Genomic DNA, 57,671 nt, shown 5'->3' on the forward strand with positions numbered 1-57,671 from the left:
GGCCTGAAGAAAATTCATCTTCGATTCAAGGATAAAGCAGGAAATGTATCTCCTTCTGATTATGCCACCGTAGTTATTGACCGACAATCTCCGGTGGGATCGTTAAAAATCAATGATGGCAATGAGTACACCAACGATCATCAGGGGCGGGTAATCCTGCAACTTGAAAGTTCTGAAGCTTCCCGCATTTATCTGTCAAATCATGATAATCCATTATCGGTGAAACCGATGGCCATGGAAAAAGTGATGCGGTGGAATCTTGATGCCAATAGTGACGGCATCAAGTCGGTGTATGCAATACTTGAAGACCGTGCGGGTAACCGCTCAGAATTATTGAAGGCGTCTATTCAATTGGATCGTCAGGCACCGACTGGTGGTGAGCTCATCATCAATGATGGGCAGGAAGTGACGAATGATCAAGAGGTGCGCCTGAAAATCAAAGCCATGGATTTGGACATGATCAGGTTGGTGGATCATGAAGTGGCAGAGGTATTGAAGTTCAAGCCATCGTCGAGTGGCTATATGGAACTGGACTGGAAGCTTAAAGGAGAAGATGGCTTAAAAAAAATAGCCGTGTTCTTTATGGATAAGGCCAAAAACAGAACGACCTCACCTGTGGTTGCTGAAATCAAACTTGACCGCAAAGGGCCTGAAGTGGTTACCTTTAAAATTAATGGCGGTGAACGATATGCCTCAAGCCCTAAAGGGCAGGTGGACCTCGGGATTGTTGTTAAGGAACCATCCAATGTTAAACATCTTGAGATTAGTAATGATGCCATGTTTGCGGTATCGAATACTTTCCCTTATCAGGCTAAAATTCCTTGGGAACTTGAAGCCAGTGAAGATGGTGTGAAAACGGTTTATGTGCGCCTTACAGATCTTCTGGGCAATGTTTCCGATGTTTATCAAACGAAAATATTCCTGAAAAGAACTTACCCTAAGGGGCTGAGAATTCAGGTGCAAAAAGGCGAGGAATATATCGCCAAACGTGAAGTTTCTGTACACATGAAGGCCATCGATGCCAAATTTATGCAGGTCAGCGAGTCACCTTCTTTCAATAATAGTGCAGAATGGTTGCCTTATGAAACCCGCACTCTACTGACGCTTTCTGCCGAGGACGGTCCGAAAACCGTGTTCGCCCGATTCAAAGATGAGGTAGGGAATGTTTCCGAGCCGATTTCCACAAAAGTAATTTTAGATCAAACGCCTCCTGAAGGTAGTTTGGTGGTGAATGGTGGGGAGCCCTTCGTAACGGCAAAAGATAAAGTAACTGCTTTGAATATTACCGCGGGCGCTGATGCACAGGCCATGCGTATCAGCAATATTAATGATTTTACCCGTTCACCGTGGCGCCCAGTTCTTGAAGAGGTTCGTCCATGGATTTTGGCAGGTGATGATGGTCTGAAGAATGTTTATCTTCAGTTAAGAGACAAAGCGGGGAATATTTCTGAAACGATTGTAGGTTCTGTTACTTTGGACCGTTCCAAGCCTACAAAAGTTGTTTTCAGGTTGAATGATGGCAGCAAATGGCACAATAGCATGGAGCCTAAAGTGAAAGTTTCGCTGGAAGTGGAAGGCGCCCATGAAATGATGCTCTCCAACGATGAGACTTTTGCAGGAGCGAAATGGCAGCCTTACAAATCAGAAGTATATTACACACTTCCTAAAGGCGAGGGGATGAAAATGGTTTATGCCAAGTTCCGTAACAAAGCAAAAATTACTACCGACCCCGTCTACGCAAGAATTATGCGGGACACCAAGGCGCCCGTGATTCAGGAAGTAAAGGTCAATAATGATGTCTTTTATGTAACTGCCCGGGATCGCCGTATTCCGGTTGAGGTGAAAGCCGATGGGGCCAATTTTGTATGCATTTCTGGTCAGGCACTGACACAGTCGGAATTGGAAGACCGTTCGGTGTGGAAAAATTACGAGCCGTTGAGCTCGTGGACGCTCTCGGATGCCGAAGGGGAGCAAGAGATTTATGTGTACTGCCGAGATTACGCAGGAAACATCAGTAAGCCTGTGCAGAAAAAAGTGAGTTTGGTTACCACCCAGGTGGAAGTGGCGAGCTTTAAAATTAATAACGGACAGAAATACACCAATAAGGAAGATAAAGCTGTGGAGCTGAACTTCGATGTGAAAGAAGCAGATGAGATGATGATCTCAAATTGGGAGCATTTTGCCAATGCCAAATGGGAGCCTTTCCAAAGCACCAAAACCATTAAGCTTGATGGGGGCGATGGCGTGAAAACCGTGTTTGCCAAATTTAGAAATAAGGCAAAAGTGGAAACACCTTCTTATTTTGGACGAATTATTCTGGATCGTGAAGCACCTGTTCAATGCCGTGTGCAACTGAATAATGACTCTACATTTACGACTCATCCTGAGCGTAAGGTAAAGGTTAAGCTGAGAGCATTGGGAGCGAAATACATGATGGTTTCAGAGCATAAATCTTTTGATAATGCCAAATGGGAGCCTTATAACTCGCGGATGGTCTATCAGTTCAAAGGGCCTGATGGTGAAAAAACACTTTACGCCAAGTTTAAAGATGAGCCAGGCAATGAGTCGGCGATCGTCTCGGCCTCTATTTATTCTGATGTTACACCTCCGGAAGGCGTGAACTTTGTCATAAATAATGGTGCTAAATATACCAATGACAGCAAGAAGTCGGTGGTGCTAAAAATTCAGGCGAATAAAGCCCGTCAGATGATGATCGATTATTCGCCCTCTTTCTCAAAAGGAAAATGGGAACCGTACCGCGAAGAGAAGAAGATTGAGCTTCCGGGAGGCGACGGCGAAAAAGTATTGTACATCAAATTTAGAGATGAGGCAGGCAATGAGTCCAAGCTGATGACCTCAAAAATATTATTGAAACGCAGTTTCAACTAAACAAAAAAAACTCCCTGAGATCAATCAGGGAGTTTTTTGTTTTTAAGGCTATTTATTGGCGCGTACACACGCTAATAGATTACTGAATTTCAATTCTTTTCACCAAGTCCACTTCTTCAATTTTGGTCATCTCTAAGGTTAGAATGCCATTATTGAAAGTGGCGGTAATGCTTTCAAGATCGATGGTTTTAGGGATTTTAAAAGAACGCTCAAAACCATTAAGGTGAAATTCTCGGCGAATCACTTTATCTTCATTTTTTGGTGCTGCTTCCGTTGCTTTATCAGTCTCGGCGGCTTCTTCCGCTTTATTTTCTGTGGCTTTTTCTACTTGCTGAAGGCTTGCCGATACTGTCAGTAAATTGTTTTTTACACTCAGGTTCAAGTCTTCTTTTCGATAGCCCGCAGTAATCAGCTCAATTCTGAAGCCGTTTGGCGTTTCAAAAACATTCACAGGCACTTGATATTGTACTTGGTCAGCGCCAAGTGGTGATCCGAAATTGCGGTCCAAAACTTTAAATAATTCATTGGCATTTTGAACCATTGTTCTTGGGTTGCTAATCGTCATCATATCTTTTGTTGTTTAGGTTTTATTATCAAATACAATTCATCCTGATCAACTCCTGTACCAATCCAATTTTTAAGTCAAATAGACAAACTTCGAGTCATTTAAGCTGACATAATGTCTTTAATTTATGTTTTTTTGAAAAATTAAGTGCCATAATGGCTGGTTTTTACTTGTTTTAGTTCCCTGTCTGTCGCAGTTCAGTTTGTTGTTCCCGATCTGCTATAAGAATCATGGGCCAAATTCGACCAAATTGAGCCAAAAAATGGGGCACAAAAAAAACACCCCATCACTGAGGTGTTGTAAGTTATTTCGTGTAGTATTTCCCTTGCCAGGTATCTCTCTCTTCCATTCGCTTCTCTATTTGTTCGAGCAAGCTGAAGCCGCGCATCATGCCCCAGTGCGGCGCGATCTTAATGCTTGGCGGAGCCTCACTGGTGAATCGCTGTATCTGCAAGTCTGGGCGCATTCGCTCTACAAAGTTGATCACAAAATCAATATAATCCTCCACCCCAAAAAAGTCGAATTGCTCCGGATAGTCCTTGTATTGTTTGGCCATCACGGTTCCTTTAACAATTTGAAGCTGATGAAATTTAATGGAATCCATCGGAAGTTCATTGATCAGTGTTACCTGTTCCAGCATCCTTTCGCGGCTGTCGTTTGGAAAGCCAAACATTAAGTGCCCCCCCACATGAAAACCTCGCCCAACAGCTCTTTGGATAGCATCCACGGCATCTTCAAAAGTATGGCCACGGTTTACGCTCTCGAGGGTGTCGTTGTAGCAGGATTCTATGCCAAACTCCAGGACGATAATGTATTTCTTTGCAAGCTCCTGCAGGTAGTCAAGTTGCTCATTGGTAATGCAATCAGGGCGTGTGCCAATCACCAGGCCGTCAATATCAGGATGCGAAAGTGCTTCATCATATACTTTTTTGATGGCCTCCAAACTTCCATAGGTATTGGTGTACGACTGGAAATAGCCGACAAAGTGCGCGGTGCGCTTATAGCGTTGTTTAAGGAATTTCAGTCCTTCATTCAGCTGGTCAGTAATGGAAGGGTGCTGCTTAACGTAACTTGGCGTAAAGCTTTCATTATTACAAAATGTACAGCCCCCCCTGCCGAGGGATCCATCACGATTCGGGCAGGTAAAGTCTGCGTTGATCGATACTTTTTGTACTCGTCCACCGAAAGTTTGCTTCAGGTGATCCGAATAAGCATTGTACCGTCGGTTGGTGTTCCAAAATATTGGGGCTTTTTGTTCTTCTGTAATCATTGCGCAAAGGTAAAAAGGTAAAGCGTGATTTGCATATAAAATCAGAGCAACTAAAGTGCCATGATATAAAATGTGTATTTTAGTCGTGCTGAAAGGGATCTTTACCCCACCGTGTAACCCCAATGTATGGGAAGGAGGATAAATTGAAGCCTTTGAAAAGAAATTTTTTGATGATGAATAACAGTTGTTGGATTGTATTTCTGGCTTTCCTGATCGGTGGGTCGGCCTACGCGCAGGGCCGTGCCAAAGGGTATGTTTGCTACCGCACAGATCAGCCTATAAATATTGATGGAAAAGCCGATGAGGCGGTTTGGAATAAGGTTCCATGGACCAATTCCTTTCGGGATATTGAGGGGGATTCACGGCCTTTGCCGAAGTTTGATACCAAAGTGAAAATGCTTTGGGATGATGAATACCTGTACTTCTACACTTATCTTGAGGAGCCTGATCTCTGGGCGACGCTCACAGAAAGGGAGTCCATCATTTATCTCGACAATGATTTTGAAGTGTTTATCGACCCAAATAATGACGGACAGCATTACTACGAGTTTGAAATCAATGCACTCGGAACCGAATGGGATTTACTGCTGACACAGCCTTATCGCTTTGGAGGGAAGCCCGTATTTGACTGGGATATTAAGGGGATGAAAACAGCCGTGCATCTGGATGGTACCCTGAATGATCCGTCGGATAAAGACCGAGGCTGGGGAATTGAAATTGCCATGCCCTGGAGTAGCCTGAATGAATTATCTGCCCGTCGGGCAAAACCAAAATCCGGAGAACAGTGGCGCCTGAACTTTTCGCGCGTGCAGTATGAATTGCATAAGGAAAATGGGCAATATGTGAAAGTAAAAGGGGACGACGGAAAGCCTTTGCCGGAGTACAACTGGGTTTGGGTACCTACGGGGAAAATTGATATGCACCGGCCTAATCGCTGGGGGTATTTGCAGTTTTCGGACCTGAAGGCAGGTGATGGGAAAGAAGATTTTATCGCTGATCCGGATTATGCTCTTCAGCAATATTTATTTACCCTCATTGATGAACAACGCAAATACAAAGCGCAACACGGGCATTATACCGAGTTGGCGAATTTGCAGGTTGAGGAATGGGCGCCGGAAAAAGCAGTGGCCGTCCAGTTTTATGACGGTCCGGTGTTGTCGGTAGGAGCTTCCAACGCAGCACGGACGAAGCGTTATTTTGTGACCATGGAAGGAAAACTGATTGTAGAAAATTTAAAATAACAGGATATGAAATTTTTTGATTTTTTGAAATTCCCAATCGGGTGGCTGGGATTGTTGGCAGGGATTAGTCTGCTGACTTCTTGTGGGACATCAACAGCTACAGAAATTGAACAAGCGAAAAACTGGGCATGGATTACTCCAGACCTCGAAAAAACAGATGCTCAGTGGCAGGCAGAATTTCAGCGACTGAAAGCCGTAGGTTTTGATGCCGTTTTGTTGGAGGTGTATGCCGGGAATCAAGCTTATTTTGGCTCCAAGCGTTTACCCGTAAAAGCCAAATGGCTCGAACGGATGCTGCCTTTGGTGCATGGCGCCGGACTGGAATGCCACGCATGGATGTGGACGATGCCGAATAATAATCCGGCCTATTATGAAAATCATCAGGACTGGTACAATGTTAATCGTAAGGGGGAATCTTCGGCGGTGTCACCGGCCTATGTGAATTATTACCGCTTTATGTGTCCTTCCAACCCCGAGGTGCAGCAGTTTATCCTTGGAACGGTTAAGGAGTTGTGTAATTATGATGTGGATGGGATTCATTTCGACTATATCCGTCACCCCGACGTAATTCTGGCCAAGGGGCTTTGGAAAAATTATGGCATTGTTCAAGATAAGGAATACCCGCAATACGACTACTGCTATTGCGACCGTTGCCGGAATAAGTTTAAGGAGCAATACGGCCAGGATCCCCTTGACATGGATGACCCTACAAAAAACGAAGACTGGCGACAATTCCGTATGGACCTGATCACTCATTTGGTGAATGATCTTTTTGTGCCAGAGGTTCATCAGCATAATAAAATGATCTCTGCGGCAGTATTTCCGAACTGGAGGAGTGTGAAGCAGGACTGGAAAACCTGGCATATGGACGCCGTACTCCCGATGCTTTACAATGGCTTTTATGAAAAGCCGGTTGGCTGGGTTGGCGAGCAAGTGGCTTGGGGTGTAAATCACCTGCAGGATAAAAACACCCAACTTTACAGCGGACTTTTCTTGCCCGACCTGAAAAAGAAGGCCGATTTTGAAGAGGCCATCCGTACCTCTTTGTCGCATGGCGCCAAGGGTGTTTCCCTGTTCTCGCTTGGGGGCATTACAGAATCGCAATGGGAAGTGCTCGAAGAACTGCACAAGGAAGGTACCTTGTAATTTCTAAGTCTTTTTTTAAAAAAACAGAAGTCGAAGTATTATTTTTCAGGGAGGTTTTCGTATATCGAAATACCTAAACAATCTACCTGTAATATGATGCTTCGATTTTTTTTGGTTACCGCTTTTTTCGTCTTTACTGCTTTTTTTGCCGAGGCGCAGCGGTTTCGGATGACTGCCCAGTATTCCATGGCGCAACCCCTGGGAACTTTCAATGATTATTACCCGAGTTACAGCGGCCGTGGTGGGCATTTTTCCCTTGAATATTTCATCATGCCCGAGCAGCTAAGTGTAAGCCTGACTGCCGGGGTGAATGATTTTAAATTACAAACCTCCATAGGTACCGGGCCGGGAGGTAATATTCCCATCGGGACTTCCACGAAGGTATTTCCCATGATGGTGCAAGCCAATTATTATCTTCCCCTGGATTGGGCGCTGAAACCTTATGTTGGCCTGGGTGGCGGGCAGTATTATTTTACGGAGGAGGTTTTTGTTGGCTACGACAAGGAGGAGATCAATGAGGGTTCTTACTTCGGTTTTGTGCCCGAACTTGGTTTTTATCATTCCCTGACAGAAACCATTGAGTTGAACTTGGGCTTCCGCTATAATCATGTCTTTGTAGAAGGCGAGAATTTGCAGTTTTTGCAGTTTAACTTTGGGCTGGCATATCGCTTCGTAAAATATCAGTATTAAAATTTATTCAAAATCATATTAAGAAGGTGGATTTGTTGATTTCATAATCGCTAAATCCACTATTTTTTTGCATTTTGCGCCGTAAAAATCTAGTGATATTTCAGTATCACACCATTTTTTTGGTTCGTTTATATGATTGATGAAAATACTTGTCAGCCGTGGCTGGCGCAATATGAAGAGGGAGTCCCGACACAAATTTCGGGTGATATGTATGCTTCCTTGGTGGAGATGTTGTCTGTTGCAATGGACAAATATTCCGACTTGGTGGCCTTTGAAAGTATGGGGGCCAAGATCAGCTATCAGGATCTTGACCGGTTGTCAGATCAGTTTGCGGCTTATTTACAGTCTCTTGGATTGAAAAAAGGAGACCGTATCGCTTTGCAAATGCCCAACATTCTGCAATATCCCATCTGTTTGATTGGCGCCATGAGAGCTGGGCTGATCATCGTAAATACCAATCCACTTTATACGGCAAGGGAAATGGAGCATCAGTTTAATGATGCCAATATTTCGGCTTTGGTCATCCTCGAAAATTTTGCTGAAACCCTCGAAAAAGTGATTGACGATGTGCCTTCACTTAAACATGTTATTGTGGCCAGCATGGGGGATATGCTTGGGGTACTGAAGGGGACAATTGTTAATTTTGTGGTCCGCAAAGTTAAAAAGATGGTTCCCGCTTACCACTTGCCCAAAGCGGTTACTTTCAAGCAGGCCATGAAAGCCGGACAGCAGGCAACGTTCACCCCAGTTCAAATCAAACCGGAGGATATCGCTTTCCTGCAATATACTGGCGGAACTACGGGTCTCTCCAAAGGAGCCAAGCTTTTGCATAAAAATATGCTCGCCAATGCGGAACAGCATGTGCATTGGATGCGCAACCTGCTGGAAGAGCGCACAGAAGTTGTTGTAACGGCCTTGCCGCTATATCATATTTTTGCATTGACGGTTAATTTCATGACCTTCTTTCAGTATGGCTGTAAAAATGTGCTGATTGCGAACCCGAGGGATATGAAAGCCTTCCTCGGGGAATGGAAGAAGCATGATGTTACCATATTTACGGCAGTCAATACCCTTTTCAATGGGATGATGAGCCACCCGATGTTTGATCAGTTGAAGTTCGATAAACTGAAATTATCAATTGGTGGAGGAATGGCCGTGCAGGAGCATGTGGCCACGAAATGGGAAGCAAAAACAGGCGTTGTTTTGCGTGAGGGCTATGGCCTGACCGAATGCTCTCCGGTGGTTTCCTGTCAGCCTTTCCATGATAATATTCGGCAGGGTTCTATCGGGATTCCTTACCCATCCACGGATCTGAAGATTTTAGGGGAGCAGAATGAGGAAATGCCTTTAGGGGAAAGAGGGGAGTTGTGCGTGAAAGGTCCGCAAGTAATGGCGGGCTATTGGAACAACGACAGCGAAACGGCCGAGGTCATGTATGGGGATTATTTACGTACAGGAGATATTGCCTATATTGCCGAAGATGGTTTCGTGTACCTGGTAGACCGAAAAAAGGAGATGATTAATGTTTCTGGCTTCAATGTATTCCCCAATGAAATTGAGGCGGTCATCTCTTCCCATCCTAAAGTGCTGGAGGTAGGCGTTTGTGCGGTCGCTGATGAAAAATCAACGGAGGTGCCAAAAGCCTTTATCGTGAAAAAGGACGACAGCCTAACCGAAGAAGAAATTCGTAGCTACTGCCGTGAACACCTGACGGCCTATAAAAGGCCAAGACATTTTGCCTTCAGGGAGGAGTTGCCAAAGTCGAGTGTTGGGAAAATCATGCGACGATTATTAAAATAAAAAATATTGTTAAAGGGCCGAGGAAGTTGAATCCTCGGCTTTTTTGTATCTTGTCGCTTAATATTTTTATTTATAATCACCAATGAAGTATTCTATCTATCTCCTGTCTCTTTTTTTAGGGCTGATTTCCTGTACACCATATGCCTCCGATGAGGGGGAAAGCTATCAGCAATGGAAACATATTCATGAGTTACAAAATAACCGCCAGGCTGATTCATTGCTGATTTATCTGCAAGATGACCATAGCGATATTCGGCGAATGGCTGCCACAGCGCTTGGAAGTGTTCAGGACCCGACCAGCATCAATGCACTGAAGTCGGCACTGGCCGATAAAAACCCGCAGGTGGTGAGTGCCGCCGCTTTTGCTTTGGGGCAGCTGCATGCAGTGCAAGCCGTACCTGCTTTACAATCGGCATTGTACAGAGCGAAAGAGGAGGCGGTAAAAGAGGAAGTTCGTATGGCATTGGGGAAGTGTGCGGAAAATAAGTCCGCGATTCCAATTTTAGTGTCTTCACCACCTACGGCAGGGACCTTCCGAGGACTGTATTACGCTGCTGTGCAGGGAAATGTGGAGATTATGGCGCAAGACAAAGCCATGAAAGCGCTGAAAAATGAGCAGTTGCCTGAAGAAACAAGAATTGCTGCGGCTCAACTTCTTGCGGACTATCTTCAGCCGCAGGCGCAGTTGCAGAAAGGTTTGGAGCTCATGCTTGCACAACCGATGTCGCAGGAGATTGAGGTGCCGTTGATCAAAGCATTTGGCAGAATAAAAGGGACTGAGGAAGTGCTGAAAAGTATGCTGACCAAAAGCCTGAAGCCCAATGTAGCCGTAGCCGTCATTCAGGCAATAAAGTCAGGCTGGAAAAGGGAAGACCTGCCGACGGTTCAAAAATATTTGTACAGCCCAATATTCACCGTGGCGCAACAAATGGCCGAAGGTACGCGCAATGCAGATTTCCTTGCCGTTACCGAAGCCGACAGTATTCAGAATGAGGTGGTAAAGGCTTATTTTATCGGTCAACACGCCCCACTTTCGGTACTTCAGCCTGTATTGGATACCTGCCAGAATATTTATCAGAAAGCGGCATTATACCGTGGTTTGGCAAAACATGAAGGTGGTTTTGTGTTACTGAAAGATGCCCTGACGAAGGCTGATACGTTGGCGGCTTCATTTGTATATGAAGCGATGAATCTTTGGGCATCAAAATACTGGGCAGAAAATCCGCTCAAGCAAACGGCCTTCAACAAGGTGATGGTGCAGGCGCTGGCATCTGGCGATGTGGGTGCCATTTATTACGCTGCAACCTTCATTGGGAAGCATAAAGAAAGTTTCCGCGAATTTGAAGGACAGCTGTCGGCAGCAAAAGCCAAATGTGTAATGCCGCGTGATCTGGAAGCCTATAATGAAATAGAAAAAGTATTGGCGAGTTATCAGAAGCGTAAGCCACAGTTTGCCGCTCCCACAAAAAAATTACCCATAGACTGGCAAGTGTTGTCTTTTCTGCCGCCACACCCGCAGTTTGAATTTTATACAACCCAGGGTGGCTTTGTTATGGAACTCTATCCTGAAAAGGCACCAACGGCGGTTACGGCTTTCATGAAATTGTGGAATGAGCAATATTATACAGGAAAAACATTCCATCGGGTAGTGCCGAATTTTGTGGTGCAGGGCGCCTGTCCGCGTGGTGATGGTTTTGGCGGAATGGACTGGGTACTTCCTTCTGAATTTGATGAGCACCATTACAGTACAGGCATGGTGGGCTTGGCCTCCGCAGGGAAAGACACGGAAAGCTGTCAGTTTTTTGTTACTCATCAGGCCGTTCCAAGATTGGATGGCAAGTACACGATTTTCGGGAAAGTTGTTTACGGCATGGAAACAATTAACCGATTGGGGGTTGGGGATAAGATTACAAAGGTGAAGCTTAAAAAGAAATAATTAAGCTTCGGCAAGGTGCAGGATAATCGCTTCCCTGAGGTTGGTCAGAATCCTTTTGTCAGAAGGGCGAAGCAGCCAGGACATGAGGGGAGCGAGGCTTTTCCACAGGGAATTTTTCCCTTCACAAACCACTTCAAGCGTAACTTTGCATTGCTCGAAGGAGTCAATGATCTGATATTTATACTCGATCAGAAAGCCGGCAATAACGGAGGAAATCGTGAAGCTCTTTTCTTCAATAACCTCTTTAAGCTGAAAGACCGAAACAAAAGACTGCCCACCTGTTTCCGACTGAATAAATACCTCAAACTGGTTGGGACTAATTTGCTGAATCTTGTTCACATCCTTGAGCCACATCGGCATGTTATTGAAGTCTATGATAAACTGCCACAAATCGTGTGGTGTGCAGGGGATGGTCTCATGACATGTAAAAGTTCTGTTCATAGAAATGTTCAATTTGTTATTACTTATAACAAATTAATCATTCTTGATACAAAGGGCAATAGTCAAATTATTCAATTGAGGTAATCTTGATCAATACATTGCATCAACTGATAAGCTGATGTTTTCAATGACAAACAGACTTGTGTTTAATTATTTCGCTTTAATGTTATACAATTTAGGTAAAAGCTTACCTGCCCTGTTTTTAAATCCGGTGGTGGCTACCGGAAGGTGATCTTCCACAAGCACAATCAGTTCGTTGACCAATTCAGGAAAGTATTTCAGGAGCTGAAAAGCGGTGTCCATGGCAAATACGCGAATGGCTGTTGGCGTGGAGTTTTGCTCCAGGGCGTTGAAACAAATATTGGCCAAATCATCCCAAACAACTTTTGGAAGCTGTTTTTGGTGTTGGAGCATGGCCAGGATATTCCGCTGAACGACATCCTCAGGGTGCTTTTTCAGTAAGCCCACCAACAGCGGGATGTCTTTTTTCAGCAGGTTGGGATTCGCTTCATAAACTGATCTCAAGATCCAGATGGCATTGAACTGTACCGTCTTTAAGGGCGAGGCAACGGCATCAATTAACAGTTGAATTTTTGCGGGCTCACTGTTAATGCTTTTTGCCAGCACAGTGATTTCTGATTTGGGGATTCGGTGTGCTATTTGTTCTATTTTCATACAAATATTACTTAAGCCTGTTCATGTTCTTTCAGCCATAAATAAAGGTCGCCTTTTCGGTTCAGGCGGCGAATTTTCTCCATAAATTTATTTTTATGGTTTTTCCTGATGCTTTCATACGCCCTGAGCATGACCTGAAAACCGTTGTTCTGAACCATTATTGCATCAGCTTTTGGAAACTTCAGCTGGGTCATGGCCATGGCTGAAATATAAGGAATAATCAAATTTTTACTGATCAGCGGGTCTTTATCTTTCAGAATACCCTCAAGGTAAATGTCCTTCAGCATAATGCTGACGTCGGGACTGCCCTGAACATACTGCATGATAAAAGCTGACGCGAGCTCCCATTCTTTATCGGAGGTGCTGAGGGGTTGTTCGATCATCCATTGCATGGCATTGTAAGCATCCTGCCTGTAAACCTGATAGTCTTCAATGGTTTTGAATTGGTAGTTGGCCGGAAGGTCAAGTGGTGCCTGCTGTGCCTGAGCGGTACAGGCAATGAGCATAAGTAGGGAGAATAAAAGTGTTTTCATGAACGGGAAAAATAGGGCTCCAGGGAAGGAGCCCCGTTAAGTGATTTATTCGGCATCAGTTCACCCAGCAGAAGGGGGCGTGTTGCTGCCTGCTTTTTTGTAACATTGTGGAGGTGTACAATTAAATGTCCAGCTTTTTCAGTCGTTGAATGGCTTCTTCCAAATGCTGATCTGTGAAATCGTAATAGGTTACAAAGCGGATGCTCTGCCCGCCGAACGGTACCGCAGCAATGCCATGGTCTTCTAACTTTGCTAAAAATGCGCTGGGGTCAATAGTCGCTTTAAGGTCGAAAATCAGAATATTGGTGCTTGGCGGAACAACGCTTTCGACAAAGGAGAGCCCTTCAAGTGCTTCTGCCAAAATTTTTGCACTTCGGTGATCTTCTTTCAATTGGTCAATGTGATGATCCAGGGCATATATTCCTGCCGCCGCCAAAAAACCTGACTGTCGCATGGCGCCACCAAAAACCTTACGGATGCGCAAGGCTTTGGCCATATGTGCTTTGCTTCCCAAAAGCACAGAGCCTACGGGAGCGCCGAGCCCTTTGGACAGGCAAATAGAGATGGTATCGAAGCACGCTCCGTATTCGGCAGGGGTTTCTCCCGTTTCTACCAATGCATTGAAAAGGCGTGCGCCATCGAGGTGCAATGGTAATTGGTGCTGCTGACACACAGCCTGAATTTTTTTAATTTCCGCCAAATCATAGATTGCACCCCCACCTTTGTTGGCGGTGTTTTCCAAAGAAACCAATGCCGTCTTTGGCATGTAGAAAGCATCGGGGCGCAATTTTTCCTTAACCTGCGCTGCGGTAATTCTGCCCCGGTCGCCGGCAATCAAAGCGGGCTGAACGGCACTGTTAAATGCCATGCCACCCGTTTCATAATGGTAAATATGTGAGCGCTCATCGCAAATAACCTCGTCGCCCATTTGGGTATGCAGCTTAATGGCAATCTGGTTGGTCATGGTGCCTGAAGGGCAGAACATCGCCTCTTCTTTACCGAACATTTTGGCCATTTTTTCTTCGAGGGCATGTACGGTGGGGTCTTCATCAAAAAGGTCATCACCTACTTGCGCGTTCATCATGGCCTCAAGCATTTCGGGCGTGGGCTTGGTGAGCGTATCGCTTCTTAAATCAATCTTCATCATGGGGAATAGGGATCGTTACAGCAATTCTTTCAGTTCAATGAGATTGTGAATCTCATGCTGAATTTTTTTGCGGTGTTTTATTTTATTTGGATTAAAATACACATGGTCGATCTTGGCTTTCTTTGCACCTTCAATGTCTGACTCAAAGCTGTCGCCAATCATAATACATTCTTCGGCGGTGGCGCCAAGCAATTCGAGGGTATGGTTAAAAATGCCTTTGTGCGGTTTTTTATATCCGGCAAGTTCAGAGGTAACCACATACTTGAAATAATCTGTGAGCTTGCTGGAGGCCATTTTGATATGCTGAACTTCCTCAAAACCATTGGTAACAATGGCCATCGGGTAGCGGCCCTTCAGGTAGTCGAGGGTTTCATAAGTATTGGGGAATACATGCGGCATGTGGGGACTTTTTTCCAAATACTGAAGTCCGAGGCCCTGCGGTATGCGGTCGGGCTCAACACCAAGGTTGGTCAGTACTTTTTCAAAGCGGCTGTCGCGCAGTTCTTCCTTGGAGATTTCATCTTTGTTGTAAAGTTGCCAAAGCTGATGATTCACTTTAGTGTACTCTTCAATGAAGCGTTCAAAACTGAGGTCATTCCCCAGTTGATGAAGCTTGTGAGTTGTAAAAAGTTGCTCGAGAACGAGGGTGGAATTCTTCTCAAAATCCCAGAGGGTATGATCAAGGTCAAAAAGGACGTATTTGTATTTTTTCACAATGCTAAAGGAAAGTTCAGCCCCTAAATTAATGAAAAAATAGTAGATTTTACTTCAGGCTGATGGTTTCTAATTTTTTGGCCAGCACATTAGAACGCCCGAACTCATGTGTGGTTTGCAGTGCAGGGCGGATAGAGATTTCTGCAAAAATTTGGGTCATGGTGTCGGTGGGAGAGAATGGAACGATAACCGTCTGTTGGGCAGGGTCTATTTGCTGCTTAAAGATGTAAGTGGTATCGTTGATTAATTCCGTATTGCTGAGCATCAGGTAAAAGTGAGCAAAGCCTTCCGCCTGATAATCCACCTTGAGCTGATGATCTGTGGTACGTTCCAGCTTCAGAATGCTCGCGCTGTAATCGGGGCTGTCGGTGTTGGCACAACCATAGCCAAAGAGCGCAATAAGTAATAGTAGTGGGAGGTTAAGTTTCATGCTATTGTTCGTTTTATTTTGATAAATGCAAAAACTGGGCAAATTGTATTCCTCAGCGGAAAAATTATTCGAATTCCAGGGGAGGGGCTTGGGAAATATCCGGTGCTTTTTGGAAGCTTAAGGCACAATGCTTACTTTAAATGATATTTTGAACAAATCATCAGTAAGGGATATGGATTTAGAATCATTCAGGACGTACTGTTTGTCGAAAAAGGGCGTGGAGGAAACACTGCCTTTCGATGAGCAAACCCTTGTTTTTAAGGTGGCAGGGAAAATGTTTGCGCTGTGTAATCTGGAGGATTTCCGTGGGGCCAGTTTAAAATGTGACCCGGTGCGTGCATTGGAGTTGCGTGCGGATTATGAGGAAATAGAAGGTGCCTACCATATGAATAAGAAGCATTGGAACAGCGTGAAGGCTGTTGGGCGTGTGCCTGATGTCCTTTTTATGGAGCTCATCGATCATTCTTACGATCTTGTAGTGAAAGGCCTCACAAAAAAGCAGCGTGATTTACTGCTTTCGATGTAAAAATTACGTTAGAAATAGGCGTAGATTCTAATTATCCTTTCGGTAATCGTATTGTTATTTAGATATTTGCTTTACTTTTGCAGGCAGCTGGTGTGTTTTTTACAGCGACCAGTCTATTATTTTATTTAAAACAGGTGTTTTTGCGTTTTTTAGAACATTTTCTGATTGTGGTACTTACGGTGCTGTTGCTGATGTCTTGTCGCACACAGAATATTTGTCCGGCATATCAGAGTGCTTTTATATTTGACACACTCGTGGCAGACCAAACCTTTTCGACGATGGATCGAAAGGGTAATCCCCTATTCCCAAGTACAAGGGGGCGCAAAACAAAAAGCGGTATCCGAAAATCCCCACCATTTTATGCTTTCTGGAAAAAGAAAGACCAGCCAAAGGTGATTGCCAAAGATTACAAATATGCCCGAGATCGTAAGATTGACGATGTGCAGGATGAAATGACGGAGGCGACCTTGGCGATGGGTGATGCCGACACGCTGGAGTTTGGGGAGGTGGACCGCAGCTTGTTTGCTGACACTACCCAGGTGGCGAGTCCGCAGGATACAGTGGAGCACCACTTTAATGAAGACCAGGTGGTGTATATGCGCTATTTTATCGATTACCTGCCAGCACCAAAGGCCAAAGCGGCGCCTACTGTGGAAGAACAGGAGGTTGATCCAATGAACCCAGGGCGTAGAATTGAAGGAGGAACAAGCGCGACGGATATTGGCAATGGGAAGAAAAAGAAAAAAAGTTGGTGGCCATTTAAGAAAAAGGATAAAAAAGATAATAAATCAAAGTCGGAACTTCAGAAAGCACCTAAAGTAAGTGAACCGCAGTTAGTTAACGATGATGAGGAATCTTTGTATGAAGAATAATTAATTCAAAAAACCTCTTGATTCGATTGTTTAAAGTCTTACTTTTGCGCGGTTGAAAAAGTGAAAAGAAAGACATGTTAAGAAAAGGGGTTTTAACCATTGTGGCATTTATTCTCGCAAGTTCATTGATGACTTTTGCGCAATATGGGTTTTTAAAATTCAAATGGATTCATCGTTATGGCCCGATAGGGGTGTTGTTGTTCAGTTGGGTTTTGGCATTATTTGAATACATGATGCTGTTGCCAGGGAACAAGATTGGTTTTGTAGATAATGGTGGGCCATTTAATTTAATGCACCTGAAGGTGATGTGGGAGGTTATCGGTTTGTCGGTTTTCGCGCTCTTCTCTGTGTTTGTTTTTAAATCAGAATCCTTCAAGTGGAATCATTTGGTTGGTTTCGGGTTCTTGGTCCTTTCGGTGTTTTTTATTTTCAAGAAATAATCGTTTAGCATAAACCATTCAGATGAGCTTTCATTGCCATGAAAGCTTTTTTTGTTTTTGGGCGTATTTGAGAATTTACCACCCTTCTGCAAATTCGGATTATTGGAATTGATGTTGAATTACTTATCAGCAATACGCCAAATTTTCGTTGCGAAGTTTGAGTTTTATACCTGCTCATCAGTATATTTTGCTTCAGCAGAAATCGCTGGGCAAAGAAAAAGCCACTGTTTTGGAACAGTGGCTTTTTTAATGGTCAATTTATTTACTGACCGATAGATAAAGCAGCAGGCGATCGGCGACTTGTGAAGTGCAGATCGTCAGCAACTTTAAAGGGGCTTATTTTAGATGGTCATCAATGTAATCCAATACCTTTTGGTAAAGGTGGACACGGTTTTTACCCCTTACATTGTGCTCGTGCATAGGATAGCTGAAGAAATCTACTTTCACGTCGTTATCCACACAATTTTTAAGGAATTGCATACTGTGCTGAGGAACCACAACAGGGTCCACAGAGCCAATAACCACTAAAAGAGGGTCTTTAAGGTTTTGTGTTTTATCGAGCAAAGAAGCTTCGGCATAACCTTCTGGGTTGGTTTGAGGCGTTTGCATATAGCGCTCAGTGTACATCACTTCATAATATTTCCAGTCCATAACAGGGCCGCCCGCAACACCTACTTTGAATACGCCAGGTGCTTTCAACATCAAGCTTGTAGTCATGAAGCCACCGAATGACCATCCGTGGATTGCCATCTTGTCAGCGTTTACATAAGGTTGTTCTTTCAACCATTCCACACCTTTCAATTGGTCAGCTACTTCTGCTTTACCCAAGTGCTTCCATGTTGCTTGCTTGAACGCTTTGCCACGGTTGTGAGACCCACGGCCATCGACTGTAAATACAATATATCCGCGTTCTGCTGCTACATACATCCAAGTAGAAGCCGCAGCATTATAACGGTTGGTGATTAGTTGCACACCAGGACCATTATAAGTGTAAACCAGTACAGGGTACTTTTTATTCGGGTCGAAATTGCTTGGCTTAATGATTCTGCAATTCAGTGGTGTTTGGCCATCAGCAGCAGTAATCTGGAAAAGCTCAGGCTTGGAAACCTGATAAGCATCCATCGGGTTGTCCGATTTCAAAATCTCCTGAGTGGTTTTTCCGCTCAATGAAATGATGCTTTCCTGACGGGTGACTTTCTCTGTATTCGAAGAAAAAGTAGCGATCAACTCTTGGTTGTGCTTATTGTATTTTACGCTGTAAACGCCCGAATGCTTGGTGATTTTCTTTTGTCCTGCTTTGCGGATATCTGAAACATAAACCTCGCGGTCCATTCCAAAATTGTCTGTTCCAACGACAATCGCTTTACGCCCTGATTTATCGAAACCAACAAAATCAGTAATCATCCAATCGCCTTCAGTAACCTGATTCAATAACTTGCCTGAAGTGTTGTATCGGTATAAGTGCTCGAAGCCATCTCTTTCGCTTACCCAAAGGAATTCGTTAGGGTGATTCGGTACAAAGTACAATGGGTGGTGCCACTGCCCGTATTTTTCGTCTTTTTCGTCGAAAAGCGTTTTATCCAAAGCGCCGTCGGTGAGTGAATATCGGTTGATCGTTACATGGTTCTGCGGACGATCCAGGATGCCACAGTAGATGAACTTGTTTTCAGGCCCGAAAGTAACATTGGTAATGTACTGATCTCTTGGACCAGTAACCTGTGCAAAAACCGTCTTTTGAGTATTCAGGTGGTAAACCCCTAGCTGTACATACTCACTGCCTTGTCCTGCCATTGGGTAACGGATGGGCATTTCTTTGGCGGGCATGGTGGTAATGTCCACGAGTGGGTACATGGTGACCTTGCTTTCGTCTTTCTTATAAAAGGCCAGTTGCTGACCGTCTTTCGACCAGTAAGCGCCATGCTCGATGCCAAACTCATTACGTGAAGGCACTTGTCCGCTGACAATTGCTTTGTCTTTTTCCGTGGTAACTGCTACCGACTGGCCATTCTTAAGTACATACAAATTGTTCTCAAGGGTGTAAGCAATAGCGTCGTGGGTTGGCGCCACCTCAATATTTGCGGCTTCTGGCGGAAGCTCTGCCCACTTTTCTGCTTTCTTATTTTCCAAAGAAAGTTTGTAATAGGCATTGCCTACGGAAAATGAAAGCGTCTTTGGGTTGTACCACTGCAGCAAAGGCAAACGCTTCAATCCCGAAAGATCGCTGTTAGATGCCTGCAATTCCTCAAGGGTGATCACGGCCTTCTCGCCTTTTTTTCCTTGAGTATATAAAGTGTTCTCCTTGGTGAAGCTGTAATCGTTTCCACCTTTTACCCACTGCAGCTGGTGGGTGTAATTTGGATAAAGCTCTGAATAGGCACCAACAATGGACGTTTTCAGGTCCAGGGTCTTTTTCTGAGCAAACACACTTCCAGCAATTAATAGCAAGACTGGAAGTAATTTGAATAGTCTTTTAGTCATTTGGCTCTCTGTTATTTATTTCAGACGAAAATAGAAGGTATATTTTTAAATGACAAAGGCTTTGAAGTGGATTTCCATAGAATGGCGTAGCTTTTGCCATCTCTTTCAGAATTTAATTTTGTTTTAAGCTAAGTGGTTCTGAGTAAAAATAAAGAGGTATTTATTTGTCCACAGATTTTCTCAGATTATTTTATCGTTCACGTTAATAGGTAATGACGCTATAAAAATAAAAAATCATGATAATCCCTTAAATCAAGGTCATCATGGTCTAAACAAACGTCCAACAATATTTTGCTATATGAGCTTTAGCTCAGGCGAGATCCTTGAGCTAAAGAATCATGACCTTTAATGATGAAAATGAATAGGTTTTTGGCGCTAAGGGAGTTATTCTTCAAATTAAATCGTATATTTGCATTCCGTTTGAGTAAACGGCACTGGCTACGGTCAGGGGTATTATAACAAAATTGGGGAGTCTGATTGCTCTATGTCTTCCCAGTATAACAGAGCAACATATTATTATGTCAGTAGATCCTAACGAATTTAATTGGGACGAAATCGAAGCTGGTTCTAACGGTTTCGGTGTTGAATATTCTGCCGAAAAGCGTGCAGAAATGGAAGCGATGATCGAAGGTACGATGAACGCGGTTACAGAGAAATCTGTAGTGAAAGCTACAGTAGTTTCTATCTCTGATCGTGACGTAGTTTTGAACATTGGTTTCAAATCTGATGGTTTGGTGTCAGCGGCTGAATTCCGTGATACTCCAGAATTGTCAGTAGGTGACGAAGTTGATGTTTTCGTTGAAGAGCAAGAAAATGCTAACGGTCAGTTGGTATTGTCTCGTCGCAAAGCGAAAATCGTTAAAGCATGGGAGCAAATCCAAGGTGCTTTGGCTGAAGACAACGTTATCGAAGGTGTTGTTAAGCGCCGTACTAAAGGTGGTTTGATCGTAGATATCTACGGTGTTGAAGCCTTCTTGCCAGGTTCTCAAATCGACGTGAAGCCAATTCGTGACTTCGATGTTTACGTTGGTAAGAAAATGGAAGTAAAAGTTGTGAAAATCAACCACGCTAACGATAACGTAGTTGTATCTCACAAAGTATTGATCGAGAAAGATCTTGAGAAGCAAAAAGCTGAGATTTTGAACAACCTTGAGAAAGGTCAGATCTTGGAAGGTGTAATCAAGAACATGACAAACTTCGGTGTATTCATCGATTTGGGTGGTGTTGATGGTTTGCTTCACATTACAGATATCTCTTGGGGTCGTATCAACCACCCAGAGGAAGTACTTAACTTGGACCAAAAGGTTAAAGTTGTTGTTTTGGACTTCGACGAAGATAAAAAACGTATTTCTTTGGGTATGAAACAATTGACTCCACATCCATGGGATTCTTTGTCAGAAGAAATCCAAGTTGGATCTAAAGTTAAAGGTCGTATTGTAAACGTTGCTGATTACGGTGCATTCTTGGAAATTATCCCAGGTGTAGAAGGTTTGATTCACGTTTCTGAAATGTCATGGTCTCAGCACCTACGCAACCCTCAAGACTTCATCAAAATTGGTGACGAGCAAGAGGCTGTTGTATTGACATTGGATCGCGACGATCGTAAAATGTCTTTGGGTATCAAGCAATTGTCTGAAGATCCATGGACTAAAGGCGACGTATTGACTAAATACGCTGTTGGTACTAAGCACCAAGGTGTTGTTCGTAACTTGACAAACTTCGGTTTGTTCATCGAGTTGGAAGAAGGTATCGACGGTTTGGTACACGTATCTGACTTGTCTTGGACTAAGAAAATCAAACACCCATCAGAATTCGTTAAAGTTGGTGAGACTTTGGACGTTAAAGTTTTGGAATTGGATGTTGATAACCGTCGTTTGGCGCTTGGTCATAAGCAATTGGAAGAGAACCCTTGGGATACTTTCGAGACAATCTTCACAAAAGGTTCAGAGCACGATTGTACTATCTTGAACAAGAACGATAAAGGCGCAGTACTTGAGTTACCTTACGGTATCGAAGGTTTCGCAACTTCTCGTAACTTGGTGAAAGAAGATGAGTCTAACTTGGAAGCAGGCGAAACAGCTAAATTTGTAGTTGTTGAATTCTCTAAAGACGAGAAGCGCATTGTATTGTCTCACACTGCTACTTTCAAAGAAGTTGCTGCTGAGGCTCCAGTTAAAAAATCAGCTCCTAAGAAAAAATCTGCTGCTGCCGCTGCTAACGCAAACGTAGAGAAAGATACTTTGGGTGATTTGGATGCATTGACTGCATTGAAAAAGAAAATGGAAGGTGGTAAATAATTAACCACTTGACATTAAATGCAATATAGAAATGGCGCTATTTTTTAGCGCCATTTTTTTGTTTCAGTGTTTGCAACTAAGGAAATCATTGTTACCTTTGCATTCCCTTAAGAAGTGCTTCAGGGTGCGCTCAGCGCTGTTTTTTGTCGGTTTTGGCCTGTTTTTGCCTCCGAAATTTCAGCTTGAAATTTTATTTTAAAAAACACATTTATGGTGTTTGAATAAGGAAAAAATTTCTATCTTTGCACTCCCAATAAACGAAGAACGTTTTATTTTCGGGCTCTTAGCTCAGTTGGTTCAGAGCACCTGCCTTACAAGCAGGGGGTCACTGGTTCGAATCCAGTAGGGCCCACAATCGACAGGATTGTGAAAACAATAATGTAAAGATAAAGAGTGGCGGCTGAAATCCGCATCTTGCCTCCATAGCTCAGCTGGTAGAGCAACTGACTTGTAATCAGTAGGTCGTTGGTTCAAGTCCGACTGGAGGCTCACTTTTGGTCTCGTGGCCGAGTGGCTAGGCAGAGGTCTGCAAAACCTTGTACAGCGGTTCGAATCCGCTCGAGACCTCTCTGTAAACCGAAGTGGTTAGCAGTATCTCCACGCGGAAAGCATTGGGCTTTTCGCAACGGGCTCTTAGCTCAGTTGGTTCAGAGCACCTGCCTTACAAGCAGGGGGTCACTGGTTCGAATCCAGTAGGGCCCACAATCGAAAGGATTGTGAAAACAATAATGTAAAGATAAAGAGTGGCGGCTGAAATCCGCATCTTGCCTCCATAGCTCAGCTGGTAGAGCAACTGACTTGTAATCAGTAGGTCGTTGGTTCAAGTCCGACTGGAGGCTCACTTTTGGTCTCGTGGCCGAGTGGCTAGGCAGAGGTCTGCAAAACCTTGTACAGCGGTTCGAATCCGCTCGAGACCTCTCTGTAAACCGAAGTGGTTAGCAGTATCTCCACGCGAAAAGCATTGGGCTTTTCGCAACGGGCTCTTAGCTCAGTTGGTTCAGAGCACCTGCCTTACAAGCAGGGGGTCACTGGTTCGAATCCAGTAGGGCCCACAATCGAAAGGATTGTGAAATCATTTTGAAGAATACCAATTGTTGGACATCGGTTCAATAATGCCTCCATAGCTCAGTTGGTAGAGCAACTGACTTGTAATCAGTAGGTCGTTGGTTCAAGTCCGACTGGAGGCTCAATTGGTCTCGTGGCCGAGTGGCTAGGCAGAGGTCTGCAAAACCTTGTACAGCGGTTCGAATCCGCTCGAGACCTCACAAGTAAAGCGTTGAGGAGCGCTACACTTGGGCTCTTAGCTCAGTTGGTTCAGAGCACCTGCCTTACAAGCAGGGGGTCACTGGTTCGAATCCAGTAGGGCCCACAATCGAAAGGATTGTGAAATCATTTTGAAGAATACCAATTGTTGGACGTCGGTTCAATAATGCCTCCATAGCTCAGCTGGTAGAGCAACTGACTTGTAATCAGTAGGTCGTTGGTTCAAGTCCGACTGGAGGCTCAATGGTCTCGTGGCCGAGTGGCTAGGCAGAGGTCTGCAAAACCTTGTACAGCGGTTCGAATCCGCTCGAGACCTCACAAGTAAAGCGTTGAGGAGCGCTACACTTGGGCTCTTAGCTCAGTTGGTTCAGAGCACCTGCCTTACAAGCAGGGGGTCACTGGTTCGAATCCAGTAGGGCCCACAATTAAACGTCAGTGTTTTTATGCTGACGTTTTTTTTATGTCCAAATTTTGTGTGTCACTGTTGAAGTTGTAAGGGCGTTCAGTCACAGTGAAATGGCGCTGGATAAAGATGAGGCACAAAAAAACCTCGCCTGAAATAGCGAGGTGCTTAAGGAAGTACTCAAAACTAATCGTTCTAATGTACATTCAGATTAATGGAAATGATGTTGAATTATTTCAGCAATAGCATAAACTATGCAGCTAACAATCCCTCACCGTTTTACCATAATCTAAAATTTATTGTAAAGCATGAAATTTAAGGACACAACAAATTATTTTGTGTAATTAAGAAATTCATTCTTCTTGGCTTCTTGCTGAAAAACACCATGATAGCTGGCTGTTACCGTGCTGGAGGAAGTGTCTTTAATTCCTCGACTTGAAACGCACAAATGAGTGGCTTCGATAACTACCGCCACATCTTCAGTTTCCAGAAGTTGTTTCAGTTCATTGGCAATCTGTATATTCAATCGCTCTTGTACCTGTGGCCGCTTTGCATAATACTGCACGATACGGTTGAGTTTTGAAAGCCCAACAACTTTACCGTTCGGCACATAAGCAACGTGTGCTTTACCAATGATTGGCACAAAATGATGTTCGCAATTGGAATAAAGTTCAATATCTTTTTCCACAAGCATCTCTTTATACTGATACTTATTTTCAAAGAGCTTGACATCTGGCTTATTTGCAGGGTTTAATCCACTGAAAATTTCCTTGATATACATTTTAGCTACTCGGTGGGGAGTGCCTTTAAGGCTGTCATCGTTTAAATCAAGCCCCATTATATGCATGATCTCCTTGAAGTGGGCAGCAATCTGCTCAATCTTGGTGTTATCATCCATCTCAAATGCATCGTCTCGAAGAGGGGTGTCTGCTGATCCCGGGATGTGTTCATCACCGATAGACTCAATCTGTTCCCAATCCATCTGGTCTTTAGGCGGGATATTCGACATAGTTCCGTTCTGTTTCATACAAAGTGATTTTGAGGTCTTGTTCCGGAGCAATATGAGGACGCAAATCATCATATATTACTCTGGCGATGTTTTCCGCAGTTGGGTTAAGGTGCTGGAAAACTTCCGTATCTAAGTTAAGGTTTTTATGGTCATATTTATCCAACACGAGCTCCTTAATCATTCGGCTAAGTATTTTCATATCAAAAACATAGCCAGTTTTAGGATCCACCTCCCCAACAATTTTTACAGTAAGATGGTAGTTGTGCCCGTGAAAATTTTCATTATTACACTTTCCGAAAAGCATTTTATTTTCTTCTGCTGAAAGTTCAGGATTGTGCAACCGGTGGGCGGCATTAAAATGCTCTTTTCGAAAAACAGCTGTTCTCATAATGATTAGTGTTAGGAAGTGATTGTTGATTATTTTGGTTGCCTCAAGAAGGCGAAATTAATAAAGTTATTGGCGAAATTAAAAGGTCAGTCAAAATTTCATAGGGATATAAGTGTTTGTTTAAAAATTAGTCACTCATTCCTGCTGATTTTTTATTGTAACTTTTAAATTTGACCATACGCTTAAAGTCTATGGTGCAAGAGAAGGGAAAAATATTTACAGAAGTGTTAGTGATTGGCAGCGGCTTGGGCGGGTTGTCCTCCGCATGCTTATTAGCTAACGATGGGTTCAAGGTTCGAGTTGTTGATCAAAATTGGATTCCTGGGGGTTGTACAACTTCCTACTGGCGAAAGGGATTTGTCTTTGAGGCAGGGGCTACCACCCTTGTAGGCTTAGATCAGGGAATGCCTCTGCAGGTATTGCTGAAGAAGATAGGCTTGAGGCTTAAAACGAGAAAGTTGGACTTACCGATGCAGGTTGTTCTTGCTGATGGGCGGGTGATCCGCAAATTTCAGGCGATTGAAGAGTGGATTACCGAAGCTGAAAAGGTGTTTGGTGTAAAAGGGCAAAGGGCTTTTTGGGAGAAATGTCATGCGCTGAGTCAATTTGTTTGGGATCAATCTTCGGAGCAAATTACTTTTCCGCCAGAAAAAATCGGGGATTTGAAAAATATGGCTTTTAAATTTCCACTGAAAGAAACGATGAAGGCGCGTTACGCTTTGAAATCTGTGGGAGATCTTTTGCGGCAATATGGCTTGGCGGATCATCAGGCATTTGTGGCTTTTATTAACGAGCAGTTGCTGATTACGGCACAGAATCACGCCGAGGAGGTGAATGCTTTGTTTGGTGCGGCAGCACTTTGCTATACCAACTATGAAAATCATTATGTAGATGGTGGGTTGATTAATCTGGTAACGCCTTTTGTGAATTTTCTGGAGCAGAAAGGCGGGGCTTTGGACTTGCGAACCAAAGTGGTGAATATTCAAAAAAATGGTGATTATTACGATGTCTTTACCACCAAGGGAGAGTACCGGTGCCAATTCCTGATTTCCGGAATTCCGCTTAATAATTTATATGAAATGGCTGACCGGAACCTCAGAAAGCCAATTGAAAACAGACGGTTGTTCTCTGAAGACCTTAACAGTGCTTTCCAGATGGGGATTGGTTTTCGCTCCGCGCGTGAGTTTGAAACTTTGCACTTTCAGATTCATCTGCCCAAGCCTTTGCCGCACCTCAATTCAAAATCTATTTTTATCAGCCTGAGTCATGGTCAGGATCATTCAAGGTCAGATCAGCAGGGTTGCCGCGTGATGTCAGTGTCGACTCATTTGTCGGATCCCGAACATAATATTATAGAAAATACGGCAGAAGTTGAAAATGCGATTGTAAATCTGTTGATTGAGCAAGGGTTTTTCGCCAAGGAGGATATTGTCTATCAGCATTCGTCCACGCAGAAGTCCTGGGAGAAATGGACGGGCAGGGCTTATGGCTTTGTCGGAGGCTATCCTCAGATGATGCGCATCAAACCATGGGCGATGAATGCCGCCCGATGGGATAAGGATCGTGCTTATCTTTGCGGTGATACGGTTTACCCTGGGCAGGGAATACCTGGGGTGGTTTTAAGTGGGCTGATTGCACATAAAAAGCTGATGGATGACTGGGCTTCCTCTCGTGAGGAGGCATGATTTGAGGTTCGGAATCATTGGGGGCAATAGCAATTCTCGGGTGAATATTCATTGGATTTAACTAAATCTAATCTTTTTGTTTCCTCAAAGGGGCGGTAATACCTTACAGAAATTACTATATTTGTCAATCAATAAATTACTATCACTTTGGATTTCGATAACATCAAAAGAAAATTAGAACAATATCAGGCGGAGGGAAAGCAGGTATTTACCTCTTCTTCCTTTCAGACCCACAGTATTGTTCTTTTGCACATTCTTAGCCGAATAGACCGTTCCATTCCAGTGTATTTCATCAATACGGGTTTTCATTTTCCCGAAACCCTGATGTTCAGGGATGAGATTTCGGATCGTTTAGGCTTAAATCTTATTGATCTCAAAACGCCGGTTTCAAAAAGTCAGCAGTTGGATCAGGATAATCAGTTTTTCTATTCTTCAGACCCGGATTACTGTTGCTTCTTGAATAAAACGGCGCCAATGCAAAGTGTTTTAAAAGAGTATGATGTTTGGATTAACGGGGTACGCGGCGATCAAAGTGCGGTACGCAAGGCGATGCAAGTTGAGCAGCCTGCACCACATAATTCGCTGAGGTTTCACCCGATGTTGGATTGGAATGCCAAATCCATCTATCAATACAGAAAAGAGTTTGACTTGCCAGAGCACCCATTGGATGCGCAAGGCTATATGAGTATAGGTTGTGCGCCATGTACCAGAAAGCTTGATCCCGAAATGCAGGAGCGTGAAGCGCGCTGGTATGGGATGAACAAAACAGAGTGCGGATTGCATACTGACCTTATCAAAAAATAACTAAAGAAAAGTATTTTTTACCTATGAGAATATTGGTAACAGGTGGCGCAGGCTATATTGGTACAGAATTGTCACGATTGTTGGTGAATCACCCTGAAGTGGACGAGCTGATTGTTTACGATAACCTGAGCAAGGCGAATTATAATTTGTTTTTGGGGCGACCTACCCCTAATGGCCATAAAATTAAATTTGTTAAGGCGGATATCCTTGATAGCCGGAAACTGAAAAAAGCCCTTGAAGGGGTGGACGTGGTATATCACTTTGCCGCTCATGTTTCGACGCCACTTCAAAATAATGAAATCTCTACTTTTGAGCAGGTGAACCATTGGGGCACGGCCAATGTGGTGGATGCCGTTGAGGAATCGCCTTCCGTAAAAATGTTTGTTTACCTGAGCAGTGTTTCCGTTTATGGGGACCAGTCTGATGAGGTGACAGAATCAACACTTCCATCGCCGAAATCACCTTATGCGGTGAGTAAAGTCCGTGGTGAGGAGCATGTTAACCGCCTGAAAAACAAGATGCGGACGTTCATTATTCGCAGTGGGAATGTGTACGGTTACAGCAAGAGTATGCGCTTTGATGCGGTTATTAACCGATTCATGTTTGAGTCCCATTATTCTAATCGAATTCAAATTCATGGAGATGGCAAGCAGCAACGTGCGTTTATTCATGTAAGTAACTTGGTGAATGTTCTGTACCAAATGATCCGTTCTGAAACACCTTCAGGAGTGTATAATATGGTGGAGAAAAACATGCAGGTGCTCGAAATTGTGGATGTACTCAAAAGCCTATATCCTTCGCTGGAATTTATCTTTGTAAACCAGCACTTGTCCCTAAAACAGCTTACAGTTTCTCCAGCATCTACTTTATGGAAATATGTTAAGCCTTTGGAAACACGGCCACTTGAAGAGGAATTAGAAGATTTTAGAAGAGAGTTTACGATGTAAAGTCACAGAAAATGATATGATTGATAAAGCACCCATTGAGGTGCTTTTTTTGTGCTCTTCGGATTTATTACTATGTAATTAAAAACAAATTTTTGAAGTTTTTTTATCTTATCAATCCTTTAAGTATATTTAATTTATTACTTGAGAATTATATTGAATCAATCATTTTATATTTGTATTCAGGTTACTTAGTGCCAAATGCAGGTATTTAAGGATGAGTTGAACTTGGTTATTGGTAGATTTCACCTATGAAAATGAGAATTTTGTTAATTAACAATCTCTTTTCAGTTGGAAGGGTGTGATTATGTACTAAAATCTTTAATTTGCTCACAATATTATCAACCATAAAATCTGACTGTGGAAATCACAGCTTAGAACATTGAATTGTACCCAACGCCACCGTTTTTATTTGAGAAGGACAGTGGATTTTAATCTATATAACATGGAAAGAAAGTGTTTACTATTTTTTAGCCTTTTCTTGTGTCTGTTTTTTAGCACTTTAGGTGCTTCTGCGCAAAAGAAGGACTGTGGTCTCAAAATTGACCATAAGGTGATTGATATTGATTCGAATCACGGAAATATTCAATTGACTCTTGAGAATAAATCCACCACCTTGGAACTCAAATTATATAATTTGTCCGAAGGTAGTAAGTCCTTTGACGAGGTGAAAGAAGTGCAATTTGTGAAAAATACACCACAAGTCGTGTTCTCAAACCTGAAATCCGCAGTTTATGTGGTTCAAGTGGTTGCATCCGATGGATGTCAGTTTTCACTTGGTGGAATACAGGGGATACTCGTTGGAAAGAAATAATTAACCTATGAGAAGCAACATTAACCTAAAATCTTTACACCTTTCCTTAGTTCTTGCATTCTTTCTGTCTGTCCTTAATTTTGAGGCGATGGCACAGTGTGCAACATTAGATACTTCTAAGGGAGAGGGTGCTACCGCCGGGTTCGAGATTTGTTACGAAACAGATGGTACGGCCACGGTAACTATGTACCTGAATGAAACTGGTACGGATGCAGATGGGTATACGATTTTTGATGTAACCAATAATAGTTTCGTTTTTACTCCTATTGGGAATGTGACCGTCGATCATGTGTCAGGTTCATCAATTTATTATTTCAGAAATGTACCCAGATATCATTTCGGAAATACGACACCTTCGTCCTATATTATTATTAAGTCTAGCTGTCCATCGTTTGGAGGGCTTGGGTTTAGCGTAGACCCTGACGATAGACTACGACTGGATACTCCAACAATCACGGATAATGTCAATTGTGAAGCACCTTTTAATGGTGCTATTGCTCTTTCCGTACTTGGAAACACAAGTGGTCAAACGGTTTCATGGACAGGACCTAATGGGTTTACTTCCACAGACCAAGATATTACCGCGCTAAAGCATGGGACTTATACGGTTGTGGTAACCAATGGAAATGCTTGTTCTGTTACTGCGGACTATGTAGTGAACGATGCTTCTGTTGTGCCTGATGCGCCAACAGGCGATTCCAAAAATATTTGTCAGGGGGATGCGATCCCTACACTGACTGCAGCAGGAGATGCAGGTAATGTGATTAGATGGTATGATGACGCCAGTCGCACTAATTTATTGCATACAGGAGCGTCTTATTTGCCAGGTGTTGATAATTCCATTATTACGACACATACTTATTATGTGGATCAGACTAATGAAACAACGCGCTGTGTTAGTAATTTAGCCCCGATTTCTCTGTCTATTAATATTGAGCCGACCATTACATTGGTTACAGGCCCATATGTTGGTTGCGATAATTACGACCTCCAGACAGCAATTGATGATTTCGAAGGATCAAATACTTATACCTATTATGATGGAGATCCCGATGCAGGAGGAACTGCGATTGCTTCAACGGTTACCACCGATGGGACTTATTGGATTAAAGCGGAAAATGGTTCTTGTGAAGTAACGAAGTCTTTGACCGTTGCTATTGATGAAACCCCAACAGCAGACGCGGGAGATCCAGGGCAAATTTGTCAGTTAGATGTATCAGGAGGAAGTTTTGCCTTTACAACAGCAAACATGACAGGTGCTGGAGCAACGGCAGTATGGTCAACAACTGATGGTGCTGGAACTTTTAACGCATATGATAATACTAATCCAGCGTCAGCGGTTTATAATTTTGATGTGGCTGATGCTTTAAAATCATCACTAACATTTACCCTAACGGTGTCTTCACCAAACGGCGCATGTACGCCAGTAACGTCTAATGTGACGGTTCAGATTAATGAGACTCCAGTAGTTGATGCCGGCTCGGACGATACGATCTGTTCTTCAGAATCAGCAACTTTATCAGCGACTTTCTCAGGCGGCGCGACGGGAGTTACCTGGACAACGAACGGAACAGGGTCATTTGCAGACGCAACAGCTGCAAATACAACCTATACACCAAGTTCAGATGATATTTTGAATGGTTCAGTTGTCTTGACTGCTACCACAAATGCCAATGGCAGTTGTGGTTCTGTATCTGATGATTTGACATTATCGATCGAGGCAGCGCCGATTGCGGATGCAGGTATCGATCAAACGATTTGTGAAGGAAGCGATGTTACCGTAACGGGAACAATCTCAGGCGGAGCAACTTCCGCTACTTGGACAACAAGTGGCACAGGAACCTTTGCAGACGCCTCTTTACCATCTACAACTTATACACCAAGTGCCGCTGATATTTCAGCCGGTACAGTTGATTTGATTTTGACCACAAATGCAGGCACCGAGTGTGTAGCCGATGTTGATCAATTGACGGTAACGATCGATGCCTTGCCAGTAGTTGATGCCGGCTCGGATGATACGATCTGTTCTTCAGAATCAGCAACTTTATCAGCGACATTCTCAGGCGGCGCGACAGGCATTACCTGGACGACGAACGGAACAGGGTCATTTGCAGACGCAACAGCTGCAAATACAACCTATACACCAAGTTTAGATGATATCTCGAATGGATCAGTTGTCTTGACTGCTACTACAAATGCTAACGGCAGCTGTGGTTCGGTTTCTGATGATCTGATATTATCGATCGAGGCAGCGCCGATTGCGGATGCAGGTACCGATCAAACGATTTGTGAAGGAAGCGATGTTACCGTAACGGGAACAATCTCAGGCGGCGCAACTTCCGCTACTTGGACAACAAGTGGCACAGGAACCTTTGCAGATGCCTCTTTACTATCTACAACTTATACGCCAAGTGCCGCTGATATTTCAGCAGGAACAGTTGATTTGATTTTGACAACCAATGCAGGCACCGAGTGTGTAGCCGATGTTGATCAATTGACAGTAACGATCGATGCTTTGCCAGTAGTTGATGCCGGCTCGGATGATACGATCTGTTCATCAGAATCAGCAACTTTATCAGCGACATTATCAGGCGGCGCGACGGGAGTTACCTGGACAACGAGCGGAACAGGGGCATTTGCAGACGCAACAGCTGCAAATACAACCTATACACCAAGTTTAGATGATGTCTCAAATGGATCAGTTGTTTTGACAGCGACGACAAATGCCAACGGCAGCTGTGGTTCGGTTTCTGATGATTTGACATTATCGATCGAGGCAGCGCCGATTGCGGATGCAGGCGTTGATCAGACGATTTGTGGAGGAAGCGATGTCACCGTAACGGGAACAATCTCAGGCGGCGCAACTTCCGCTACTTGGACAACAAGTGGCACAGGAACCTTTGCAGATGCCTCTTTACTATCTACAACTTATACGCCAAGTGCGGATGATATTTCAGCAGGAACAGTTGATTTGATTTTGACAACCAATGCAGGCACCGAGTGTGTAGCCGATGTTGATCAATTGACAGTAACGATCGATGCTTTGCCAGTAGTAAACGCAGGCTTGGATGCGACGATTTGTTCTACGGATCAAGCAACTTTATCAGCAACATTCTCAGGCGGCGCGACAGGCATTACCTGGACGACGAGCGGAACAGGGTCATTTGCAGACGCAACAGCTGCAAATACAACTTATACACCAAGTTTAGATGATATCTCGAATGGATCAGTTGTTTTGACAGCGACGACAAATGCTAACGGCAGCTGTGGTTCGGTTTCTGATGATTTGACATTATCGATCGAGGCAGCGCCGATTGCGGATGCAGGTACCGATCAGACGATTTGTGCAGGAATCGATGTTACCGTAACTGGAATAATCTCAGGCGGAGCAACTTCCGCTACTTGGACAACAAGCGGTTCAGGTACATTTGCGGACGCTACTTCTTTATCAACTACTTACACGCCAAGTGCAGCTGATATTTCAGCAGGTACAGTTGATTTGATTTTGACCACAAATGCAGGTACCGAGTGTGTAGCCGATGTTGATCAATTGACGGTAACGATTGATGCTTTGCCAGTAGTTGATGCCGGCTCGGATGCGACGATCTGTTCTTCAGAATCAGCAACTTTATCAGCTACATTCTCAGGCGGCGCGACAGTTATTACGTGGACGACGAGCGGAACAGGATCATTTGCAGACGCAACAGCTGCAAATACAACCTATACACCAAGTTCGGGTGATATTTCGAATGGATCAGTTGTTTTGACAGCGACGACAAATGCCAACGGCACCTGTGGTTCGGTATCTGATGATCTGACATTATCGATAGAGGCAGCGCCGATTGCGGATGCAGGTACCGATCAAACGATTTGTGCAGGAAGCGATGTTACCGTAACAGGAACAATCTCTGGCGGTGCAACTTCAGCCTCTTGGACAACAAGTGGCACAGGAACCTTTGCAGATGCTTCTTTACTGTCTACAACTTATACACCAAGTGCAGCTGATATTTCAGCAGGTACAGTTAATTTGATTTTGACCACAAATGCAGGCACCGAGTGTGTAGCCGATGTTGATCAGCTAACTGTAACGATCGATGCTTTGCCAGTAGTTGATGCAGGTTCGGACGCGACGATTTGTTCTACGGATCAAGCAACTTTATCAGCAACATTCTCAGGTGGCGCGACAGGCATTACCTGGACAACGAGCGGAACAGGGTCATTTGCAGACGCAACAGCTGCAAATACAACCTATACACCAAGTTCGGATGATATTTCGAATGGATCAGTTGTCTTGACAGCGACCACAAATGCCAACGGCACCTGTGGTTCGGTTTCTGATGATTTGACATTATCGATCGAGGAAGCACCGATTGCGGATGCAGGTATCGATCAGACGATTTGTGAAGGAAGCGATGTTACCGTAACAGGTTCCATCTCAGGCGGCGCAACTTCCGCTACTTGGACAACAAGCGGTTCAGGCACATTTGCAGATGCTTCTTTACTATCTACAACTTATACACCAAGTGCTGCTGATATTTCAGCAGGTACAGTTGATTTGATTTTGACAACCAATGCAGGTACCGAGTGTGTAGCCGATGTTGATCAATTGACAGTAACGATCGATGCTTTGCCAGTGGTTAGCGCAGGCTTAGATGCGATGATCTGTTCTTCAGAATCAGCAACTTTATCAGCGACATTCTCAGGCGGAGCGACAGGCATTACCTGGACGACGAACGGAACAGGGTCATTTGCAGACGCAACAGCTGCAAATACAACCTATACACCAAGTTTGGATGATATCTCGAATGGTTCAGTTGTCTTGACTGCTACTACAAATGCCAACGGCACCTGTGGTTCGGTTTCTGATGATTTGACTTTGACGATTGAACCCGCAACCACAGTATCTAATGCTGGAGCGGATGCTACAAGCTGTGAATTGACCTACACTTTGTCAGCTAATGTAGTAGCTGCAGGCGAGGAAGGAACTTGGTCTATTGTTTCAGGAGGAGCGGGTACTTTTGCTGATGCCACTGATCCATCAACTACTTTCACCGCTGATGCAGTGAATGATTATGTGTTGAAATGGACAATCAGCAAAACGGCGGGCGTTTGTCCACCGTCAGAAGATGAAGTGTCGATTTCGTTCAATGACGAATCAGAGGTTGCCCTGAATGGCGATGATACCATTTGTGAAGGTACATCAGCTGATTTGAATGTTTCAATCAGTAATGCAGTCGGAACTTATACGGTTGTGATCAATGATGGCACATCAGATCAAACGATTACTGGCTATTCTGCTGGTGATGCGATTTCTGTTACGCCAACAGCAACAACGACTTACATCTTGGTTTCGGTAACCTCAGAGACCAATACTTGTGTAGCAACAATTGTCGATAATGAAGCGATAATTGATGTTGAATCAGCACCAATTGTCGATGCCGGAGCTGACCAGCAAATTTGCTCAGGCGATATTATTAATCTAACTGGTTCAATTACCGGAGATTATGACACTTTCACTTGGACGACAGAAGCAGGTGATGGAACGTTTACAGATGACAATACCTTAACGCCAACTTATCAGGCGGGGTTAAATGATATTACAACGGGTGAAGTGAAATTTTATCTGACTGCAGAGAAAGCAGGTAGCTCATGTGGAGTTGTTACTGGTTCTATAACAGTCGTTATAAACACATTGGATTTTGCGGTAGAGGCAACGGCTTTGTCTTGTGATGCTTACGATTTACAAGATGCGATCACCAATGTCTCACCAACTGCAGCCATTACTTACTATGATGGTGATCCTGCAAGTGGCGGTTCAAATATCGGTCAAAATATCAGCGCTTCCGGTACTTATTGGATTGAAGCTGAATTAGGATCATGTATAGCGGCTTTACCAGTTGCGGTAACGATTAATCCAACGGTAAATGCAACTTTAAATATTGTTGAAATTGCCAATACAGATGATAAGGTAACCTTTAGTGTTACAACGGACGGGGTTTCAGACCTACATTCGTCAAGCCTCTCTCTTACTTGGGATGCAAGCATTTTTGCCAATCCTATTGTTGATGATTATAATCAAGTGATTAGCCCTGCGGTTGATCCTGCAGCGATTATTCGCGAGGCTGGTGGATTATCATTTAACTGGAATAGTGATGGGGTAAATGGACAAACACTTGCTTCAGGCGAACAGTTCTTTACCATTTCATTGGACAGAATTTCTTGTGGAGGCGATGGGAACATTGCCTTCTCTGATATGCCTGTTCAAATTAAAATGGTGACCGGACAAGCTTCCTGTGAGGCCGTTGTTACGAATAATCCTTTTGATTTTGGAATTATTGCTCCTGTACAGGCAACAATCACCACCCAAAATGTGAGCTCATGTACGATGCCTGATGGCCGTATTGAGGTCGCTGCAAATGGGGGAGTGAGTCCATATACCTATTCTTGGAAAAAAGATGGCGTGGACGAGCCAACTGAAACAGCAGCTATCCGTGAAAATCTTTCAGCAGGACAATACGAGGTAACGATTACTGATACCAAAGGATGTACCTATGTTGAAGTGATTGATCTTGCTGATGATTCTAATCCACCTTTAGCGTCTGCCTCAGCAACGGACAATATGACTTGTGGTACTCCTGATGGAACGATCACCCTGACGGTGTCGGGTGGAACGGAACCTTATACCTTCCTTTGGTCTGATGGAAACACGGACAAAGATCGTACGGGTCTGATTGCTGGAAATTACTCAGTAACCGTAACCGATGCAGTTGGTTGCGAGGCGGTAACATCAGCTAAAGTTGGAGACCAAAGTGGTGCCCCATCAGTATCAGCTGCCATTGAAAATGACAGTAATTGTGCTGCTCCAAATGGTAGTCTTACATTGACGATTACTGACGGTACGGGGCCGTTTACCTTCCTTTGGGATGATAATGGTAGCACCGATCAGGATCGTGTAGAGTTGGTCGCAGGAACTTATACGGTAACCGTAACTGATGCCAATAATTGTGCATCCAATACAACCTTCGTAGTTATTGATGAGAAGGTGTTGCCAAGAATCGCGGGATCGGTTACTGGCCAGACGAACTGTGTGGATGCTGATGGCGCAATTCAGATCACTGTTTCTGACGGTGAAGCTCCATTTACTTATTTGTGGTCAAACGGAGAAACAACGCAGAACATTGAGAATTTGAGTGCAGGAACATATACCGTTACGGTGACCGATACCAAAGGATGTTCAGGAATGGAAAGCTTTGATGTTGAGGATAACACTGATGCTCCTATGGTTTCTGTTCAGTCAAGATCAGCACAAACAAATTGTGTTACACCTGATGGAAGCATTACATTGGATGCCGTTACTGGTGGTACAGCACCTTATACCTTCACTTGGTCTGACGGAACAACGGGTGAAACTTTTGTAGACAAAGTAGCTGGGACGTATTCGGTAATCGTTACCGATGCCAATGGATGTTCGACAACCCTTGATGATATTGAAATTGAGGATAACACTAATGCACCTGTAGTAACAGCGAGTATTACCCATCAAACCTTGTGTGGCTCAAATACAAATGGTGCGATTAGTTTGAATATTACTGGAGGTGTTGCTCCCTTAACTTATGAGTGGAATACAGGTGATGCTTCTGATGAATTGCAAAATATTGCCGCAGGTACTTATTCAGTAACCGTTACCGATGCCAACAGCTGTACAGGTTTTGTTGAGGTAGAAGTATTGGATAATACTGATTCACCAAACTTGTCGGTAGCTACAACAGATCAGTCTAATTGTGAAACACCAGATGGTGCAATTAGTATCACTGTTGCTGACGGTACGACTCCTTATACTATTGAATGGGATCACGATAATTCTTTAACTGATTTTGACTTGTCAAATTTATCAGAAGGTACTTATACGGGTACAGTAACTGATGCTTTGGAATGTTCGGCAAGTTTCTCAGCAACGATAACCAATACGGCTGATGTTCCTCAGATTAACCCAACGATTACAAATCAATCTGATTGTGTTAATCCAGATGGTGAGATTGCCATTGAGATAACTGGAGGAGAGGAACCTTATAATGTAGAGTGGCTGGATGATGATACCGCGCCACAAAATAGAACGGAGTTAACAGCAGGAACTTATACCATCAAGGTTGTTGATGCCAAAATGTGTGAAACCATGTTGGAGGTTACTGTTGGTGATGATACGGAGAGTCCTGTTTTGGCTGCCATTATTATTAACCACTCTGACTGTGTTAACCCTAATGGTTCGATCAGTTTGACCGTAGCAGGAGGAACAGAACCTTATACCTATGCATGGTCAAATGGGGAAACGACCTCATCGATTGCGAATCTTGAAAATGGAGATTATACCGTAACAGTAACAAGTGATAATAGCTGTTCTGTGGAGCAGACCTTTACCGTTGGGGATGACAGGGATATGCCTGTGATTACAATTGATAAGGTTGTTGATAAAACTGACTGTGATACGCAGAATGGAGAAATTCACCTATCCGTAACAGGTGGTGATGGTGCTTATACCTTCAAGTGGGAAGATGATGCAACGATCAATTCAGCGATTCGAACTGGCCTTAGAAATGGAACCTACCGAGTGAGTGTTCAGGATGGGGAGAGTTGTGAAACTGAAATTGTTGAGATCAAAGTTGGTCAGCCAGAAGATTGCTTCGATTGTGAGCGAGACTTCAGAACGGCTGTTTCCACCAATGCTGAGAAGTGTAACGGATCCAAAGACGGAGCAATCGTTATCCAAGTGGATGGCGCACCAGAGGGGTCAGAATACTTCTATGAAATTAACGGTGATCGTCAGATCTTCAATACTCGTTTTGTGGAAGTAACTTCCATTAACCGAGAGGGAATCGGGGCAGGAACTTATCAGGTAAGCCTTGGCGTTGTTGATGACTTGTCTTGTGGTGAGATTATCAAAACGGCCAATGTATCTACTGCTCTTGCATTGAATACTTCATTTGATGTTACCAACCCAACCTGTGAAATGGCAGACGGTCAAATCAAAGTTATTTTGACCCCAACAGTAGGCAGCGAGTTGTTCGAATTGTATGATGTGAACGAGAATCTGCTTCAAACAGCAGTGGATGGCATCTTCAGATCTTTGGCAGAAGGAACCTACTTCGTTAAGGTGAAACAAGCCGATTGTGAGTCTGAATTGTTAAGGGTTAGCCTGACCGAAGATTGTTCGATCCCTCCTGTGGATTGTGAGGAATTGGCGGTTACAGAAACCATAACGCATCCATCATGTGATGACCCTGAATCGGGTATGGTGATACTGACACCATCGCAGGCAGGAGACTTCAGATTTGAGTTAATTAACACTGAAAATACCATTGAAAATACCGACGGTAGATTTGACGGATTGGAAGCAGGTGATTATTCATTTATTGTTAGTGCAGAAGTTAGTGGATGTTCAGTGTCTGGTACATTGAAGCTTAATGCAAGCAATGACATCAATATCACCTGGAACGCAACAGAATCTTCTTGTAACAATAATGATGGTTCTATTCAGCTTCAGGTGAGTGGCGGTCAGGCACCGTATGCTTATCGTCTGAATGGACAGGATTACTCATTGCCTGAAGGTGGTTTGATTGATAATTTGGGTAGAGGAACTTACACTTTTGAAGTAACAGACAACAAGGGTTGTGTGGCACGAAGAGAAATAGAGGTTACCTCCCCGGACTTGGTGTATTACCATCCGGTAACCGTTAATCAGCCTTCTTGTGAAGGTAATGGAAAAGACGGAAGTTTTACTGTTCGAGTGAACAGAGAGCAGACGATCGATCCAGGCCCATATTTCATCTCTATTAATGGAGGCGCTTTTGAGGAAATGTTCGGAGGAATCATGACTTATGACAGTTTGACTAACGGAAATTACAATGTTGTCCTTAAAGCGGGATCTGCAGACTCCGGTTGTCCAAACGAACTGGTAGTTGCTGTTGAGGGTGGTGTTGATCCAATTAGCTTCAAGGTGAACGAGTCTGATCAGGGCTGTATCGATGAGTCAGCCATTGTAGAAGTTACTGATATTTATGGAACGGCGGGTGTTGAATCAACCATTGAACTGATTCGATTCGAAGGCTCAAGCCAAACGGTAATCGCTGAGGTAACGGCTGACTTTACAGACTTTAACACCTTTACTTTTGATGCCGACGTTGTGCCAGGAAAATACCAGGTGCGTGTTTGGCAGGCAGTCAAAGAGTGTGAAGTGGAGAGCAGATCAGGAACTTTTGAGATCATCGGCCCAGGGCAGGCAATGAGCATTGAGGGAATTGAGGTGCTTAGAAAGTCGTTTGAAGATCGAGGGACGGGTATCGTTGGCGTGAAGAATTTCTTCAGATCAGGGATGAATGGATATGAGGTGAGAATTCACCAATTGCAATCATTTGTACCAGGACTTGAGATTGACGAGCGTCCGTGGGTGGCAATTCCGAATATCAGAGACGTTGAAGTAGTTCATGAGTATGTCTTCAAGGATTTGTCGGCAGGGCTTTACCAAGTGGAGTTCAGGGATAGAAATGGCGAAGGTTGTTTGATTATTTCTGATGAGTTTGAACTTGAAGCTGATCCAGCGGTTTGGATTCCAAATCTTTTCACGCCGAACGGTGACAGTAAGAATGAAACATTCTATATCCGTAACATGCCTAAGGATGAAGACGAAGGTGGCTGGAAGATCATTATCACCAACCGATGGGGAGGTATTGTATATCGTAATGATGACTACCGTAAGGAGAATGCCTGGGATGGCCGAGGAGTACCGGACGGCACTTATTTTTACTCATTGGATGCTGGCGAAACGGGTAAGTTCAATGGATGGATAGAGGTCTTTAAGGGACGTATTGCATCGAACTAAAATACAAATAGAAAAGAGGTCAGGCATTTTGCTTGACCTCTTTTTTTAGGCTTGAGATTTACACTTGCTTGACCGTGCATCAAGGTCTGAAAAACAAGAAAGCCACCATAGAAAAAAATCTATGATGGCTTAAAATAATTTCACCTATAAAATTTTACTGCAAACCAGTAAGGAATTGCATGGTGTCAACACCGTCGGCATAGTCATTTATTGAAGGATACTGCGCACCGCCGAAAGGAATACGGTCATGCCCAACAATACATTGTATTTTATCTTCCTGTGCTTTCAGGTAAGCTTCAAGATCATTTTGATCCTTGTAAGTCTGATAGAACAGCACGCTGATTGGCGATACCAGATTTTCAGACTCCTGAACCAACAAAAAGCCCGTATCCAAATGAGGTACTCTGTTTACCAACAGGATCGACTTGTTGTAGTCGTAATTATTGTTATACTTATGATGATCAGCGACATACTCGTAAGGCGCCAGGGCGTCAAGGAGAGGAATGAAATCGTAACCCTCAGGGACCAATACTTTGGAAACATTACGGCAACCCAACCCCCAGTAAGTAAAAATGTCGATGCCCAGGGCTTTTAATTCCTCTTCAGTTTCGGCTCCATCAATTACAGCGACAGAACTTCTGTTTTTTCTGATGATGTGATCTTTTTTTCCAAAGTAATAGTGGAAGTAGCGCGCGGTATTATCACTTCCCGTAGCAACAAAAGCATCAGCATCATTGAGTCGTTCAGCAAATACAACACGGTCAGCAAACTCAGGACTGATCTGGCGTAGCATGCTGATGAGGAACTTGATCAATACTTCATCCTGTGAGCTCAGCTTGGTTAAAGCAATATGGCCAGCCATCAACACACAAAGCAAATCATGGAAACCCACCATCGGGATATTTCCAGCCATGACCAGCCCAATTTTTTTGTCCGAAAAGCTTTCACTGATTTCATATTGTGCGGCCCATGTTGAAAGGGTTTCGCGGTCCAGAAATTTAATGATACCAGCAAGGGCGCTTTCTATACTGCTTTCGTTGAACCAGTTGTTCTTGGACTCCGCACTAAAATAAAGGCTTTGCTTTTCTCCTGAGGTCAGGGCAGATAAAGCTTGCCCTAATTGCTCGAAGGAATTTATTCTTTCAGTAATTGTCATCTTTCGCTATTTTTCCAAACAAATATAATACACAAATAAATATACTTTACCGATCAGTTGGGATTAGTTCTTCAATCGCTGATTTTTTATAGAAATAACAATAATAAGAGAATATCAATGATAAAAATCATGCTCGTTATGGTCTGTAATGAAAAATTTATTAATTTTGAAGTTAATTAAGGAATTGATATATAATTAAAATACTGATATTATGGCGATTATGATCACGGACGAATGCATCAACTGCGGTGCATGTGAGCCTGAATGCCCTAACACTGCCATTTATGAAGGTGGTATTGAATGGAATTACAGTGACGGAACGAATTTACGTCAGATAGAATTGGAAGATGGGTCGGCAATGGACGCAGGTGATGCTCAGGAGCCCCTTTCTGATGAGTTCTACTATATTGTAAGTACCAAGTGTACAGAATGTATTGGTTTCCATGAAGAGCCCCAATGTGCGGCAGTATGTCCTGTGGATTGTTGTGTTGATGATCCAGACCAACCGGAAGAGGAAGATGAGCTGTTAGCCAAAAAGGCATGGCTTCACGCAGAATAAAATAAGAAACGACCTCAATTTGAGGTCGTTTTTTTTAAATCATTTTTTGCCGTTTTATCAGGTAGGAGAGGAGTACCTGCTCGTAATCTCCTTTGGTATCTACTTCAATAAAATCAATTTTTGCTTGCCCACATCGTAATTTCAGCTTTTCAAAATACGACTGGGTGGCCTTTTGGTAGTAGTCACGAATTTGGCTTGGGTGCGCCTTGATCACCTGATCGTTTTCAATGTCTATAAATTCATAGGGGCGATCTTCAAAATCAAAATCCACCTCTGTATTTTTATCTGTAATATGGAACAGCAGAACTTCGTGCTTTTGGTGTTTGAGGTGTTGCAATGCAGAAAACATCTGCTCCTGATTTTCCTGCCGGTCAAACATATCACTAAAAATCACCACAAGCGAACGCTTATGTAGTTTGGTGGCAATCTGGTGTAATACCTTCGGTACATCTGTCCCTTTCTTCTCCTGATGCTTTTCACCCATAACATGCTCAATCTGTAAGAGCAACTTATGCAGGTGGCTCCCTGATGATTTTACGGGGGTTTGTATTTCCAGGTCCTCAGCAAAGGTGGTCAGGCCGACGGCATCCCGCTGGCGCTGCAATAAATGCGCTAAACTTGCGGCCATCAGCAAAGAGAATTTGATTTTATCCTTGTTGGGTTCAGGGTAATGCATCGAAGGGCTGTTGTCAATCACAAGCATACAACGCAAGTTGGTTTCTTCTTCAAACCGCTTGGAGTACAGTCGGTCGGTTTTGGCATATACTTTCCAGTCAATATTTCTGGTGGATTCCCCAGGGTTATATAGTCGGTGCTCAGCGAATTCCACGGAAAAGCCGTGGTATGGCGATTTGTGCAGGCCAGTAATGAAGCCTTCGACCAATTGCTTGGCGAGTAATTCTATGGAACCGAACTTTTGTATGTTGGACAGGTCTATTTTCATGGCTGAAATTTGCTCATTTTTTCTAAAGAACGAAATATAAGGTACATGCGCTACTTATTTTTTCAATATATTATAGCAAATAATAAATATTTCCAACTTTAAATTTGCATGATTAGTGTATAGATCTTTATATTAGTCAAATCATAATGAGTGATTTTTACATTTTTTTAAACGAATTGTTGAACATTTAAACTACTGGATTGTGGAAGAGCGCAAGGATCAAAAGGGAGAGATATACTCGCGGAGGGTACGTGCTGGCAAGAGGACCTATTTTTTCGATGTAAAGGCCACCCGTTCTAATGATTACTATTTAACGGTAACAGAGAGCAAACGCCGTTTCAAAGATGACGGGGACCAATTTTATGAGAAGCACAAAATCTTTTTGTACAAAGAAGATTTCAATAAATTTATTAATGCACTTCAGGATACTGTAGGATTTGTTAAAGAGGAGTTGATGCCAGATTTCGACTTTTCGCAATTCGATGAAAAAGAAGGTGAAGGTGTTCCTAATGATTCCTTCGGAGAAGAAGTTAATTGGAATGTTTAAAAGCAAATAAAATAGTTTGATCATAAAGGACCTATTCTTAGAATAAACCCGTCGATATTTAGTATTGGCGGGTTTTTTTATTTTGTCAAACTATAAAGTATCTTGCGAAGCATACCTTATTATTGAAATAATCTCACATGAAACACCTCCTGACGCTCTACGTTATACTTGGCTTTGTGCTCTTCGTATTTTTGGCGTGGATGTTTTCGGACATCTTTGTTTATATCACATTGGCGCTGATTGTTTCTACCTTCCTGAGCCCACTGGTGAATTACTTCTCCCGCAAGCGTGCTTCTGGCTGGCATTTTTCAAGAATTGGCGCCATCATTTTGGCCTTTCTTATCTTCTCTGCCGTCATCACCTTCTTTGTGCTGCTCTTTGTTCCTTTAATTTCGGAACAGATAACGGTACTGAAAAGTCTGAACATTGATAAGATGATAGATCTCGCCCTGGAACCCGTCGGGATGTTCGAACATTTCCTCAGGGCCAATGGGCTCACACAAAAACCAAGTGGTTTCCTGGAGACCTCCATCGGTAATGGCATTGAAGAGCTTTTGGCGAATATTGAGGTTTCTACCCTGTTGAATAATGTCATTTCTGTTACGGGAAACTTATTGGTAGGGGTGCTGGCGGTATTTTTCATCTCGTTTTTCTTCCTACTCGAGAATGGTTATCTTCGGAGAAAATTTATCGGTTTTGTCCCCAATAAGTATTTTGAGTTATTTGTTTCTACTTTTCAGAAGGCGGAAAAACTGCTGACCAACTATTTGCTCGGGCTTCAGTTGCAGATGTTTAGTATTTTTGGACTTGCAGCGGTGGGGCTCACGATTGTTGATATCCGTTATGCGGCCACTATCGCACTCTTCGCGGCCATTGCCAACCTGATTCCCTACCTTGGGCCAATGCTTGGTGCCATATTTGGGGTGATCGTCGGGATGTCCACCAGCGTAGATTTATTCACTTATCACGACTATTTGATCATGATGCTGAAAATCGCTGCCGTCTTCGGAATGGTTCAATTAATTGATAATTTGGTGTTACAGCCAGTTATTTTTTCAAAAAGTATAAAAGCGCATCCTCTTGAAATATTTATTATTATCTTTGCAGGTGCAAATTTATTGGGTGTTGTGGGCATGGTTTTCGCAATACCTGCATATACGATACTTCGGGTAACCTTTGTCGAGCTACGCGAGAGTTATACGCAGTATCATATTTTTAATAAGAATTAGTATAATAATATTATAAATCTCATATGGCACTTCAATGTGGTATCGTAGGTTTGCCTAATGTGGGTAAATCAACACTTTTTAATGCTTTGGCAAACAATAAAGCTGAGGCAGCAAACTTTCCTTTTTGTACAATTGAGCCAAACGTAGGGGTGATTTCTGTTCCAGATCCTCGTTTGGGTGAGTTGGAGGCTTTGGTGAATCCACAGCGTGTAATGCCAACATCAATGGAATTTGTTGATATTGCGGGCTTGGTAAAAGGCGCAAGTAGAGGCGAAGGACTGGGAAACAAATTCTTGGCAAACATCAGAGAGGTAGACGCGATTGCCCATGTGGTGCGTTGTTTTGAAGATGAAAATATCGTTCACGTTGACGGTCGTGTTGATCCGATGGCGGATAAAGGGGTGATTGATGCTGAACTTCAGCTGAAAGACCTGGAATCTATCGAGAAGCGCATGCAGCGTTTGGTGAAAATTGCCAAAACAGGTGATGCGGCAGCTAAAAAAGAGTTGGCAGTATTGGAAAAATATACGTCAGCACTGGAGAATGGTGAAAATGCACGCTCTGTAGAGGTGGCACCTGAGGAACTCGAATTTGTGGAACACCTGAATTTATTGACGATCAAGCCTGTAATTTATGTGGCAAACGTTGATGAGGACAGCATTCATACAGGAAACAAATTTGTAGATCAGTTACGTGAAGGCGTAAAGGATGAAAATGCAATGGTGGTTGTGGTTTCTGCAGCTATCGAATCGCAAATTGCGGAAATTGAAGATCTTGAAGAGCGTGACCTTTTCCTTGAAGAATACGGATTGAAAGAATCTGGTTTGGCAAGATTGATTCGCGCTGCTTATGAGCTTTTGAACCTGATTACCTACTTTACAGCAGGAGTGCAGGAAGTTCGTGCATGGACGATCGAAAAAGGATGGAAAGCACCACAGGCTGCTGGGGTGATTCATACTGATTTTGAAAGAGGTTTTATCAAGGCTGAAGTGATTAAGTTGGAGGATTACAAGAACTTCAAGACTGAAGCGGGCTGCCGAGAAAATGGTAAAATTGCAATAGAAGGAAAAGAGTATGTCGTGAAAGATGGCGACATTATGCATTTCCGATTTAATGTTTAATTAATGAAATGAGCAATATTGCTCAGGAGTTGAAATAAAAAGGAGAGAATGCATTTTCTCCTTTTCATTTGTATTTATCGGGTCTTAAATCTACTTGGTGACTAAGGAATATAATCCTATTCTATTGACTTTTACAAAGGAATTAGCTTAAATTAGAATATTATTTAATGTTTCCTTGAAACCTTAGTGCAAGGCCATAGTTACAACGTAAGTAGGGATTTTGATATAGGCATAATCCTTGCTTTACCTGTAAAGTTTTTTACAATTTTTTTCAACTGAAAAATTCAGAAGGCTTGAGAATTCGTATCGTATTTATTTTGAAGAATAAAGGGGCAAATGTTCCCTTTCATCATCAGTTCCTTTTAGCGCAATTAGTGAAAGGAATTGTTATTAGAGGAGGAAATGAGAAGTACCGTGATTTTAATCATTACAACTTTTCTGGGCTGAAAGGTCAGACAAAGATCAGTCGTAATGGATTGCACTTCTTTTCCAGCCGTGTTACACTGGTGTTTTCCAGCACGGACCAAGAGTTCATTAACTACTTCCTGACGGAGCTGTTCAAATTCCCAACCGTAGAGGTCGGTAACTTGATGTTGATTCCTGAAGCTGTAGAACGTGAAGAAACACCTGCTTTAACTGAGGAGACCAAATTCATTTGTATCTCTCCATTGGTGTTGATCGTTCCTGGTTTTAATGACTCCCATGGCAAACGTTTTATCAGTCCTGAAACGGAAGATTTTTCTGATATGCTCTATGAGTCCACAATGGGCCGTTTAGCAGATTATGGACAATATTCTACAGAGGAGTTGGCGAAGTTCACCAAATTTCAATTGGTGCCTGATGCAAACTACTTACGGAAGATTAAAGAAACGCAAAAGAAATTTGCGCGTATTTATCCCGTTTATGATCAGGATGTAAAATATGAAGTGCGCGGATATACTTTCCCATTCACACTTTATGCTGCCAAAGAGGTACAAGAGTTCGTATTCCACAGTGGATTGGGCGCTTTTACACACAAAGGGTTAGGGATGTTGGATATTGCCAATACCGACCTTACAAACCGTACTGTTCGTTACGAATGGTAAAACACACTTAACAAATTACCGTCTTTCCGCTTTTTGGTTATAGTCCATTCCATAACCATAATAAAGCGGAAAAACGATGTTTGCAATGGCAATTATTGTTGTTGCGTATTGAATGCCCGATATCCAATCACCTGATCAGCACGGTCTGTCGGCCCTCGATAGTAAACGATAATATCATAATCGTTCTCCGTGTCAAAGAAGCTACCTTCAACATCCCACCATTGATGACCACCGCCTAATACAACATACTGATAGTTGTAAAAACCCTGTTTCAGTAAAGTTGTACAAGTATAGATTCCCGATTGCGGATCTTTCTTCATTCTTAGTTCGGGTTGCAATTCCCAGTTGCTAAATGCCCCGATGACAAAGATCTTCCCCTGATCAAAATTGGGTGCTTCCAGCGAGAAGGTTGTTTTCATATAGTCACTTCCTGCAAGGTCTTGCTCCAAGCCGACATTCTCCAAGAAGAACTGGCCGTTTTGGTCTTTATAGCCCACATAAGGCTCCCCCTGACGACTCCTGTCGGTATTTAACCAGGCATAATTCATATAATCATCTCGACGAATTTTGGCGACATTACGCCCAGTGTAAGAAACAGATCTCAAGTCGATAAATCGGTATTCGTTACCACCAAGAAAATTATTTTCACCATTAAAGAAATTGTATTCCACCTGCCCGAGGTCATGCCTAACATTGGTGGGCTTGAGGTTGAAAATGGCATTGTCCCATCGGTGGTTTTGTCTTAATACCACTTTCAGGTCCGTGAATGCATTGCTTATCGTGTAAGAACCATAATTTATCTGGAAATTGATCTGCTGTTTAATGTCGCGATCCATCACTAAATCTGATCGGCTCAGTTTGGCATCGATGCCTGCAATGTTTCTGTAAACCACAAATCGGGCCGTCAGAATCAAATCCTCAGGGTCACTTTCTTTATAAACCACCACAACGTAATTTCCTGACATTTTCACCCTCGGGATTTGAAGCTGATATTTCACGAAATCCACACGCGTATTTTCCGAGAACTCATAATCATTAATGTTGAACTCATTATAATTATCGAGGTACTCCATATTGGCCAAATTCGAGGGCTTCCAATCGTAATTACAGTGAATAAGCTTTGCGCGATATTCCTGATAATCTTCGGCAAGGTCGTCAAATTCTAAAATCAGCTGTTGGCCGTTAAGAGGCACCACAGGGGCGATCATCATCTGAACGGGGTCAGTAGTTTTGGGAAATAGCTTTACCGCTTTAATATTGCTTTGATAAATGTGATCTCGGTAGAGCATCTTGGTCTTTTTGGCGAAACTGACGGAAGTTGTAAAGACCATCAGCGCAAGACCTAAAATAAAGGGAATTGGGCGTAACATGTTGTTGAATTAAACTTGTAATCTTTGAATATAGTAAGCTTTGGTCAAAAGAAAAAAGCCCAATGAAGGCAAGGAGCGATCATTGGGCTTTTGTGTGGTCAGGAAGTTCTTTTAGAGTTTTTCCTCGAGGTCTGATACGGCCGTGGCATACTGTTCCCATAGCTCGTTGGCTTTGTTCAAATCCGCTTTCACCGTTTCCAGTGCCTGAGTAACTTCCACCACTTTTTGGGCATCATTATATAAAGCGGGATCGCCCAATTGCATTTCTATTTCTTCTTTTTTCTCCTCCAGGTTCATGCATTTCTGCTCCACCTTTTCGAGTTCTTTTTGTGCTTTGCGTAATTCTCGCTGAATATTCTTGCGCTCCGATTGGGAGTACTCCTGTTTTTTACTCACCACCGTTTCCTGAACCGCTTCAGTGGACAAGGAAGCATTATCCGTTTGTTCGGCCTGCTGTTTTTCTACCCAATGGTTGTATTCGGCAAGGGTACCAGGATATTCTTTAATCTGTCCTTCTTCGATGTACCAAATCTTGTTGGCAACCTGTTCGATGAAGTTCCTGTCGTGAGATACAAGCAACAACGAGCCTTCATAATTCTGAAGTGCCTGTGCCAGTACATTCACCGACTGAATGTCGAGGTGGTTGGTAGGCTCATCGAGCAAAAGAAAGTTGGCTTCAGAAATCAGTACTTTCGCCAGCGCAACCCGTGATTTTTCTCCCCCAGAGAGGACTTTAATATTTTTGAAAACATCATCACCATTAAAAAGGAAAGCACCGAGCAGACTTCTGAGTTCCGTTTCTGTTAAGGAAGTTCCCGTTTGCTTGAGCTCTTCAATCAGGTCGTTTTCCAGGGTCAACGACTCCAATTGGTGCTGAGCAAAGAATGACGGTATGGTGTTGTGCCCAAGGCTTGCGGCTCCCTGTTGAATTGGTTCAGTGCCCATTAAAATACGCAACAGGGTCGATTTTCCTTTGCCATTGGCACCCACCAAAGCAATTTTGTCCCCTTTTTCAACGGTTCCCGAAGCCGCCTTCAGAATCTCCAACTCAGGAGAATAGGCCTTGTCCACCTTATCGAAAGTCGCTACAAAACGACCTGAAGGTTGGTTGAAGGTAAAGCGCATATTCACTTTGGCCTTTTCTTCCTGCACCTCATCGACCATTTCCATACGCTCAAGTTCTTTTACCCTTGATTGTACCTGTCGAGCTTTGGTTGCTTTGGAGCGGAATCGTTCAATGAACCGTTCCGTTTCTTTTATTTTTTGTTGCTGATTTTCATAAGCATTACGTTGAATCTCCGTTCGGGCAACCTTTTCCTTTTTATAGAAATCATAATTACCAGGATAGAGGTTCAGCTTTCCTTGGGAAACTTCCACCGTAATATCGGTGCAGTTATTAAGGAATTGCTGATCGTGAGAAACGACAATCACCGCGCCATCATAGGATTTAAGGTAATTTTCCACCCATTGAATGGAAGGTAAATCCAGGTGGTTGGTAGGCTCATCGAGCATCAGTAGGGAAGGTTTTTCCAGGAGTAATTTGGCCAGCATTACCCGCATACGCCATCCCCCCGAAAACTGACTCAATGGCTTGGTCAGTTCAAAAGTTTTGAAGCCAATCCCTTCAAGAATTTCCTCCGCTTTAGATTTCAGGCTGTAACCCCCAAGCGTTTCGAAGCGCTCCTGCATGCTTGCGAGTTGCTCGACCATCTCTTCCTTATAGTCGGTTTCCATCTTCTGAATCAGCGCTTCCATATCTGCCTGTAATTTGAGCGCCTCCTCAAAAGCACTCATGGCGATATTCAAAATACTGTCATCAGACTGAAAGGATAACAAATCCTGATTCAGGTAGCCTAAAGTAGTTTCTTTGCTTTTGGTAATATCACCTTCATCGGGGGTGTATTCTCCAGCAATGATGCGCAAAAGGGTCGATTTTCCTGCGCCGTTGGCACCAATCAGGGCGATTTTATTTTTTGGTTTGATATGTAATGAAGCCTCAAAATAGATCGGGCGACCACTGATGTAATAGGTAAGATTATTTATTGCAAGCATGTATTTCTACTTTAAGATCTGTCTTCCTGAAATGGAATTTACAAATTTAGGACATATTGCCCGATTTTAAAGGTTTTGAACTGTTTTAGCCGAAGATTTCATACCTAAGAATGACTCTTTAGGGGAATCATGCCGACAAAACGTGCTAACCAGGGGTTTTCAGTATTTAGGCTGATACTAACAGGCGGATGTTTTTGGAGGTGATTGAGGAACTCCATGAGTGCTTTGCCCGAACGCCCTTTACCTGTAAAGATCACCCTGAGGTTTGCAGTTCCTGAAATTAGTGGGCTGATGGCATGGGTGGCATAATTGTCCCACTGCAATAAGTCGCTGTTTTCTATCAGGGAACTGGATAAGTACGGGTGGGGCTGAAAACCCACAGGAGGGGATTCCCAACAGTGAAAATGGATGAGCATTTCGTTTTTCATTATTCAATAACGATTTTTTGGGTCCGAATTCCTTGACTGGATTTAAACTGCAGAAGCAAGATTCCCTGTTTTCTGGGGAAAGGTATTTTTTGACTTTCGTTGGCCTGTAACTTAGTTGCTACTCCTATACGCTGCCCGAGCATGTTGAATATGGCCACTTCGGAATTCAGCGAACTTTTTACAGTTAATTGTTGGCCCGCCTTCAGGGGGTTGGGATAAGCAGCCGTAGACCACGAGACGTTGGAAGAAGGTTCCGCATTTTCAAGTAATAAAATGCCACCACTTTTTTGTCCGACAAGTACATGTGGGGAGTTGGGGGTGAAAAAACCAATATTGATATGGTTTTCATCTCCTAATCTGAAACTTTTTGGAGTATCTGAGTCGGTTAGTTGCCAGGTGTTGGTGGTAAAAGTCGGCTCAGTATCCAAATCAGTAATGACCGTCAGCTGTTGTGAAAAGTCTGTTTTGAGCAGGTAGTCACCTTGTGGATCATTGACATAAAACACCGAAGGGTTGGCCTGTGTGTAATTATCTTCGATGGATAGATAGCGATCCGTGATCAGTGAAAAGTCGATGCGGTAATCGGAAATTTCAGGCGCCCACAGTTCCAGTCGACCTTCTTTTCTGGCCATAATAGCAAAAGTTTTTCCTTCTTTGCTGAAAAAATGAATTTGGTCGTGAAACCGAAGCTGCGTAAAGCTGCTCAGGTTATTGCTCATGGGCTGAAATGCGGTAAAACCATTTTCGGTAGCCAGGGCGACATACAGGGTTCTGAACCGTAAATCTGGATTGGCCATGCTTAAAAGAATGTCAGCTTTTCCGTCTTGGTTGAGGTCAAAAGATTGCAACTTTGGAAAGGCACCATCAAGCTGATCGGTATTCAGCATTGTTGTCGGTTTTTGGGTAAGCGATGCCTGCTGATTGTTGCCATTATTTTCAAAATACTGAAGGTCAAAATAACTTTTACCGTCCACCATTTTTCCTTGCCCAGCAACGAGCAGGTCATTTTTTTGATCGTCATTTAAATCAATGGTAATCGCTGAGGCATATGCCCCAACGTCGATCATTTCCCCTTGCAGATAATTGTTGGTTTTAAGTTGATATTCCCCATCGACAAGGTCTAATTTCCAAAGGGTGTTTTTAAAGTCTACGCCGAAGTTATCGTTTTCATTATAGTTCGATCCTACAAGTAGGGAAGGACTCGTGCGGCCTTCAGTAGCCACCGTATAGGCCACAGGGAAATACGGATAGCTCACCTGTTGATAAGGGGCTTCAAAACTCCTGAAAAGCGCATTGGCAGCCGTGCCTGTGTTTGGAAGAAAGTATAATTCTGGGCATTGCTCATGGCCTGCGAGTAGGTCCAGCAAGCCATCGTCGTTAAGATCAAGGAGGGTAAGACTTTTTCCGCCAACATGCTCAATGCGATAGCTTGAGGCGCCGCAACCTTCATTTTCAAAGGCATAGTGCTGGCAGTCACATTCTTCAAACTCGCCCCAGGCTAAATTATCGAGCGCAAAATTCAGTCCCATTGTTCCATCGTTTTCCATGGATCGGTTGATATGTGAACGCACAAATCCACCCATTGCAAAATTATAAACAAGGATGTCCAGATCGCCATCACCGTCAATATCCTGAATGGCGGGAATATCGGTAGAGGAGCACTGAAGGTTTTGTTCTCGGCCAGAGGGAGCCGTGGAGGCTAATGGGTCTGCCACCAACTGAAATTCCCATTGATCGCCCTGGCCAATATTTTCATAAACAGAAATTCCAAATTGCTGCTTGGTGAAAATGTCGGGTAGGCCATCTCCGTTATAATCCCGAAGAAGTACCCAGCCATTGAGTGCTTCTGGAAAGTCTAAAAGACACTCGGGGCAGGGAATGTACTGATCATCCTGGCACAGAAATGCCTTGGCTTGCTGGTTGTTTTTGTCGTAAATGAACAGGTCCGCTTGCTGGTCTCCATTAAAATCAAAATTACTGACCTGAGGACTGTTGAGCCCGCCAGCCCAGGGCATCTTTAAGGGGTGGTCACTGACCACAGGAATGGCGTTGCTATATTTGAAGCGTGGCTGAGCGATGCCGCTGTGAGCGATCAATAAAAAAAATATTAAGAGGATATTGAGTAGTTTTGTGGGCATTGAGAGGCTCTTTTTTTACATTTATTTATTCAAAGTACTTGAAGACTTACGATAATGAATATAGATCAAATTTACGGCAAATATAAGGAATGTTTGGGTGTCAATACGGATACCCGAAAAGTAAATGAAGGCCAAATGTTCTTTGCACTCCGAGGCGCTAACTTTAATGCCAACGAGTTTGCTTTACAGGCTGTTGAACAGGGGGCGAAATATGCGGTGGTCGATCAGCAACAATACGCAATCGACGATCGGTTTATTCTGGTGGAAGATTCGCTGAAGTGCTTACAGGCCCTGGCAAGACACCATCGTGATCAGTTTAACATACCTGTGATTGGCATTACGGGCTCCAATGGAAAAACAACCACCAAGGAGTTGGTGCATGCGGTGTTGGCGAAAAAGTACCGTGTTTATGCGACCAAAGGGAATTTCAATAATCATATCGGTGTGCCCTTGACTATTCTGGCCTGGCCCGAGGATTTGGAAATGGCCGTTGTCGAGATGGGCGCAAATAAAGTGGGCGACATCGATGAATTGTGCCAGATAGCGAACCCTAATTTTGGACTGATCACCAATATCGGCAAGGCACATATAGGTGGTTTTGGCAGTTTTGAGAATATTATCCGTGCCAAAAGTGAATTATATCATTACCTGCTGACCCATGAGGGGAAAGCGTTCATCAACTCCCTGAACCCGATTTTCACCAATATGGCAAGGCGTTTTCAGGAGCCGATGATGTACCCACAGCGGGGCGACAGTGTTCAGGTCGATTTCGTGGAGGCTGATCCGTTTGTTACCTATAAAGCAGAGAATGGCGAAACGGTTGTCAGTAGTTTGATCGGTCAGTATAACTTTGAGAACATTGCTGCTGCCCTCGCTATCGGAAAGCGATTCAATGTTTTGCCTGAGGTGGCGAACGAGGCAATTCGTGAATATGTGCCATCGAACAACCGTTCACAGATCATTGAGAAAACGAAACTGACGATCATTCTTGATGCTTATAATGCCAACCCAAGCTCTATGGAAGTGGCTTTGAAAAACCTGGAGCAGATGGAGAAAAGCCCTAAAACGGTGATTTTAGGCGATATGTATGAGTTGGGCGATGAACAGGGACAAGCGCATCGGGAAATTGGAGAGCAGTGCGCGAAGTATGGCTTCAACGCTATTTTTGTGGGTGAACTGATGCGGAGTGCCAAGTCCGCATATCCTTCGGCTATATACTGTCAGGATAAGGCTGCAGTGGTGCAGTACCTAAAGGAGGCGCCCGTTGCTGAAGGTTTATTGCTGATTAAAGCATCACGGGGTATGGGGCTGGAAAGCTTATTGGAATTGCTTTAAACTGAGCTGAGTTGAAAGAGGTTTTACTTCTTTTGATGCGTTCGGCTAAGAGGGAAACAAAAAAAGCGGTATCGTCGGATACCGCTTTTTTCGTGTGCTGATATTTTATTGGTGATTGTCTCTTAGCAGATCATTCACTGTTTTTACGGGGTTGAATGTCATGATCGGTACTTCAATGAAAATCGTGTTCCAGTCCGACATGGCGCCGTTCCAAAGTCCAGGAAGTTCCTGAGCTTTGATCTCCTGCCCATTTCTTGATTTCAGCGTAATGAAGCCTGTTTTAGGATCGACATATTTTTTCAAATCAAATTTATTTCCCTGGTAATCTTTTACCAAACAAACCAAATCAACAGGGTTGAAGTGGGTTGCATGATTGACGATCTCCAGTTTTTCAAGGCTTTGCAAGTTGATCTGTGAAGATTCCACAATTTGCAAAGAGATGGTTTGATCGTTGTTCACTGCCCAAAATGGCCCACCACCAGGTTCTCCTTCATTTTTCACCATTCCACAGGCCCTGATTGGTCGGTTAAGCTTTGATTTCAACCAGTCAATTTTTGATTCCCGAGAAGGGTTTTTCTGAGAAGGCACAACGCAAAGGGTTTGCTGCACAAAGTTGGCAATCTCTTCAATATCGTTGGCAGTCAGTAGTGCAGGCTCATCCAATTGTTTCAGGTAGGCAAAAATCTGCTCCTGTGTTTTCATGGCAACACTTGCCAATACTTTTTTATAAGTGATGGTATCTCCAGCAACACGATCATTGACCACATTGTCGATATTTTTGATGAAGATGACTTCCGCATCAATATCGTTCAGGTTTTCGATCAGTGCACCATGCCCTCCAGGACGAAACAGTACAGTACCCTCTTCTACAAATGGTTTGTTGTCATTGGTTACCGCAATGGTGTCGGTAGAAGGCTTCTGAATAGAGTAAGAGATTTCATATTTTACCCCAAACTTCGCTTCGTACTTCGACTGCACTTCCGCTACATGCGACTTGAAAGCCTTAAGATGCTGTGGAGAAACGGTAAAGTGCAACTGTACCAGCCCAGATTGTTGCTGTGCATAAGCAGCACCTTCTTTCAGGTGTTCTTCAACAGGGGTAGCAACGTGGTCGCTGTAGGTATGAAATTTCAAAAGGCCTTTCGGCAATGTGCCGTAGTTCATGCCGCCTTTACCCAGTAGTTTATCAAGTACTGAAACATGGTGGCGTTTTGCCGCAATATCAAGATCAATGCCGTCTTCTTTAAGTGCCGCCTTGAGGCTGTCATAGAAAGCGAATTGCTCAATATGCTCAAAGAATGAATGTGTAGGCGTAACATTGGCGTCCTCGATTACATCTGCCGCTGAAGGGGAGTAATCACGGTATTGATCTTTATAGCCAAACAAGTTTTTAAACATACGCGTTGCGGCCCCAGAAGCGGGAATGAATTTGGAAACATTAACCGTTGCGATGTTTTTGTCAAAATCAGCAACCAGCTTGTTCACTTCTTCTTCGCTGAGTTGCATAATTCCGTCACCCAAAGTAGCCGCTTTGAGTATTTCCATAAATGGGAATCCTTCCTGAAAGTTGATCAGTTGTCTTTCAACTTCTTCAGTAGAAATTCCTCTATTTTCAAACTGAGCTAATTCTTCTTCTGTGAATCTTGTCGTCTCGATTGTTGGCATAATGGATCGTTTCTTGATTAGTTGGTGGAAAGGGGAAAAAATACCTGAATAGGAATTTAAATATTTTTTTATAAATAAATCCTATAAAGAATTGTAAATTTAAGGATTATCCTGAAAACCGAAAACGTTTTCGGGCGCAATTTGAATTTTATGATGCTGATTTAAATCTTTTTTTTTGTAAATCAGCGGCATTAACTTAACGTTTTTAAATATAACCAACAGCCATGATTACACACGTTGTAATGTTTCAGCTGAAAGAGGAAGCCAATGGGCTTTCTAAAGCTGAAAACGCAAAGAAAATGAAAACGCTCCTTGAGGGGCTGGTCGAAAAGGTAGAATCACTTCAGGCGATGGAAGTCGGCATTAATTTTAACGATTCACCTGCTGCATTTGATGTGGTACTTACTTCCCGACACGAAGACCGTGAAGGATTGAAAAAATATGCTGACCACCCTGCGCATTTGGAGGTGTTGTCTTTTATTCTTTCCGTAATTGCAGACCGAAAGGTCGTAGATTTTGAATCATAATAAAATGAAAAGACCGATCATCAGATCGGTCTTTTTTTATGCTTTAAATGGAGAAGCTTTCTCCGCAGCCACAAGTTCTTGTCGCATTAGGGTTAATGAACTGGAAGCCCTTGCCATTCAGTCCATCTGAAAAGTCAAGCGTAGTACCCAAAAGGTAAAGGAGGCTTTTTTTGTCGACCAAAATTTTCACTCCCTTGTCTTCAAACACTTCATCGTTGGCTTCAATGTTGGCATCAAAATCCAGGTCGTACATCAACCCAGAACATCCGCCACCTTTAACTAATACTCTGAGGTGGTGGTGCTCAGAGCGGTTTTCTTCTTTGCGCAGCTCTTGTAATCGAGCAATTGCCTTATCTGTTATATTAATCATCTTAGATAGAAATTTTGGCATTGTTTGCCGTAGGTGTAGGGTAATTGGATTAAACGTTTGGGCATTCCCAAAAGTTTAGGCACTTTTGCAAATATAATCAATTGCTTGGAGAGTATAAAATGGATCTTTCCAATCAGTTTTTGTCTGATATTAAATTGTGAATATGGCTAAGGAAGATAATCAAAATAGAACAGAATTGGCTGCTTTGGGCGAATTTGGGTTGATCGATCGCATCGCAGAAAAATTTTCTACATTCAAACATCAGGAAACAGCTCTCGGGATTGGAGATGATGCCGCCTTGATGGACTGTGGTGATTTTTACCAGGTGGTTTCCACGGATATGCTGGTGGAGATGATTCATTTTGATTTGAGTTATATGCCATTGCAGCATTTGGGTTTCAAGGCTGTAGCTGTAAATATTTCGGACATAGCGGCGATGAATGCCATTCCCAAACAAATTACAGTAAGTATTGCCCTGAGTAACCGATTTTCTGTAGAGGCGCTCGATGCCTTTTACGATGGCGTGCATAAAGCCTGTGAAGTATTCGGTGTAGATTTAGTCGGTGGCGATACCACAGCCTCCAACCATGGATTGGTTATCAGCATCACGGCGATTGGCACGGTGGACAAGGACAAGGTGGTTAAAAGAAGCGGCGCAAAATCAGGGGATATTGTTTGTGCTACGGGCGATTTGGGCGCGGCCTATATTGGCTTGCAGGTATTGGTCCGCGAGAAGCAGGAGTTTCAGGCCAATCCACAAATGCAACCTAAGCTGGAAGGCTACGATTACGTTGTCGGCCGACAGCTCAAGCCAATGGCACGTATGGACGTGATTCATGAATTGGGCAAAGTGGGTGTTGTGCCTACTGCCAT

At 43.4% G+C, this 57,671-nt stretch carries 42 protein-coding genes and 13 tRNA genes (2 of these 55 running past the window's edge); 36 read left to right on the forward strand and 19 right to left on the reverse strand.

What is annotated here, in order from left to right:
- A protein-coding gene (locus AABK40_RS03540; RefSeq protein ID WP_332921068.1) for a hypothetical protein crosses the window boundary here: on the forward strand, nucleotides 1-2,889 show its 3' portion. 285 nt of this gene lie to the left of the window's left edge; the window shows 2,889 of its 3,174 coding nt (coding positions 286-3,174); its start codon lies off the left edge, out of view; its stop codon occupies nucleotides 2,887-2,889.
- Between the two features lie 79 nt (nucleotides 2,890-2,968).
- On the opposite strand, the gene AABK40_RS03545 is transcribed toward AABK40_RS03540, so the two are convergent.
- Nucleotides 2,969-3,457: an Hsp20/alpha crystallin family protein gene (locus tag AABK40_RS03545; protein WP_332921067.1), complete on the reverse strand. Its 489-nt coding sequence runs from the start codon at nucleotides 3,455-3,457 to the stop codon at nucleotides 2,969-2,971.
- A 301-nt stretch (nucleotides 3,458-3,758) separates the two neighbouring features.
- Nucleotides 3,759-4,724 (reverse strand): tRNA modification radical SAM protein MnmL/YtqA, encoded by a 966-nt coding sequence (gene mnmL / locus AABK40_RS03550; RefSeq protein ID WP_338397663.1) that lies wholly within the window; start codon nucleotides 4,722-4,724, stop codon nucleotides 3,759-3,761.
- A 152-nt stretch (nucleotides 4,725-4,876) separates the two neighbouring features.
- On the opposite strand from mnmL, the gene AABK40_RS03555 reads away from it, so the two are divergent.
- The 5 genes from AABK40_RS03555 (at nucleotide 4,877) to AABK40_RS03575 (ending at nucleotide 11,537) form a co-directional block, all read left to right on the forward strand.
- A complete protein-coding gene (locus AABK40_RS03555) occupies nucleotides 4,877-5,965 on the forward strand; it encodes a carbohydrate-binding family 9-like protein (protein WP_338397664.1) in 1,089 nt (362 codons plus the stop codon).
- Nucleotides 5,966-5,971: 6 nt separating this feature from the next.
- Nucleotides 5,972-7,111, forward strand: coding sequence for a glycoside hydrolase family 10-like protein (locus AABK40_RS03560; RefSeq protein WP_338397665.1), 1,140 nt, complete (start codon nucleotides 5,972-5,974; stop codon nucleotides 7,109-7,111).
- A 93-nt stretch (nucleotides 7,112-7,204) separates the two neighbouring features.
- A complete protein-coding gene (locus AABK40_RS03565; RefSeq protein ID WP_332921063.1) occupies nucleotides 7,205-7,801 on the forward strand; it encodes an OmpW family outer membrane protein in 597 nt (198 codons plus the stop codon).
- A 132-nt stretch (nucleotides 7,802-7,933) separates the two neighbouring features.
- Nucleotides 7,934-9,601, forward strand: a complete 1,668-nt coding sequence (locus tag AABK40_RS03570) for an AMP-binding protein (protein WP_338397666.1) — start codon at nucleotides 7,934-7,936, stop codon at nucleotides 9,599-9,601.
- A gap of 82 nt (nucleotides 9,602-9,683) precedes the next feature.
- A complete protein-coding gene (locus tag AABK40_RS03575; RefSeq protein ID WP_332921061.1) occupies nucleotides 9,684-11,537 on the forward strand; it encodes a peptidylprolyl isomerase in 1,854 nt (617 codons plus the stop codon).
- On the opposite strand, the gene AABK40_RS03580 is transcribed toward AABK40_RS03575, so the two are convergent.
- From AABK40_RS03580 to AABK40_RS03605, 6 genes are all read right to left on the reverse strand, one after another.
- Nucleotides 11,538-11,978, reverse strand: coding sequence for an SRPBCC family protein (locus AABK40_RS03580; protein ID WP_332921060.1), 441 nt, complete (start codon nucleotides 11,976-11,978; stop codon nucleotides 11,538-11,540).
- 150 nt (nucleotides 11,979-12,128) lie between these two features.
- Entirely contained in the window at nucleotides 12,129-12,653 is a 525-nt protein-coding gene (locus AABK40_RS03585) for a hypothetical protein (RefSeq protein WP_332921059.1), read from the reverse strand.
- A gap of 11 nt (nucleotides 12,654-12,664) precedes the next feature.
- On the reverse strand, nucleotides 12,665-13,186 hold the full coding sequence (locus tag AABK40_RS03590) for a hypothetical protein (RefSeq protein WP_332921058.1): 522 nt from the start codon (nucleotides 13,184-13,186) through the stop codon (nucleotides 12,665-12,667).
- Nucleotides 13,187-13,307: 121 nt separating this feature from the next.
- Entirely contained in the window at nucleotides 13,308-14,333 is a 1,026-nt protein-coding gene (locus tag AABK40_RS03595; protein WP_338397667.1) for a threonine aldolase family protein, read from the reverse strand.
- A gap of 15 nt (nucleotides 14,334-14,348) precedes the next feature.
- Complete coding sequence (locus AABK40_RS03600; RefSeq protein ID WP_338397668.1) at nucleotides 14,349-15,047, reverse strand: YjjG family noncanonical pyrimidine nucleotidase; 699 nt, start codon at nucleotides 15,045-15,047, stop codon at nucleotides 14,349-14,351.
- A gap of 49 nt (nucleotides 15,048-15,096) precedes the next feature.
- Nucleotides 15,097-15,477 (reverse strand): hypothetical protein, encoded by a 381-nt coding sequence (locus AABK40_RS03605; protein ID WP_338397669.1) that lies wholly within the window; start codon nucleotides 15,475-15,477, stop codon nucleotides 15,097-15,099.
- Nucleotides 15,478-15,649: 172 nt separating this feature from the next.
- Here AABK40_RS03605 and AABK40_RS03610 point away from each other — a divergent pair, with 172 nt between their 5' ends.
- From AABK40_RS03610 to AABK40_RS03620, 3 genes are all read left to right on the forward strand, one after another.
- Nucleotides 15,650-16,003 carry an MmcQ/YjbR family DNA-binding protein gene (locus tag AABK40_RS03610; protein ID WP_332921054.1) on the forward strand — a complete coding sequence of 118 codons (354 nt, stop codon included), beginning with the start codon at nucleotides 15,650-15,652 and terminating at the stop codon, nucleotides 16,001-16,003.
- A 140-nt stretch (nucleotides 16,004-16,143) separates the two neighbouring features.
- A complete protein-coding gene (locus AABK40_RS03615) occupies nucleotides 16,144-16,875 on the forward strand; it encodes a hypothetical protein (RefSeq protein WP_338397670.1) in 732 nt (243 codons plus the stop codon).
- A gap of 74 nt (nucleotides 16,876-16,949) precedes the next feature.
- Nucleotides 16,950-17,315: a DMT family protein gene (locus tag AABK40_RS03620; protein WP_332921052.1), complete on the forward strand. Its 366-nt coding sequence runs from the start codon at nucleotides 16,950-16,952 to the stop codon at nucleotides 17,313-17,315.
- A gap of 336 nt (nucleotides 17,316-17,651) precedes the next feature.
- Here the strand turns inward: AABK40_RS03620 and AABK40_RS03625 are convergent, their stop codons facing one another.
- The gene (locus tag AABK40_RS03625) at nucleotides 17,652-19,793 is read right to left on the reverse strand and encodes a S9 family peptidase (RefSeq protein WP_338397671.1); all 2,142 of its coding nucleotides are present in this window, start codon (nucleotides 19,791-19,793) and stop codon (nucleotides 17,652-17,654) included.
- Nucleotides 19,794-20,311: 518 nt separating this feature from the next.
- Between AABK40_RS03625 and rpsA the strand changes: the two genes are divergently transcribed.
- From rpsA to AABK40_RS03695, 14 genes are all read left to right on the forward strand, one after another.
- Complete coding sequence (gene rpsA, locus AABK40_RS03630; protein WP_332921050.1) at nucleotides 20,312-22,090, forward strand: 30S ribosomal protein S1; 1,779 nt, start codon at nucleotides 20,312-20,314, stop codon at nucleotides 22,088-22,090.
- 277 nt (nucleotides 22,091-22,367) lie between these two features.
- Nucleotides 22,368-22,442 (forward strand) — tRNA-Val (locus AABK40_RS03635).
- A gap of 64 nt (nucleotides 22,443-22,506) precedes the next feature.
- Nucleotides 22,507-22,579, forward strand: a tRNA-Thr gene (locus AABK40_RS03640).
- A gap of 7 nt (nucleotides 22,580-22,586) precedes the next feature.
- Nucleotides 22,587-22,657 (forward strand) — tRNA-Cys (locus AABK40_RS03645).
- A gap of 60 nt (nucleotides 22,658-22,717) precedes the next feature.
- Nucleotides 22,718-22,792: transfer RNA gene (locus AABK40_RS03650), tRNA-Val, on the forward strand.
- A 64-nt stretch (nucleotides 22,793-22,856) separates the two neighbouring features.
- Nucleotides 22,857-22,929, forward strand: a tRNA-Thr gene (locus AABK40_RS03655).
- Between the two features lie 7 nt (nucleotides 22,930-22,936).
- A tRNA-Cys gene (locus tag AABK40_RS03660) sits at nucleotides 22,937-23,007 on the forward strand.
- 60 nt (nucleotides 23,008-23,067) lie between these two features.
- A tRNA-Val gene (locus tag AABK40_RS03665) sits at nucleotides 23,068-23,142 on the forward strand.
- Nucleotides 23,143-23,204: 62 nt separating this feature from the next.
- Nucleotides 23,205-23,277: transfer RNA gene (locus tag AABK40_RS03670), tRNA-Thr, on the forward strand.
- A 5-nt stretch (nucleotides 23,278-23,282) separates the two neighbouring features.
- A tRNA-Cys gene (locus AABK40_RS03675) sits at nucleotides 23,283-23,353 on the forward strand.
- A gap of 31 nt (nucleotides 23,354-23,384) precedes the next feature.
- Nucleotides 23,385-23,459 (forward strand) — tRNA-Val (locus AABK40_RS03680).
- A 62-nt stretch (nucleotides 23,460-23,521) separates the two neighbouring features.
- A tRNA-Thr gene (locus AABK40_RS03685) sits at nucleotides 23,522-23,594 on the forward strand.
- A gap of 4 nt (nucleotides 23,595-23,598) precedes the next feature.
- Nucleotides 23,599-23,669: transfer RNA gene (locus AABK40_RS03690), tRNA-Cys, on the forward strand.
- Nucleotides 23,670-23,700: 31 nt separating this feature from the next.
- Nucleotides 23,701-23,775 (forward strand) — tRNA-Val (locus AABK40_RS03695).
- A gap of 312 nt (nucleotides 23,776-24,087) precedes the next feature.
- Here the strand turns inward: AABK40_RS03695 and folE are convergent.
- Both folE and AABK40_RS03705 read right to left on the reverse strand, forming a co-directional pair.
- A complete protein-coding gene (gene folE, locus AABK40_RS03700; protein WP_338397672.1) occupies nucleotides 24,088-24,783 on the reverse strand; it encodes a GTP cyclohydrolase I FolE in 696 nt (231 codons plus the stop codon).
- The gene (locus AABK40_RS03705; RefSeq protein ID WP_332922145.1) at nucleotides 24,746-25,153 is read right to left on the reverse strand and encodes a 6-pyruvoyl trahydropterin synthase family protein; all 408 of its coding nucleotides are present in this window, start codon (nucleotides 25,151-25,153) and stop codon (nucleotides 24,746-24,748) included. The genes folE and AABK40_RS03705 overlap by 38 nt, the downstream gene beginning before the upstream one ends.
- Before the next feature lie 191 nt (nucleotides 25,154-25,344).
- Here AABK40_RS03705 and AABK40_RS03710 point away from each other — a divergent pair, with 191 nt between their 5' ends.
- The 5 genes from AABK40_RS03710 (at nucleotide 25,345) to AABK40_RS03730 (ending at nucleotide 40,273) form a co-directional block, all read left to right on the forward strand.
- A complete protein-coding gene (locus AABK40_RS03710) occupies nucleotides 25,345-26,838 on the forward strand; it encodes a phytoene desaturase family protein (RefSeq protein ID WP_338397673.1) in 1,494 nt (497 codons plus the stop codon).
- 147 nt (nucleotides 26,839-26,985) lie between these two features.
- Complete coding sequence (locus tag AABK40_RS03715) at nucleotides 26,986-27,642, forward strand: phosphoadenylyl-sulfate reductase (protein ID WP_332922143.1); 657 nt, start codon at nucleotides 26,986-26,988, stop codon at nucleotides 27,640-27,642.
- Nucleotides 27,643-27,665: 23 nt separating this feature from the next.
- Nucleotides 27,666-28,589, forward strand: coding sequence for an NAD-dependent epimerase/dehydratase family protein (locus tag AABK40_RS03720; RefSeq protein WP_332922142.1), 924 nt, complete (start codon nucleotides 27,666-27,668; stop codon nucleotides 28,587-28,589).
- Between the two features lie 442 nt (nucleotides 28,590-29,031).
- On the forward strand, nucleotides 29,032-29,400 hold the full coding sequence (locus AABK40_RS03725) for a hypothetical protein (protein ID WP_332922141.1): 369 nt from the start codon (nucleotides 29,032-29,034) through the stop codon (nucleotides 29,398-29,400).
- A gap of 7 nt (nucleotides 29,401-29,407) precedes the next feature.
- Nucleotides 29,408-40,273, forward strand: coding sequence for a T9SS type B sorting domain-containing protein (locus AABK40_RS03730; RefSeq protein ID WP_338397674.1), 10,866 nt, complete (start codon nucleotides 29,408-29,410; stop codon nucleotides 40,271-40,273).
- 154 nt (nucleotides 40,274-40,427) lie between these two features.
- On the opposite strand, the gene AABK40_RS03735 is transcribed toward AABK40_RS03730, so the two are convergent.
- Nucleotides 40,428-41,429, reverse strand: a complete 1,002-nt coding sequence (locus AABK40_RS03735; RefSeq protein ID WP_338397675.1) for an acyl-CoA reductase — start codon at nucleotides 41,427-41,429, stop codon at nucleotides 40,428-40,430.
- A 211-nt stretch (nucleotides 41,430-41,640) separates the two neighbouring features.
- On the opposite strand from AABK40_RS03735, the gene AABK40_RS03740 reads away from it, so the two are divergent.
- A complete protein-coding gene (locus AABK40_RS03740) occupies nucleotides 41,641-41,988 on the forward strand; it encodes a 4Fe-4S binding protein (protein WP_332922138.1) in 348 nt (115 codons plus the stop codon).
- 34 nt (nucleotides 41,989-42,022) lie between these two features.
- On the opposite strand, the gene AABK40_RS03745 is transcribed toward AABK40_RS03740, so the two are convergent.
- The gene (locus AABK40_RS03745) at nucleotides 42,023-42,931 is read right to left on the reverse strand and encodes a DUF58 domain-containing protein (protein WP_338397676.1); all 909 of its coding nucleotides are present in this window, start codon (nucleotides 42,929-42,931) and stop codon (nucleotides 42,023-42,025) included.
- Nucleotides 42,932-43,133: 202 nt separating this feature from the next.
- Here AABK40_RS03745 and AABK40_RS03750 point away from each other — a divergent pair, with 202 nt between their 5' ends.
- The 4 genes from AABK40_RS03750 to cas6 all read left to right on the forward strand — a co-directional run bounded on the left by AABK40_RS03750 (nucleotide 43,134) and on the right by cas6 (nucleotide 46,913).
- Entirely contained in the window at nucleotides 43,134-43,478 is a 345-nt protein-coding gene (locus AABK40_RS03750; protein ID WP_332922136.1) for a DUF3276 family protein, read from the forward strand.
- Between the two features lie 137 nt (nucleotides 43,479-43,615).
- Nucleotides 43,616-44,707 (forward strand): AI-2E family transporter, encoded by a 1,092-nt coding sequence (locus AABK40_RS03755; RefSeq protein WP_332922135.1) that lies wholly within the window; start codon nucleotides 43,616-43,618, stop codon nucleotides 44,705-44,707.
- 23 nt (nucleotides 44,708-44,730) lie between these two features.
- Nucleotides 44,731-45,828 carry a redox-regulated ATPase YchF gene (gene ychF / locus AABK40_RS03760; protein WP_338397677.1) on the forward strand — a complete coding sequence of 366 codons (1,098 nt, stop codon included), beginning with the start codon at nucleotides 44,731-44,733 and terminating at the stop codon, nucleotides 45,826-45,828.
- Between the two features lie 293 nt (nucleotides 45,829-46,121).
- Nucleotides 46,122-46,913, forward strand: a complete 792-nt coding sequence (gene cas6 / locus AABK40_RS03765) for a CRISPR-associated endoribonuclease Cas6 (RefSeq protein ID WP_332922133.1) — start codon at nucleotides 46,122-46,124, stop codon at nucleotides 46,911-46,913.
- Nucleotides 46,914-47,005: 92 nt separating this feature from the next.
- Here cas6 and AABK40_RS03770 read toward each other — a convergent pair whose 3' ends face one another.
- The 4 genes from AABK40_RS03770 to AABK40_RS03785 all read right to left on the reverse strand — a co-directional run bounded on the left by AABK40_RS03770 (nucleotide 47,006) and on the right by AABK40_RS03785 (nucleotide 52,901).
- Nucleotides 47,006-48,283 (reverse strand): type IX secretion system plug protein, encoded by a 1,278-nt coding sequence (locus AABK40_RS03770; RefSeq protein WP_338397678.1) that lies wholly within the window; start codon nucleotides 48,281-48,283, stop codon nucleotides 47,006-47,008.
- 111 nt (nucleotides 48,284-48,394) lie between these two features.
- The gene (locus AABK40_RS03775) at nucleotides 48,395-50,335 is read right to left on the reverse strand and encodes an ABC-F family ATP-binding cassette domain-containing protein (RefSeq protein ID WP_338397679.1); all 1,941 of its coding nucleotides are present in this window, start codon (nucleotides 50,333-50,335) and stop codon (nucleotides 48,395-48,397) included.
- 104 nt (nucleotides 50,336-50,439) lie between these two features.
- Nucleotides 50,440-50,763, reverse strand: a complete 324-nt coding sequence (locus AABK40_RS03780; RefSeq protein ID WP_338397680.1) for a hypothetical protein — start codon at nucleotides 50,761-50,763, stop codon at nucleotides 50,440-50,442.
- A complete protein-coding gene (locus AABK40_RS03785) occupies nucleotides 50,763-52,901 on the reverse strand; it encodes a T9SS type A sorting domain-containing protein (RefSeq protein ID WP_338397681.1) in 2,139 nt (712 codons plus the stop codon). The genes AABK40_RS03780 and AABK40_RS03785 overlap by 1 nt, the downstream gene beginning before the upstream one ends.
- 54 nt (nucleotides 52,902-52,955) lie before the next feature.
- On the opposite strand from AABK40_RS03785, the gene AABK40_RS03790 reads away from it, so the two are divergent.
- On the forward strand, nucleotides 52,956-54,236 hold the full coding sequence (locus tag AABK40_RS03790) for a UDP-N-acetylmuramoyl-tripeptide--D-alanyl-D-alanine ligase (RefSeq protein ID WP_338397682.1): 1,281 nt from the start codon (nucleotides 52,956-52,958) through the stop codon (nucleotides 54,234-54,236).
- Between the two features lie 105 nt (nucleotides 54,237-54,341).
- Here AABK40_RS03790 and AABK40_RS03795 read toward each other — a convergent pair whose 3' ends face one another.
- A complete protein-coding gene (locus AABK40_RS03795; RefSeq protein ID WP_338397683.1) occupies nucleotides 54,342-55,901 on the reverse strand; it encodes a DUF4301 family protein in 1,560 nt (519 codons plus the stop codon).
- 224 nt (nucleotides 55,902-56,125) lie between these two features.
- Between AABK40_RS03795 and AABK40_RS03800 the strand changes: the two genes are divergently transcribed.
- Nucleotides 56,126-56,428, forward strand: a complete 303-nt coding sequence (locus tag AABK40_RS03800; protein WP_332922126.1) for a Dabb family protein — start codon at nucleotides 56,126-56,128, stop codon at nucleotides 56,426-56,428.
- Between the two features lie 43 nt (nucleotides 56,429-56,471).
- On the opposite strand, the gene AABK40_RS03805 is transcribed toward AABK40_RS03800, so the two are convergent.
- Nucleotides 56,472-56,798 carry a HesB/IscA family protein gene (locus tag AABK40_RS03805; protein ID WP_332922125.1) on the reverse strand — a complete coding sequence of 109 codons (327 nt, stop codon included), beginning with the start codon at nucleotides 56,796-56,798 and terminating at the stop codon, nucleotides 56,472-56,474.
- A gap of 163 nt (nucleotides 56,799-56,961) precedes the next feature.
- Here AABK40_RS03805 and thiL point away from each other — a divergent pair, with 163 nt between their 5' ends.
- On the forward strand, nucleotides 56,962-57,671 hold the 5' portion of the coding sequence (thiL, locus tag AABK40_RS03810) for a thiamine-phosphate kinase (protein WP_338397684.1). The gene runs 334 nt beyond the window's last position; the window shows 710 of its 1,044 coding nt (coding positions 1-710); its start codon is at nucleotides 56,962-56,964; the stop codon falls past the right edge of the window.

This window comes from Persicobacter psychrovividus, from assembly GCF_036492425.1.
Classification (GTDB): Bacteria; Bacteroidota; Bacteroidia; order Cytophagales; family Cyclobacteriaceae; genus Persicobacter; species Persicobacter psychrovividus.

Excerpts from the sequence above, each read along its gene's own strand:
- AABK40_RS03605 (WP_338397669.1), bottom strand. The coding sequence starts at position 15,477 with ATGAAACTTAACCTCCCACTACTATTACTTATTGCGCTCTTTGGCTAT.
- rpsA (WP_332921050.1), top strand. The coding sequence starts at position 20,312 with ATGTCAGTAGATCCTAACGAATTTAATTGGGACGAAATCGAAGCTGGT.
- AABK40_RS03725 (WP_332922141.1), top strand. The coding sequence starts at position 29,032 with ATGGAAAGAAAGTGTTTACTATTTTTTAGCCTTTTCTTGTGTCTGTTT.
- AABK40_RS03770 (WP_338397678.1), bottom strand. The coding sequence starts at position 48,283 with ATGTTACGCCCAATTCCCTTTATTTTAGGTCTTGCGCTGATGGTCTTT.
- AABK40_RS03580 (WP_332921060.1), bottom strand. The coding sequence starts at position 11,978 with ATGAACAGAACTTTTACATGTCATGAGACCATCCCCTGCACACCACAC.
- AABK40_RS03775 (WP_338397679.1), bottom strand. The coding sequence starts at position 50,335 with ATGCTTGCAATAAATAATCTTACCTATTACATCAGTGGTCGCCCGATC.
- AABK40_RS03620 (WP_332921052.1), top strand. The coding sequence starts at position 16,950 with ATGTTAAGAAAAGGGGTTTTAACCATTGTGGCATTTATTCTCGCAAGT.
- AABK40_RS03780 (WP_338397680.1), bottom strand. The coding sequence starts at position 50,763 with ATGAAAAACGAAATGCTCATCCATTTTCACTGTTGGGAATCCCCTCCT.
- AABK40_RS03730 (WP_338397674.1), top strand. The coding sequence starts at position 29,408 with ATGAGAAGCAACATTAACCTAAAATCTTTACACCTTTCCTTAGTTCTT.
- AABK40_RS03745 (WP_338397676.1), bottom strand. The coding sequence starts at position 42,931 with ATGAAAATAGACCTGTCCAACATACAAAAGTTCGGTTCCATAGAATTA.
- folE (WP_338397672.1), bottom strand. The coding sequence starts at position 24,783 with ATGAAACAGAACGGAACTATGTCGAATATCCCGCCTAAAGACCAGATG.
- AABK40_RS03710 (WP_338397673.1), top strand. The coding sequence starts at position 25,345 with ATGGTGCAAGAGAAGGGAAAAATATTTACAGAAGTGTTAGTGATTGGC.
- AABK40_RS03610 (WP_332921054.1), top strand. The coding sequence starts at position 15,650 with ATGGATTTAGAATCATTCAGGACGTACTGTTTGTCGAAAAAGGGCGTG.
- mnmL (WP_338397663.1), bottom strand. The coding sequence starts at position 4,724 with ATGATTACAGAAGAACAAAAAGCCCCAATATTTTGGAACACCAACCGA.
- AABK40_RS03795 (WP_338397683.1), bottom strand. The coding sequence starts at position 55,901 with ATGCCAACAATCGAGACGACAAGATTCACAGAAGAAGAATTAGCTCAG.
- AABK40_RS03575 (WP_332921061.1), top strand. The coding sequence starts at position 9,684 with ATGAAGTATTCTATCTATCTCCTGTCTCTTTTTTTAGGGCTGATTTCC.
- AABK40_RS03790 (WP_338397682.1), top strand. The coding sequence starts at position 52,956 with ATGAATATAGATCAAATTTACGGCAAATATAAGGAATGTTTGGGTGTC.
- AABK40_RS03755 (WP_332922135.1), top strand. The coding sequence starts at position 43,616 with ATGAAACACCTCCTGACGCTCTACGTTATACTTGGCTTTGTGCTCTTC.
- AABK40_RS03590 (WP_332921058.1), bottom strand. The coding sequence starts at position 13,186 with ATGAAAACACTTTTATTCTCCCTACTTATGCTCATTGCCTGTACCGCT.
- AABK40_RS03800 (WP_332922126.1), top strand. The coding sequence starts at position 56,126 with ATGATTACACACGTTGTAATGTTTCAGCTGAAAGAGGAAGCCAATGGG.
- ychF (WP_338397677.1), top strand. The coding sequence starts at position 44,731 with ATGGCACTTCAATGTGGTATCGTAGGTTTGCCTAATGTGGGTAAATCA.
- AABK40_RS03720 (WP_332922142.1), top strand. The coding sequence starts at position 27,666 with ATGAGAATATTGGTAACAGGTGGCGCAGGCTATATTGGTACAGAATTG.
- AABK40_RS03735 (WP_338397675.1), bottom strand. The coding sequence starts at position 41,429 with ATGACAATTACTGAAAGAATAAATTCCTTCGAGCAATTAGGGCAAGCT.
- AABK40_RS03565 (WP_332921063.1), top strand. The coding sequence starts at position 7,205 with ATGATGCTTCGATTTTTTTTGGTTACCGCTTTTTTCGTCTTTACTGCT.
- AABK40_RS03740 (WP_332922138.1), top strand. The coding sequence starts at position 41,641 with ATGGCGATTATGATCACGGACGAATGCATCAACTGCGGTGCATGTGAG.
- AABK40_RS03545 (WP_332921067.1), bottom strand. The coding sequence starts at position 3,457 with ATGATGACGATTAGCAACCCAAGAACAATGGTTCAAAATGCCAATGAA.
- AABK40_RS03560 (WP_338397665.1), top strand. The coding sequence starts at position 5,972 with ATGAAATTTTTTGATTTTTTGAAATTCCCAATCGGGTGGCTGGGATTG.
- AABK40_RS03570 (WP_338397666.1), top strand. The coding sequence starts at position 7,934 with ATGATTGATGAAAATACTTGTCAGCCGTGGCTGGCGCAATATGAAGAG.
- AABK40_RS03595 (WP_338397667.1), bottom strand. The coding sequence starts at position 14,333 with ATGATGAAGATTGATTTAAGAAGCGATACGCTCACCAAGCCCACGCCC.
- AABK40_RS03785 (WP_338397681.1), bottom strand. The coding sequence starts at position 52,901 with ATGCCCACAAAACTACTCAATATCCTCTTAATATTTTTTTTATTGATC.
- AABK40_RS03705 (WP_332922145.1), bottom strand. The coding sequence starts at position 25,153 with ATGAGAACAGCTGTTTTTCGAAAAGAGCATTTTAATGCCGCCCACCGG.
- AABK40_RS03805 (WP_332922125.1), bottom strand. The coding sequence starts at position 56,798 with ATGATTAATATAACAGATAAGGCAATTGCTCGATTACAAGAGCTGCGC.
- AABK40_RS03585 (WP_332921059.1), bottom strand. The coding sequence starts at position 12,653 with ATGAAAATAGAACAAATAGCACACCGAATCCCCAAATCAGAAATCACT.
- AABK40_RS03625 (WP_338397671.1), bottom strand. The coding sequence starts at position 19,793 with ATGACTAAAAGACTATTCAAATTACTTCCAGTCTTGCTATTAATTGCT.